This window comes from Glycomyces lechevalierae (genome assembly GCF_027622945.1).
Lineage (GTDB): Bacteria > Actinomycetota > Actinomycetes > Mycobacteriales > Micromonosporaceae > Glycomyces > Glycomyces rutgersensis.
Map to the genome: position 1 here is coordinate 55,067 of NZ_JAPZVQ010000019.1, position 49,752 is coordinate 104,818.

General features: G+C 70.6%; 47 protein-coding genes and 2 pseudogenes. 23 read left to right on the plus strand and 26 right to left on the minus strand.

From position 1 onward, the window contains the following. Positions 1-79: 79 nt before the first annotated feature. A complete protein-coding gene (locus tag O2L01_RS22505) occupies positions 80-1,537 on the minus strand; it encodes a family 43 glycosylhydrolase (RefSeq protein ID WP_270124278.1) in 1,458 nt (485 codons plus the stop codon). A 153-nt stretch (positions 1,538-1,690) separates the two neighbouring features. Next, positions 1,691-2,674, minus strand: coding sequence for an aldo/keto reductase (locus O2L01_RS22510; RefSeq protein ID WP_270124279.1), 984 nt, complete (start codon positions 2,672-2,674; stop codon positions 1,691-1,693). Between the two features lie 311 nt (positions 2,675-2,985). On the opposite strand from O2L01_RS22510, the gene O2L01_RS22515 reads away from it, so the two are divergent. After that, the gene (locus tag O2L01_RS22515) at positions 2,986-3,990 is read left to right on the plus strand and encodes a TRM11 family methyltransferase (protein WP_270124280.1); all 1,005 of its coding nucleotides are present in this window, start codon (positions 2,986-2,988) and stop codon (positions 3,988-3,990) included. A 67-nt stretch (positions 3,991-4,057) separates the two neighbouring features. On the opposite strand, the gene O2L01_RS22520 is transcribed toward O2L01_RS22515, so the two are convergent. Next, a complete protein-coding gene (locus tag O2L01_RS22520) occupies positions 4,058-4,459 on the minus strand; it encodes a DUF7144 family membrane protein (RefSeq protein WP_270124281.1) in 402 nt (133 codons plus the stop codon). A gap of 92 nt (positions 4,460-4,551) precedes the next feature. Continuing rightward, positions 4,552-5,841 (minus strand): hypothetical protein, encoded by a 1,290-nt coding sequence (locus O2L01_RS22525; protein ID WP_270124282.1) that lies wholly within the window; start codon positions 5,839-5,841, stop codon positions 4,552-4,554. A gap of 276 nt (positions 5,842-6,117) precedes the next feature. On the opposite strand from O2L01_RS22525, the gene O2L01_RS22530 reads away from it, so the two are divergent. Continuing rightward, the gene (locus O2L01_RS22530) at positions 6,118-7,089 is read left to right on the plus strand and encodes a TIGR00341 family protein (RefSeq protein ID WP_270124283.1); all 972 of its coding nucleotides are present in this window, start codon (positions 6,118-6,120) and stop codon (positions 7,087-7,089) included. A gap of 9 nt (positions 7,090-7,098) precedes the next feature. Here the strand turns inward: O2L01_RS22530 and O2L01_RS22535 are convergent, their stop codons facing one another. Then, on the minus strand, positions 7,099-7,557 hold the full coding sequence (locus tag O2L01_RS22535) for an SgcJ/EcaC family oxidoreductase (RefSeq protein WP_270124284.1): 459 nt from the start codon (positions 7,555-7,557) through the stop codon (positions 7,099-7,101). Between the two features lie 93 nt (positions 7,558-7,650). On the opposite strand from O2L01_RS22535, the gene O2L01_RS22540 reads away from it, so the two are divergent. The 3 genes from O2L01_RS22540 to O2L01_RS22550 all read left to right on the plus strand — a co-directional run bounded on the left by O2L01_RS22540 (position 7,651) and on the right by O2L01_RS22550 (position 9,223). Next, positions 7,651-8,106, plus strand: coding sequence for a MarR family winged helix-turn-helix transcriptional regulator (locus O2L01_RS22540; RefSeq protein WP_270124285.1), 456 nt, complete (start codon positions 7,651-7,653; stop codon positions 8,104-8,106). A 127-nt stretch (positions 8,107-8,233) separates the two neighbouring features. After that, a complete protein-coding gene (locus O2L01_RS22545) occupies positions 8,234-8,614 on the plus strand; it encodes a hypothetical protein (protein WP_270124286.1) in 381 nt (126 codons plus the stop codon). Positions 8,615-8,761: 147 nt separating this feature from the next. Continuing rightward, positions 8,762-9,223: a hypothetical protein gene (locus O2L01_RS22550; RefSeq protein ID WP_270124287.1), complete on the plus strand. Its 462-nt coding sequence runs from the start codon at positions 8,762-8,764 to the stop codon at positions 9,221-9,223. A gap of 50 nt (positions 9,224-9,273) precedes the next feature. On the opposite strand, the gene O2L01_RS22555 is transcribed toward O2L01_RS22550, so the two are convergent. Continuing rightward, entirely contained in the window at positions 9,274-9,996 is a 723-nt protein-coding gene (locus O2L01_RS22555) for a hypothetical protein (RefSeq protein ID WP_270124288.1), read from the minus strand. Positions 9,997-10,105: 109 nt separating this feature from the next. On the opposite strand from O2L01_RS22555, the gene O2L01_RS22560 reads away from it, so the two are divergent. Further along, entirely contained in the window at positions 10,106-11,251 is a 1,146-nt protein-coding gene (locus O2L01_RS22560) for a sensor histidine kinase (protein ID WP_270124289.1), read from the plus strand. Next, positions 11,248-11,931, plus strand: a complete 684-nt coding sequence (locus O2L01_RS22565; RefSeq protein WP_270124290.1) for a response regulator — start codon at positions 11,248-11,250, stop codon at positions 11,929-11,931. Before O2L01_RS22560 ends, O2L01_RS22565 begins: the two co-directional genes overlap by 4 nt. A 49-nt stretch (positions 11,932-11,980) precedes the next feature. Here O2L01_RS22565 and O2L01_RS22570 read toward each other — a convergent pair whose 3' ends face one another. From O2L01_RS22570 to O2L01_RS22610, 9 genes are all read right to left on the minus strand, one after another. Continuing rightward, complete coding sequence (locus O2L01_RS22570; protein ID WP_270124291.1) at positions 11,981-12,148, minus strand: hypothetical protein; 168 nt, start codon at positions 12,146-12,148, stop codon at positions 11,981-11,983. 42 nt (positions 12,149-12,190) lie between these two features. Then, positions 12,191-12,550: a hypothetical protein gene (locus O2L01_RS22575; protein WP_270124292.1), complete on the minus strand. Its 360-nt coding sequence runs from the start codon at positions 12,548-12,550 to the stop codon at positions 12,191-12,193. A 202-nt stretch (positions 12,551-12,752) separates the two neighbouring features. Next, positions 12,753-14,279 (minus strand): hypothetical protein, encoded by a 1,527-nt coding sequence (locus tag O2L01_RS22580; protein WP_270124293.1) that lies wholly within the window; start codon positions 14,277-14,279, stop codon positions 12,753-12,755. A gap of 12 nt (positions 14,280-14,291) precedes the next feature. Next, positions 14,292-14,804 (minus strand): SigE family RNA polymerase sigma factor, encoded by a 513-nt coding sequence (locus O2L01_RS22585; RefSeq protein ID WP_270124294.1) that lies wholly within the window; start codon positions 14,802-14,804, stop codon positions 14,292-14,294. 249 nt (positions 14,805-15,053) lie between these two features. Continuing rightward, positions 15,054-15,497, minus strand: coding sequence for a universal stress protein (locus tag O2L01_RS22590; protein WP_270124295.1), 444 nt, complete (start codon positions 15,495-15,497; stop codon positions 15,054-15,056). 113 nt (positions 15,498-15,610) lie between these two features. Next, positions 15,611-16,048 carry a universal stress protein gene (locus O2L01_RS22595; RefSeq protein WP_270124296.1) on the minus strand — a complete coding sequence of 146 codons (438 nt, stop codon included), beginning with the start codon at positions 16,046-16,048 and terminating at the stop codon, positions 15,611-15,613. Positions 16,049-16,155: 107 nt separating this feature from the next. Then, on the minus strand, positions 16,156-16,311 hold the full coding sequence (locus tag O2L01_RS22600) for a hypothetical protein (protein WP_270124297.1): 156 nt from the start codon (positions 16,309-16,311) through the stop codon (positions 16,156-16,158). Between the two features lie 52 nt (positions 16,312-16,363). Next, entirely contained in the window at positions 16,364-16,642 is a 279-nt protein-coding gene (locus O2L01_RS22605) for a metal-sensitive transcriptional regulator (protein ID WP_270124298.1), read from the minus strand. 30 nt (positions 16,643-16,672) lie between these two features. Continuing rightward, positions 16,673-18,358 carry an FAD-dependent oxidoreductase gene (locus O2L01_RS22610; protein ID WP_344469133.1) on the minus strand — a complete coding sequence of 562 codons (1,686 nt, stop codon included), beginning with the start codon at positions 18,356-18,358 and terminating at the stop codon, positions 16,673-16,675. A gap of 309 nt (positions 18,359-18,667) precedes the next feature. On the opposite strand from O2L01_RS22610, the gene O2L01_RS22615 reads away from it, so the two are divergent. Next, on the plus strand, positions 18,668-19,945 hold the full coding sequence (locus O2L01_RS22615) for a PP2C family protein-serine/threonine phosphatase (RefSeq protein ID WP_270124300.1): 1,278 nt from the start codon (positions 18,668-18,670) through the stop codon (positions 19,943-19,945). 23 nt (positions 19,946-19,968) lie between these two features. Here O2L01_RS22615 and O2L01_RS22620 read toward each other — a convergent pair whose 3' ends face one another. The 3 genes from O2L01_RS22620 to O2L01_RS22630 form a co-directional block, all read right to left on the minus strand. Continuing rightward, positions 19,969-20,601, minus strand: coding sequence for a hypothetical protein (locus O2L01_RS22620; protein WP_270124301.1), 633 nt, complete (start codon positions 20,599-20,601; stop codon positions 19,969-19,971). A 166-nt stretch (positions 20,602-20,767) separates the two neighbouring features. Next, positions 20,768-21,304: a P-loop nucleotide/nucleoside kinase family protein gene (locus O2L01_RS22625; RefSeq protein WP_333490294.1), complete on the minus strand. Its 537-nt coding sequence runs from the start codon at positions 21,302-21,304 to the stop codon at positions 20,768-20,770. A gap of 10 nt (positions 21,305-21,314) precedes the next feature. After that, the gene (locus tag O2L01_RS22630; RefSeq protein WP_270124303.1) at positions 21,315-21,683 is read right to left on the minus strand and encodes a LysE family translocator; all 369 of its coding nucleotides are present in this window, start codon (positions 21,681-21,683) and stop codon (positions 21,315-21,317) included. Between the two features lie 645 nt (positions 21,684-22,328). Between O2L01_RS22630 and O2L01_RS22635 the strand changes: the two genes are divergently transcribed. The 5 genes from O2L01_RS22635 (at position 22,329) to O2L01_RS22655 (ending at position 27,797) form a co-directional block, all read left to right on the plus strand. Then, complete coding sequence (locus O2L01_RS22635; RefSeq protein WP_270124304.1) at positions 22,329-22,814, plus strand: SitI3 family protein; 486 nt, start codon at positions 22,329-22,331, stop codon at positions 22,812-22,814. Positions 22,815-23,157: 343 nt separating this feature from the next. Then, a complete protein-coding gene (locus O2L01_RS22640; RefSeq protein WP_270124305.1) occupies positions 23,158-24,099 on the plus strand; it encodes an isopenicillin N synthase family dioxygenase in 942 nt (313 codons plus the stop codon). Continuing rightward, positions 24,096-25,064, plus strand: a complete 969-nt coding sequence (locus O2L01_RS22645; RefSeq protein ID WP_270124306.1) for a class I SAM-dependent methyltransferase — start codon at positions 24,096-24,098, stop codon at positions 25,062-25,064. The genes O2L01_RS22640 and O2L01_RS22645 overlap by 4 nt, the downstream gene beginning before the upstream one ends. A gap of 82 nt (positions 25,065-25,146) precedes the next feature. After that, positions 25,147-26,730, plus strand: coding sequence for a HEAT repeat domain-containing protein (locus O2L01_RS22650; RefSeq protein ID WP_270124307.1), 1,584 nt, complete (start codon positions 25,147-25,149; stop codon positions 26,728-26,730). Further along, entirely contained in the window at positions 26,727-27,797 is a 1,071-nt protein-coding gene (locus tag O2L01_RS22655; RefSeq protein ID WP_270124308.1) for an NAD-dependent epimerase/dehydratase family protein, read from the plus strand. The genes O2L01_RS22650 and O2L01_RS22655 overlap by 4 nt, the downstream gene beginning before the upstream one ends. Before the next feature lie 93 nt (positions 27,798-27,890). Here the strand turns inward: O2L01_RS22655 and O2L01_RS25810 are convergent. The 4 genes and pseudogenes from O2L01_RS25810 to O2L01_RS22675 form a co-directional block, all read right to left on the minus strand. Beyond that, a pseudogene (locus O2L01_RS25810) lies at positions 27,891-28,520 on the minus strand (nucleoside phosphorylase); the annotation flags it as partial. Further along, positions 28,514-29,305, minus strand: a complete 792-nt coding sequence (locus O2L01_RS22665) for a glycosyltransferase family 2 protein (RefSeq protein WP_270124310.1) — start codon at positions 29,303-29,305, stop codon at positions 28,514-28,516. The pseudogene O2L01_RS25810 and the gene O2L01_RS22665, both read right to left, overlap by 7 nt. Positions 29,306-29,317: 12 nt before the next feature. Then, positions 29,318-30,109 carry a hypothetical protein gene (locus O2L01_RS22670; protein WP_270124311.1) on the minus strand — a complete coding sequence of 264 codons (792 nt, stop codon included), beginning with the start codon at positions 30,107-30,109 and terminating at the stop codon, positions 29,318-29,320. Continuing rightward, positions 30,106-33,024, minus strand: a complete 2,919-nt coding sequence (locus tag O2L01_RS22675) for a glycoside hydrolase family 3 protein (RefSeq protein WP_270124312.1) — start codon at positions 33,022-33,024, stop codon at positions 30,106-30,108. Before O2L01_RS22675 ends, O2L01_RS22670 begins: the two co-directional genes overlap by 4 nt. Before the next feature lie 233 nt (positions 33,025-33,257). Between O2L01_RS22675 and O2L01_RS22680 the strand changes: the two genes are divergently transcribed. Both O2L01_RS22680 and O2L01_RS22685 read left to right on the plus strand, forming a co-directional pair. Further along, positions 33,258-34,097, plus strand: a complete 840-nt coding sequence (locus O2L01_RS22680) for a hypothetical protein (RefSeq protein WP_270124313.1) — start codon at positions 33,258-33,260, stop codon at positions 34,095-34,097. A 96-nt stretch (positions 34,098-34,193) separates the two neighbouring features. Further along, the gene (locus tag O2L01_RS22685) at positions 34,194-35,174 is read left to right on the plus strand and encodes a GDP-mannose 4,6-dehydratase (protein WP_270124314.1); all 981 of its coding nucleotides are present in this window, start codon (positions 34,194-34,196) and stop codon (positions 35,172-35,174) included. Between the two features lie 12 nt (positions 35,175-35,186). Here O2L01_RS22685 and O2L01_RS22690 read toward each other — a convergent pair whose 3' ends face one another. From O2L01_RS22690 to O2L01_RS22705, 4 genes are read right to left on the minus strand one after another with little or no spacing between them, the layout of a single operon-like run. Beyond that, positions 35,187-36,254 (minus strand): Gfo/Idh/MocA family protein, encoded by a 1,068-nt coding sequence (locus tag O2L01_RS22690; RefSeq protein WP_270124315.1) that lies wholly within the window; start codon positions 36,252-36,254, stop codon positions 35,187-35,189. A 27-nt stretch (positions 36,255-36,281) separates the two neighbouring features. Beyond that, positions 36,282-37,286, minus strand: coding sequence for an SDR family oxidoreductase (locus O2L01_RS22695; RefSeq protein ID WP_270124316.1), 1,005 nt, complete (start codon positions 37,284-37,286; stop codon positions 36,282-36,284). Between the two features lie 55 nt (positions 37,287-37,341). Next, positions 37,342-38,040 carry a DUF6071 family protein gene (locus tag O2L01_RS22700; protein WP_270124317.1) on the minus strand — a complete coding sequence of 233 codons (699 nt, stop codon included), beginning with the start codon at positions 38,038-38,040 and terminating at the stop codon, positions 37,342-37,344. A 15-nt stretch (positions 38,041-38,055) separates the two neighbouring features. Continuing rightward, complete coding sequence (locus O2L01_RS22705) at positions 38,056-39,525, minus strand: carbamoyltransferase C-terminal domain-containing protein (RefSeq protein WP_270124318.1); 1,470 nt, start codon at positions 39,523-39,525, stop codon at positions 38,056-38,058. A gap of 591 nt (positions 39,526-40,116) precedes the next feature. Here O2L01_RS22705 and O2L01_RS22710 point away from each other — a divergent pair. The 8 genes and pseudogenes from O2L01_RS22710 to O2L01_RS22745 all read left to right on the plus strand — a co-directional run. Next, the gene (locus tag O2L01_RS22710) at positions 40,117-41,352 is read left to right on the plus strand and encodes a glycosyltransferase (RefSeq protein ID WP_270124319.1); all 1,236 of its coding nucleotides are present in this window, start codon (positions 40,117-40,119) and stop codon (positions 41,350-41,352) included. Next, the gene (locus tag O2L01_RS22715; protein WP_270124320.1) at positions 41,349-42,611 is read left to right on the plus strand and encodes a DegT/DnrJ/EryC1/StrS family aminotransferase; all 1,263 of its coding nucleotides are present in this window, start codon (positions 41,349-41,351) and stop codon (positions 42,609-42,611) included. Before O2L01_RS22710 ends, O2L01_RS22715 begins: the two co-directional genes overlap by 4 nt. Further along, a complete protein-coding gene (locus tag O2L01_RS22720; RefSeq protein ID WP_270124321.1) occupies positions 42,608-43,648 on the plus strand; it encodes a glycosyltransferase family 2 protein in 1,041 nt (346 codons plus the stop codon). Before O2L01_RS22715 ends, O2L01_RS22720 begins: the two co-directional genes overlap by 4 nt. Then, positions 43,641-44,762, plus strand: a complete 1,122-nt coding sequence (locus tag O2L01_RS22725; protein ID WP_270124322.1) for a 3-dehydroquinate synthase family protein — start codon at positions 43,641-43,643, stop codon at positions 44,760-44,762. Before O2L01_RS22720 ends, O2L01_RS22725 begins: the two co-directional genes overlap by 8 nt. Continuing rightward, the gene (locus tag O2L01_RS22730) at positions 44,762-45,958 is read left to right on the plus strand and encodes an MFS transporter (RefSeq protein WP_270124323.1); all 1,197 of its coding nucleotides are present in this window, start codon (positions 44,762-44,764) and stop codon (positions 45,956-45,958) included. The genes O2L01_RS22725 and O2L01_RS22730 overlap by 1 nt, the downstream gene beginning before the upstream one ends. 898 nt (positions 45,959-46,856) lie before the next feature. Next, positions 46,857-47,561, plus strand: a complete 705-nt coding sequence (locus O2L01_RS22735; protein WP_270124324.1) for a GH12 family glycosyl hydrolase domain-containing protein — start codon at positions 46,857-46,859, stop codon at positions 47,559-47,561. 174 nt (positions 47,562-47,735) lie between these two features. Next, on the plus strand, positions 47,736-49,430 hold the full coding sequence (locus O2L01_RS22740; protein WP_270124325.1) for a type 2 periplasmic-binding domain-containing protein: 1,695 nt from the start codon (positions 47,736-47,738) through the stop codon (positions 49,428-49,430). A 104-nt stretch (positions 49,431-49,534) separates the two neighbouring features. After that, a pseudogene (locus O2L01_RS22745) lies at positions 49,535-49,752 on the plus strand (sugar ABC transporter permease); the annotation flags it as partial.

A 49,752-nucleotide genomic window follows, 5' to 3' on the forward strand; every position in this document is an offset into this window, starting at 1 on the left:
TTCACCAGCACGTCAAGGGTCGCTCACAGGGTGAGAACGGCCCGGGCCCGCACGGCGGCGCGGGCCCGGGCCGGGCGGGTCAGCTCAGATGGAACGTGGCGTCGGCCCGCTCCTGCGCGGTGGCGACCGTCAGGACGTTCGCCAGCCCGCCCGCGGCCCGGATGAACCGGCCCGGGAAGTTGTACGACTCGAAGGACTCCGCGGCCGCGTCGGCGAGGCCGTCGCGCTGGTGGAAGCTCGCGTCGGCCGCGAACAGCGAGGTCCCGGCATCGGCCTCCACCCACAGCTCGTAGTTCTTGTGGCGCAGGTAGCGGCCCGGGAAGTTCGCCGACTCCAGCGAGACCGTGCCCGAGCCCGCCAGGCCCGGCACGATGCGGAACTGCGAGTCGGCCAGCATCGCCACCGAGGTGCCGGCCCGGACGCGGTAGTCGTAGTGGTTCAGATAGACGCCGGTCTGCCCGTGCAGCGCGAACCGGAACGGGGTCGCGCCGGCCGCGACCGGGATGCCGAAGTCGGGCGTGCCGTCCGCGCGCCAGTAGACCTTCTGGATCCTGGTGTGCCGGTTCGGATCGTAGAGCGGGTCACCGCTGATGGCCTTGTACGGGCGGGCGTGGTAGACGAGGATGTCGCTCTGCCCGTCCTCCGAGACCGTCCAGGAGTTGTGTCCGGGGCCGTACTGGCCCGTCGCGTCGCTGCTGCGCAGCACCGGCTGCGCGCCCTTCGTCCACGACGCGGGGTCGAGCAGGTTCGCCCCCGACGAGGCGGTCAGCAGCCCGACCGCGTAGTTCGCGTCGGTCGCGCTGGCCGAGAAGGTCATGAAGATCCGGCCGTTGCGGGTGATCGCGGCCGGACCCTCGTTCACCTTGTGCCCGATGGTCTCCCAGGCGAGCGTCGGCTTGCTGATGCGCACCGGCGTGCCTGTGATCGTCCACGGGTTCGCCATCGCGGCCAGGTACAGGCTGGTGCCCGAGCCGAGCTCGGGGTCGCTCTGGGCCCAGCAGAGGAAGCGGGTCGAGCCCTGCGTGAAGGTGGTGGCGTCCAGCGAGAACGAGTCGCGCGGGGTGACGATGCGGCCCTTCTCGGTCCACGTGCCGCTCATGGGGTTCGCGCTCGCGTTCTCGAGCACGTACATGCGGATCGCCCACACGTCGTCGGTGCGGCCGGCGGCGAAGTAGACGTACCACTTCCCGTTGACGAAGTGGATCTCCGGCGCCCAGATGTGCGCGCCCATCTCGCCGCTCGAATGCTTGGTCCAGATCGTCGCCTCGGCGGCGGTCGCGAGGCCCTGCAGGGTGGTCGCGCGGCGCATGACGATGCGGTCGTAGGCCGGGACGCTGGCGGTGAAGTAGTAGTAACCGTCGGTGTGCCGCCAGATGTGCGGATCGGCGCGCTGCTGGATGAGCGGGTTGACGTACCTGACCGCGGGCGTGTCGGCGGCCTGCGCCGCGGCGGCGGCGAACCCGACCCCGGCGCTGGACGCGGCGGCGACGCCGGCGGCCTGGAAGAGCCGGCGACGGCTGATCGGCGGGAACTGCATGACGGACTCCTCGAGGGGCGGGCGACCACGTCTTGTGATCGATAACAAGCCTGCAGCCAGACTAGGCAGGCACCCTTCGAAAGTCAACGATATGGATTCATCAATATCTATAGTCGCGAATATCCGGCGCCTCCGGGGAGGCGCCGGATGCGGCTACCAGCGGTCGTGGACCTGCGCGCGGATCTTCGCGTCGTACAGGTCGCGCACGGCGGCCAGCGTCGACTCCGACAGCGGCGCGAGGTCGGCGGCGGCCGCGTTCGCCCGCGCCTGTTCAGGGTTCCGCGCGCCCGGGATCACCGTGGAGACGCCCGGCTGCTGGATGAGCCAGCGCAGCGCGGTCTGCGCCGGGGTCGCGCCTTCCGGTGCGAGCGAAGCGAACTCGACGGCCGCCTCCACCCCCGTGGCGTAGTCGACGCCGGAGAACGTCTCGCCCTGGTCGAAGGCCTCGCCGTGGCGGTTGTAGTTGCGGTGGTCGTTCTCGGCGAACGCCGTGTCCTTGGTGTACTTGCCCGAGAGCAGGCCCGAGGCGAGCGGCACCCGCGCGATGATCCCGACCCCGGCCGCCTCGGCGGCGGGCAGGACGGCCTCGAGCGGCTTGAGGCGGAACGGGTTCAGGATGATCTGCACGCTCGCCGTGCCGGGCCGCGCGATCGCGGTCAGCGCCTCGTCGCAGGTCTCGACGCTCACGCCGTACGCGGCGATCCGCTCCTCCTCCACGAGGGCGTCGAGCGCGTCGAAGACCGCGTCCGAGGAGTACACCGGGGTGGGCGGGCAGTGGAGCTGCACCAGGTCGAGCCGGTCGACGCCGAGGTTGACGCGGGAGCGGTCCGTCCAGGCCCGGAAGTTCTCGAGCGTGTAGAGCGCCGGGTCGAGCGCGACACGCCGGCCCATCTTGGTGGCGACCAGGACCTGCGAGTCCGGGCGCTCCTTGCGGAAGCGGCCGATGAGCCGCTCCGAGCGGCCGTCGCCGTAGACGTCGGCGGTGTCGAAGAACGTCACGCCGGCCGCCACGGCCGCGTCGAGGACGGCGAGCGCGTCCTCCTCCTCGACCTCGCCCCAGTCGGCGCCGAGCTGCCAGGTGCCGAGCCCGACCACCGACACCCGCTGTCCGCTCCTGCCGAATACGCGCTGCTCCATCGGTCCCCCCGAATCGTCGATCTGCCTGTCGCGGGCAAGTCTAGGGAGGCGGTCCGGGCGCGTCCAGCGGGTCTCAGTCGGCGGTGTCGGCGGCCTGGACGACGGTGTCGTACTCGGTGTCGTCGACACAGGTGCAGGAGACGACGGTGTCGTACTCGATCCCGGAGGCGGGGTCGGTCAGCACGCAGGCGACCTCGTCGCCGTCCCGTGAGTGCAGGACGGATCCTCCACGGCCACAGTCCATCGGAACCCCGCCGGGCGGCCCGGGCGGACCGGATTCCCCGCGCTGGCCTGCGGGTATAGTTCCGCCCGTGCGCTATTATGTTCAGTTTCCCGCTGGAACCGGCGAATTGGTCGCGGCGTCGATCGGTTCGCACGTCGACCGGCCCGAGGTCGTCTACGCCGACGAGAGCTCGATGATCTTCGAGTCGGACACGCGGCCGTCGCAGGTGGCGCAGATCCCGTTCGTGAAGAACTCCTTCACGGTCATCGCGGACACGGTGCGCGGCGACCTCGACCGGGGCGTGCTGGACCTCGCGGACGTGCTCCGCGACGGCGGGCTCGACGCCAACGCCGACACCTTCCGCGTGATGTTCCACGTCGACGGCGCACTCGTCTCGGTCAGTCCGCGTGCGAAGCGCGCGCTCGAGACGGAGATCGGGTACGCCTCGGGCCAGCGCATGGTCGGGCGCGGTTCGGGCGAGGAGTACTGGGTGGTCGGCAGGACCGACTTCGACCACCTGATGCTGTGCCGCCGCCACCTCCGGCCGAAGCGCGCGGCCAAGGCCGCCGGCGCGATCTCGCACGAGCTGTCGTCGCTGCTCGTCGCGGCGTCCCGCCCCGAATCGGGTGACGTGTTCCTCGACCCGTTCGCGGGGTCGGGCTCGTTCACCAACGCGCGCATGGCGTTCCCGGCGAAGCGCATCGTCTACTCGGACACGGACCTCGAACGGCTCCGCGAGGACTTCCCTGCGGCCGTGCTCAAGAGCCGGGAGATCGAGTTCCTCGACGAGGACGCGCTGAAGCTGCCGTCCATTGCGGATCATTCGGTCGACGTCATCGTCACCGACCCGCCGTGGGGCGAGTACGAAGAGCTGCCGCTGGAGCTGCCCGAGTTCCTGGACGCGACGGCCCGCTCCTTCGACCGGGTCCTGGACGCCGAGCACGGGCGGTTCGTGCTCCTGATCGCCCGCCGGGCCGCCCCGGAGGCCGAGCGGGCCTTGGCCGCCAACGGTTTCGCAATCGGCTCGGTCCACGAGATCCTCGTCAACGGCCACCCGGCCTCGGTCCTGGTCGGCGGACGCGAAGCGGCGTGAGGGCCGAGACCCCCACGCCGCCTTGACGAGTCGCGTGCCGGTCACGCCGGGCGCGACGCCGCCGCGCTCACGCGGCGGTGTTGATCTCGCCGAGGACCACCGCGAGCGCCCAGATGACGAACACGTCGAGCGCGATGATGAGCACCGCCCACCACGGGTAGTGCGGCAGGAAGAAGAACTGGTTGAGCGCCGAGACGATCGCCAGGCCGATGCCCGCGCCGTACGCCCAGCTCCGGCCCATGAGCACGAACACGCCCACGAAGGCCACGAGCGCGCCGAGGACGACGTGGATCCAGCCCCAGCCGGTCGTGTCGATCGCGAACGTGTAGTCCGTGACGGACACGAACAGCTCGTCCCGGGCGATCGCGGCGATGCCCTCGAAGAGCTGGAACAGGCCCACGGTGAGCATGAGGCTGCCCGCGAGCACGGCCCCCGTGGTGGCCCAGGCGAGTCTTCCCTCGTCGGTCATGGCCCCGACTCCTCTCTGCCGACCGCTGCAGGCGGCCTCTCGGTCCTGTGTAGCCCGTGCGGGCCGCGCGGGTGCCGGAATCCGCGAATCGTTCAGGCCGTGCGCGCGCCCCGGGCTTCGACGGAGGCGCGGCCGATCACCTCGACGATCAAGGCGAGCACGGCGACCACGATCGCGACCGTGACGACCCCGGAGACGCCGGGGTGCCGCCACAGGACGATCCAGACGAGCCCGGCGAGGACGAGCCCGAGCTCGATCCCGCGTCGGTACCGCTGCACGAAGGCGCCGACCGCGCCGAAGGTGACCCCGGCGTTCGCCAGGCCCCGCGCGGCGGCGTTCCGGCCCGAGGCGCCGAGCCGGCGCGAGGCCCGCGCGGCCGTGCCGGGCCCGAGCAGCCAGCAGGCGACGGCCACGATGAGCGCGAGGACGGTGATGGTCTCGGCCGCGCTTTTGAGGAAGCGGGTCACGGTGTCGTACACGTTCGCGGCGGCCTCAGGCGAATGCACCGAGTCGCCGAGCCCCGCCAGGTACGCGCCGCGGCCGATCATGAGCGCCGCGGAGAGGAGGAGCATCCCGCCCGCGATGCAGAGCGCGCCGATGAGCAGGCCCCGGCGGCGGTCGGGCGCGACCACGATCCCCCCCGCGAGCAGCGCCAGCCCGGCGATCGGGAGCACCCACGCGGCGGCGTCCAGGAGGGAGGCGGCCGTGCGCATCTTCGGGAACGCCTCCGACTGGGCGATGGGGAAGTCCACGGACACCGCCGGGATGCGTTCGGCCAGCCCGAAACCGGAGTCCACCAGGCGTTCCTTGACCTTGGCGAGGACCGGGCCGAGGTCGAGCACGAGTTCATCGCCCTTGAGCTGCAGCGCGGTGTCGTCGCGCTCGCCGGTGAGGATGGCGACGAACGCGGTGTGAGCGCCGCGCATCGCCTCGCGCCACAGCTCGGTGAACTCGTCGGAGTACACGACGCGGTTGATCTGCTTGTCGATGAAGGACTCCACGCCCGAGGCGAGGGGCACCGCGAGGCGGTCGAGCACGTCCGGGGCGCCCTTGGTCTGGACCGCGTCGATCGCCTCGGCCACGAGGGCGTCCACGTCCACCTGCTCGTCGATCGCGGCGCCGATCCGGAACGCCACCGCCGCGCGCACGGCGTCGTCGGCGTAGAGCGGCTCCATCGTGTCCAGGAACCTGTCGGTGTTCAGCACCTCGTTGCGGGCGTATACGGCCACGGCCGCGAGCGTGATCACGAGCGCGGCGAACACCAGCAGCACCGTCGACCCCGCCCAGCGCCAGCCTCCGTGACGCTTCCCTGCTCCGGCGGCCCGCGCGCGGAGCCGTTCGAGCTCCGCGCGCTCGGCGCGGCTCAACTCGGCATCGGCCATGGCCTCGCTCCTTCGGCCGGCGGCGACGCGCCGCCGGGCCCCCAGATCGTAATGCGGCCTATGCCCTGAAATGCAGGTTTCTCGGGTTCCGGCGGCATCCGAAAGCGACCATCGCGAACCCCAGGACCAGTAGGACCCCGGCCGCCCGCAGCAGGCCGGCCGCGTCGACCGAGATCGATCGAATGCATCGGGAACATGCCGAGCGCGGCGGCGACCGGCCCGCCGACTCCCCTGACAGATCCGACAAGTCATCCATAATGGAATAAGGAGGCGAACATGAGCGTGCTCATCCCAGCGAGTCAGCGACGGGATCTCTCGGAACTCGAGGACCGGATCGACCTCGGCCACGGCGACCGCGACGCCAAGCGGTCCGCGTACTGGACGATGCTGTCCCTCGCCGGGCTCATCGCGACCGCCGGCGTCATCGGCGACTCGACCGCCACCGTCATCGGCGCGATGATCGTCGCGCCGCTCTCGACCCCGATCCTGGCCGTCGGGCTCGGCATCGTCACCGGCAACGCCCCGCTCGTCGGGCGCTCGCTGCTGTACGTGCTCGCGAGCGTGTTCGTCGTGGTGGCCATCGGGTTCCTGTTCGCCCTGCTCCTGCCCAACCCCACGAACGTGCTCTCCAACTCCCAGGTCGTCGGCCGCGTCTCCCCCACGCTCACCGACCTCGCGGCCGCCGTCGCGACCGGCTTCGCCGGCTCGATCGCGATCGCCCGCCGGGACGTGGGCGACGTCCTGCCCGGCGTCGCCATCGCCATCTCGCTCGTGCCGCCGCTCGGGGTCGTCGGCGTGTGCCTCGGCTCGCGCCAACCCGAACTGGCGCTCGGGGCGCTCGTCCTGTTCGCCTCCAACATGGTCGTGCTGATCATCGCGGCGGTCGTCGTCCTGATGACGGCCGGGTACGCGCGCGAGTCCTCCGCCGAGACGGGCACGCGCTGGCGGGGCCGCGCCTACGCGGCGCTCGCCGTCGTCCTGGTCGCGGTCGGGATCCCGATGACGCTCAACTCGGTCACGTCCCTCTGGGCCGACCAGGTCCAGGCCCTCGCCGAGTCGTGGCTCAGCGACACCCCGGAGGCCGAGGTCAGCCAGGTGACCTGGAGCGGCCACGGCCTGCTCGTCGACGTCCGCAGCCCCGATGAGCTGCCCGACATCGGCGAGCTCCAGGACGCGGTCGACAAGGCGCTGCCGACCGACCCGCCCGTGACGGTGGTACACACGGTCGGCGAGCGGATCAGCGACTGAAACGCCCCCTCAGGCGGCCGCAGGGGCGGTCTCGGGGGCGAACTTGAAGGAGATCCGCTCCATGAGGGCCTTGCGCTTGGTGTTGTGGAAGGACGCGATCCGCCACGCGCCGTCGGCCTCGCGCACGATCGTGTAAGTCTGGGCCTTCATGAGCTTCGCGTCCTCGGGTCGCTTGCCGCCCTTGACGACGTCCCCGTTGCTGGAGACGATCGCGGCGTCGGGGCCGATGAAGCGGACGGCGACGATCTCATCGGCGAGGTTGGTGCCCCTGAGGAACGAGCGGAACAGCGCGGCGTGCGAGCGGACGATCTCGTCGCGGCCCTGGTAGCGGGTGCCGACCCAGGTCACATAGGTGGCGTCGGCGGTGAAGCAGGCGCCGTAGGCATCGGCGTCCCCGGCATTCCAGGCGGCGACGGTCTGGCGGATGACGGCTTCGACGGCGTCGACGGCTTCGGTCTCGTTGTTCACGGAGGGCTCCTCTGGTAGCTTGGTGATCGAATACCTGCACTGAAACATTATCTGCATTCATGCAGATATTAGATTAGCGAAGGCGACCCCGCGATGTCAACACCCGATCTCCAGCGACTCGGCGCGATCTACCCGCGCTACCTCAACGCGATCGTCCTCCACGGCCTCGCGACCGCCCAAGCCGTCGGCCTCGGCCCCACCGACCTCTACGCGGTCGGCACCCTGACCTTCTACGGCCGCATGACCTCCGGCGACCTCGCCGCCAAGACCGGCCTCACCACCGGCGCCACCACCCGCCTCATCGACCGCCTCGAACAGCGCGGCCTCGTCCGCCGCATCACCGACCCCGCCGACCGCCGCCGGGTCCTCGTCGAGGCCGTCGACACCGACACCCTCGAACTCGACAGCGCCCTCGCCCCCGCCCGCGAAAAACTCGCCGAAGTCTTCGCCGACGCCTCCCCCGCCGAGATCGCCACCCTCACCGACCACTTCGAACGTGCCGCCCCCGCCTTCCACGAGGCGATCGAGACCATCCGCAAGACCGCCTGACACGCCGTCAGGTACGCGCGTCGAGATCGGCCTCGGCCAGGATCCCGCCGGTGACCCGCCGGTGCTTCGCCTTGTGAACGGCCAGGCGGGCTCGAATACTGGCTCCAGTCACAGAATGGAGTCTCTCTTGTTCACAACCTTCGCCAAGCGCGCGTTGATCGTCTGCGCCGCGATGACGGCCATCGTCATCGGCGCATCCGGGCAGGCCCAGGCCGCCAACGCCTACCTGATCCTCAGCGACCGCGACGGGCGGCAGCTCGGGACCATGACCCATTTCGACGCCGAGACGGACACGTTCAGGGTCTGCGACACGCAGTCGGACGGATACGCGGTCACGGGCGTCCTCTACCGGGTCGGCGGGAGCGGCGACCTCTTGAAGATCTCGGACGGCTCGGACGCCGGGTGCAACTCCGCGAGCTACAACATCCGCAGCGGGTACACCTACTACATGGATCTGAGCTGGGACGGGAACTTCGACATCTGGCGACGCATCCAGATCACCGAATAGGGAATCGCCAGGGGCGCTTGGGAAAGCGCCCCTGACGGCCACTCCGAGAACAGGCAGGCGCGAATGCGGGCACGGAACTCGCGGCCGAGGGCGACGTTCGCCTCCCTCCGGTCGGAACCGAACACGCCCCTCGAACGTCCGAACCGCATGAAGCGACTCATGATCCTGCCCGTCGCGCTCCTCGCGTTGAGCGCCTGCGGCCTGCAGAACGGCGAGGCAGCCGACGACTCGGGGGCCGCGACCATGCCGGAACTGTCGTTCTCGGTCACCGAGATCGACGACGAACTCGAGGTCGTGATGGAGGCGAAGGTGGCGTTCGCGACCGACGGCTCCTGGGAGCGCACCGGCTCCGAACCCGGATCGGGGAAGCTCACGGCCGACGAGGTCGAGCGCATCGCCGAACTCGTGGAGGCCCCCGACTTCCCCACCGACCCCGACTACGACACCATGTGCGCGGCCGTGATGCCGAACTACTCGTGGATCCTGTCCACAGGAGACGAACAGGTCTCCAACGGCAACGGCGGCTGCGTGTCCAGCGACTCCGCCGCCGAGATCGTCGAGATCATCCAGGACGCCACCGACGTCGGCCCCACTCGCGCGACAACCTAGCCGCACACTCGGGAGGGGCCTGCACCTCGGCAGCACCTTCGACTGGGCCCCTACCCGAGCGTTCCGACGATTCCCATGGCCGCCAACAGAACCACGACCAACCCGATCCAAACGATGAGAACGCGCGGGCGCGGCACCGGGCCATCGCGCAGAACCCTGACACCGAGCGGCACCAAGGCGATCGCGAGCCCGCAGACCGCCACCACCGACAGCGGCGTGGTGCCCTTGAGGACGCCCAACGGCAGCAGCGCCATCGATGCGAGCGCGGCGGACCGCACGACGCCGAGCACGCCGGGGCCGAAGACGCCGCTGCGGAACGCGCCGATCGCGAGGACGATCCAGCCGGCCAGGATCGCGACCGAGAACGCGCTCATGAGATGCCAAGCGCCGTAAGCGTCGGCGACCGCGCGGGTGGCCGCCTCCGGCCCCTGGTCGGCGGCCAGACGGAACGCGAGATGGTCGACCCCGGCGTGGAACGTGCGGGCGAACAGGCCGAAGACGGCCATCGCGCCGCCCCACAGCGCCAAGCGCGGCCGCGTCCGGCCGATACGCGCGGCGAGGACGGCGACGGCCGGCCACAGGAGCACGTTCCCGGCGAGGAAGCACGTGTACGCCGCGGTCATGAGTCCCGGGTTCGCGGCGAAGGCCTCGAGCTGCGCGGGGAAGAAGAAGTCGGGGCCGATGCGGAGCAGGACGCCCGCGAGGAGCAGCAGCGGGCCGAGGACGAGGGCGGTGCCGCCGAGCCAGCGGCCGGGGAAGGTCGATTCGTTCATGCCCCAACCTTCGGCGGGCGAGAGCGCGGCCGCGTCGGACCGCAGCCTGGTCTCGCTCGTCAGACCGAGGTATGACGACACCTGAGCGGGCGCGGGATACCGTTTCGCCGTGTCCCCTCGCCGCACCCTGATCGCGCTCGACGCCGCCGCCGCGGCCGCCGTATGCGCCGTCTACCTCGTCTTCGCCTCCTTCGACGGCTCCGACGGGACGCCGGCCTTCACCGGACCGGCCTGGCTCGCCTGGCTCACCGCCGCCGCAGTCGGCGGGCCCATCGCGGTGCGGCGCCGCTGGCCCCTGACGAGCACCGCGGTCACCCTCGCAGGCTGCGTCGCAGCGGCACTGCTCGACCTCACCCGCGAACCGTTCGTGCCCGCCGCGCTCGTCCTCTACACGGTCGGCGCCTTGACCGGCTTCCGCCGCTCGGCGGCCGCGCTCATCGGCGCGCTCACCGTGCTCGGCGCCGGCCTGTTCACGGGGCTGTATATCGTGACGCCTTCCGAGAACCTCGCCGGCGCCGTCGGATTGACCTGCATGACCTTGATCGTCGCGGGCGCCGGCTGGGTCTCAGGCGCGGCGGTCCGGCGCCGGCGCGAACGCGATCGGCGCGCCCGCGCGAGCGAGCAGGCTCGCGTGGTGTCCGAGGAGCGGATGCGCATCGCCCGGGAGCTCCACGACGTGGTCTCGCACAGCCTGAGCCTCATCGCGATCCAGGCGGGCGTCGCCAACCACGTCGCCGACGCCCAACCCGACCGAGCCCGAGAAGCCTTGCGCTCCATCGAATCCACGAGCCGCGATGCCCTGGCCGAGATGCGCGGCGCACTGACCGTCCTGCGCTCGAACGCCGAACCCGCCGACACCCTCGGACCGACGCCGGGCCTGGACGACCTGGAGGCGTTGTTCGAGCGCACCCGCGCCGCGGGCGTCCGCGTCGACGCGACGGTCGACGCCCCCGCGCGCGTGCCCGCCGGTGTCGCCCTGGCCGTCTACCGGGTCACGCAGGAATCACTGACCAATGTGGTCGAACACGCAGGCGGCGGCCGCTGCACGGTGACCGTGCGGCACGACCGCGACACCATCACCGCCGAGGTCGTCGACGACGGCCCGCACCGTCCCGGCGGCGATCCCGGGCACGGCCTCATCGGTATGCGCGAACGCGTCCTCATGTACGGCGGCACCTTCACCGCCGGCCCCTCCCACGGCGGCGGGTTCACCGTCAAAGCGGTGCTGCCCTATGCGAAAGGCGCGTCCCGATGACCGTGCGAGTGCTCATCGCGGACGACCAGGCGCTGGTACGCGGCAGCTTCCGGCTCCTCATCGACTCCGACCCCGACCTCGAAGTGGTCGGCGAGGCCGGCTCCGGCGGCGAGGCACTGGCGCTGGCGGGCACGGCTCGGCCTGACGTCGTCGTGATGGACGTCCGCATGCCCGGCATGGACGGCATCGAGGCCACCCGCCGCATCTGCGCCGACCCGGGCCTGTCCGAGGTGCGGGTGCTCGTGCTGACCACCTTCGACCTCGACGAATACGTGCACGCGGCCCTCCGCGCGGGCGCAAGCGGCTTCCTCCTCAAGGACGCGCCCCCACCCACCCTCCTCGCCGGCATCCGCGCCGTCGCCTCCGGCGAAGGCATCCTCGCCCCCACCGCGACCCGCCGCCTCATCGAGGAATACACCCTGCGGCCCGCAGCCGGGCCCGTCACGAGCCGCCGCCTCGAAACACTCACCGACCGCGAACGCGAAGTCCTGACCCTCATCGCCGCGGGCCTGAGCAACACCGAACTTGCGTCACGCCTCTTCATCAGCATGGCGACCGTCAAGACCCACATCAGCCGCCTTCTGGCCAAGCTCCACGCCAGAGACCGCGCCCAACTCGTGATCGCCGCCTACGAATCCGGCCTCGTCGCCCCAGGCGCGAACCCCGACCAACGGCCATGACCGGCCTTTTCAGCCATCTTTCTCGATGGCGAACTACCGGAGGGCACCGTTATCGAAGGGACTCCGGAATGCCGCCGAGCACCTCCGCCAGGTGCGGGGTGATCATCTGCCGAATCCGTATCAGCGTCGATTTGGACGACCGGGCGGTGTCCGTTCGGCATTCATCGCAACCGAGCAGGCTGGCGAAGCAGTCCAGCACCTCGGCATCGGTCGTCATCACTGGCGATGCGGCGAGGTGATCAGCACTGCGTCCCGCCGATCAGGCGGCGCGGCGGCGGCCCTTATAGGACTCAGGGCTGGGGTATCGACGGATCGCCTCGCGGAAGCCAGCTATCGGCCGGGTCATCAGCTCTTCACGCTTCTTGTCGAGGGCGCTGGCATAAGCCTCACCGAGTATTTCGTTCCACTGTTCGAGCTCGGCGATCTTCGCCTGTGCCCGATCAAGCTCGCGGCGGTCTGCAGTCATCTCTTCGTGACGGGCGATAGAGGAGAAGACATGGGTGACCACGCCGTTCTCGGTGACGTAAACACTGCCGCCGCGTGTCGCCTCCTCCTTCCATTTGGTGCGCTGCTTATAGAAATCGGTCGAGTTCACTTCGGGAAAATCCATGATCGTCATGTTCGCCCTCGTCGATAGCGAACTCTCGGAGGACACGCGCCGCCTAAGGGTGTCCCCGATCTCGTTGCCTATGGACAGATGACAGCCGATGTCGGCGCTACTCACCAGGGCGGGGAAGGCTTCGACTCCTTGGGACGGGTTCGGCGGGGACGCCGCAAGGGCGGCGTCCTTGTGGACGTCGCCCTTGCGGTCGGGTTGCGGGTCAGTCGGTTTCGTACTCGGCGGGGTCGTAAGTGGGGGCGGGGAGGGCGGCTGCGAGGGCGGTGAGTTCTTCGAGTCCGTAGCCGTCGACCTGGCCGCCGTTGACGCTGGTCTCGATCAGGACGGCCCAGCCGGACTCGTCGTAGGCCGCGATGAACCAGGAGCAGTCGTCGGCGACGCACCAGGTGCGGGTGGCGACGGTACGGCCGTCCACCTCGGTCTCGGCGCAGACGTCGTCCTTGTCGTCGCCAGGGGCGCCGCAGTCGACCAGGTACGGGCCGGTGCCCGCGCCCTCCGGCGGGAGACCCGGGAGCCAGCCGCCCGGCAGGAAGTAGCGGACGTTCATGTTGATCGAGACGTCGAGGCGGTCGTTGAACGGCATGGTGACGTCGGTGGTGTAGGTGCGCTGCTCGACTTCCCCTGTGCCGGTGGGGAGCCCCACGGCGCCGCCGTCGTGCCGCTCGGTCTCGCCGAAGGCGCCGTCGATCACGGCGACCGCCGCGTCGAGGCTCGCCTGCGCGTCGGCGTCCGCGGCCGCGGGCCAGGATTCGTCGACGGGCCAGGCGGGCTGCATGTCGAGGAACTCGACCGGCGCGAGTTCGCTGGTGTCGTAGTCGATCTGGGGCATGGCGAGCATCGCGGCGGCCAGGTCCTGGAGCGACATCTGGTGGCCTTGGCCCTCGCAGTCGAGGTCCCACCACGAGGTGAGCGCTGAGCCGTTCGGGTACATGACGGCGGCTTCGAGCGCGCAGCCGTGGTCGGCAGTCATGAGGATGCGGCCGTCGTCGAGCGTCTCGGTGGCGAACTCGGGCGCCTCGTCGGTCCACGACGCCTCGTCGGTGATGAGGTGCTGCGGGAACGCGACGTCGCCGGTCGGACCCGGTTCCGCGGTCCAGCCGCCGGGCTGGAAGCCGGCGATGCCGTACGCCAAGTTCTCGGCCTCCTCGTTCGAGTCGAGCGCGACGTAGGCGCGCAAGGACGCCTGGCCGCCCTTGGCGTCGATCGCGCGGGGCGCGAAGTTGAACTGCTCCAGGTTGAACCCGAGCTCGCTCAGCGCGGCGTAGTAGTCCCCGCCTTGCTCTTCCATGACCTCAAGGGCCGCTTCGTCGGAGGGGAACTCGTAGTCCAGTGCGTCCGCATCGAAGATCCCCGCGTCCACCGCGAGGTCGCCGAATGCGTCCTTGGCAGCGGTGTTGAGCTCCCGGCCGACCGGGTCGGGGCTGTCGTACACGGGGTGGTCGGGCGGGTAGGCGGCGGTGGCCGGGTTGAAGTCGAAGCCCTCGCCCGCCGGGAACGTCCGGGCGGCGTCGGGGGTCTGCTCGTCGCCGATCCCGGTGAGGGACAAGGCGAGGACGGCGGCGATCGCGGCGATCCCCGTGGCAGCGGCGCCTCCGATGGCCGCGTTGCGGCGGGCCTGGACGCGGTAGCCGCGGCGCATGACCTGCTTGATGTCCATTCCGGACGGCGGGACGGGGTCGTCCGGGCGCCCCTGCAGCAGGAGCTGCTCGGTGTGGTCGTGGTGTTCCATCGGTGTCCTTCCTTACGCGCCGGCGGGGACGCGGGTCCCGGCCAGCAGTCGTCGCAGTTTGCCCATGGCCCTTGAGGTCTGGCTCTTCACGGTTCCCGCGGAGCAGCCCATGGCGGCGGCCGTCTCGTCGACCGAGAGCTCCTCCCAGTACCGGAGGACGATCGTCACGCGCTCGCGCGCCGCCAGCTTGTCGAGCGCCCCGGCGACGGTGAGGCGCAGCTCGACCTCCGCCTGGGGCGCTTCGATGCGCTGGACCGGCATGTCGTCGGTGGCGCGCTCGCGGCGCACCCAGGCGAGCCGCCGGTGGGACAGGTACACGTTGGTGACGATCCGGCGCGCGTACGCGGGCGCGCCGCCGGGCTCGACGCGGTGCCAGGCGGCGAACAGCTTCGTGAGCGCCTTCTGGACGATGTCGTCGGCCTGGTGCCAGTCCCCGCTCAGGTAGTACGCGTACCGCCTGAGGCGGTCGCGGTGCGCGAGGTCGAACGATTTGAATTCGTCCTCGCGTTGCTCCTTGCTCTGCACTAGGGCCTCTTTCGGGTGACGGGTCGGGGTGCGGGCCGCGCCGTGGTGGATTCACGGCCTCGCATCCGTAATTACGCGGGCCCGCGGAACACCCGTTGTCAAGAATGTGCGCGCCCCGACGGGCCACGCGGGAGCGGGCGATCTCCGAACGGCATTGGGGACGCCATGCGCAAGAGACCGAACGCGAGCGGGGACGCCCTCAAAGGCGTCCCCGCTCTGCGGCGTTTCGAGGAGTTCGGTCCGGCGGCCTCAGGTCTTGTCGGGGATGACGACCACCGGGCAGGACGCGTGGCTGACGACATGGCGGCTCACCGAGCCCAGCAGGGTTCCGACGAACCCGCCGAGACCGCGGCTGCCCACCACGAGCAGATCGGCGTCCTTGGACTGGGACAGCAGCACCTCGGCCGGATGACCCTCGACGACCCGCTGCTCGATCGGCACCGGCACCCGCTCGCCGAGCGCGGAGGCGACGGTCGAATGCAGGGACACGCGCGCTTCCTCGCCCCATTGGACCCCGGGCGGGACCGTCACGCCGAGACCGAACCCTGTCGGCTCCTGCCACGCCAGGACCGCGACGACCCGGCCGCTCACGGCCTCGGCCTGCCGTACCGCCCACCGAAGCGCCAGGCGCGACGCGGGCGAACCGTCCACGCCGACCATGACCACGTTGTGCTCGACCTCGCGCTCGGACATGCCGGCCTCCCATCGGAATCGCGCTTGGCACCGGGGTGGAGTACGTGACGACCGCGAAGGGCCGGGGGTGGGACGTGACCTCGTCGCGTCGGCGGTCGCTCCCGCGTGCGGGTTCAGTCGTCCACGCGGACGACCACGACCGGGCAGGCGGCGTGCGAGACGCAGTGGAGGCTGACCGAGCCCAGCAGGGTCCCTGTGAAGCCGCCGCGTCCGCGGCTGCCCACGACCAGCAGATCAGCGCCTTTCGAATGCTCGACCAGGACCTTCGGCGGGTAGCCCAGCTCTGCGACACGTTCGACGTGCAGATCGTCCCGGTCCCCGAGCTCCTGGTCCACCGATCCGTTCAGCGCCCGCTCGGCCGTGGCGGCGAAGTTCTCGCCGGGCAGGACCGCCACCGGCGCCCCGTACGTGGTCGGAATCTGCCAAGCGTGGAGCGCCTCGATCGCCGCGCCGGTCCGCTCGGCGTACTCGAGTGCCCATCGCAGCGCGCGGAGCGAGGTCGGCGAACCGTCGACCCCCACCACGACCTTCTCCTGCGTTCCCTGAGCCATCGTGATCTCCTTCGAAACCCCCTCAGTGTCCTACAAACGCGGCCTCGCGGCCCGTGTTCGCGGATGCCCGCCCGGCCGCGGGCCGCACTGCCGACTCGCGGAACGGCTCAGCGGCGCAGGATCCGGGTGAGCAGACCGGGCTGCTTCTCGTGGCCTTCGCAGCGCTGTTCCTTGGGAATCTCGCGCATGACCTCGTCGGCGTGCTCGCCGCAGCCGGCCCAGGTGGTGTTGCCGCACTCGCGGCACTTGACGGGATAGCACATGTCGGGATCGTCCTCTTTCTCTTTGGGTCGTCGTCGAGGCCCGGCGGGTCGCTCAGGCCAGCATGAGGAAGAGCTTCTCCAGCTCTTCGGTGGTGAGGCCGTCTTCGTTCTCGGCGGCCTGCTCGGGGTCGGCGATGCAGTCCTTCATCGCGGTGGACACGATAGCGAAGCCGGCGCGGTCGAGCGCGGTCGAGACGGCGGCGAGCTGCGTGACGACGTCGCGGCAGCGCCCGCCGTCCTCCACCGCGGCGATCACCGCGTCGAGCTGGCCGCGCGCCCGCTTCAGCCGGTTCAGCACGCGGCGCTGGGCGTCGGGGTCGGGAATCGTCATGGTCGGTCTCCTTCGTGAAGGGGTTCTCGGTCAGCCTCGGCGCTCGGCCAAGGTGGAGCGGGAGAGGACGCCGTCGCCCAATGCGGCGCGCAGCGTGCGCATGCCACCGGACAGCGACGCACTGTCGAAGCCCTCCTGCGCGAGGAGCCGGTGCGCGAGGTTCGACCGCACCCCCGACGCGCACAGCACGCGCACCGGCCGTCCGGCCGCGGCTGCCCGCACCTCGTCGAGGCGTTCCCGCAGTTCGACATGCGGTACCAGCATCGACCCGGGCAGGTGGCCCTCGTCGTACTCGGAGCGGGTGCGCACGTCGAGCACGAGCGCTTCGGCCAGAACGCGGTCGAGCTCTTCGGCATGCCACGACCGGAGGGTCCCGTCGAGCACGTCGGCGCCGATCATGCCCGCCAGGTTGACCGGGTCCTTGGCATGGCCGTAAGGCGGGGCGTACGCCATGTCCAGGTCGATGAGGTCGGCGACGCCCATGCCGGCGCGGAGCGCGGTGGCGAGTACGTCGATCCGCTTGTCGACGCCCTCGCGTCCCACCGCTTGCGCGCCCAGGAGCAGTCCGTCGCCCTCGCGGAAGTGCAGGAGCAGGTGGAGGGTCTCGGCGCCGGGGAAGTAGTCGGCGTGGTCCTTCGGGTGGAGGTGCACCGTGTGGAACCCGATCCCGGCGTCCTCCAGACTCGCGCGGTTCGCGCCGGTGAACGCCGCGGTCAGGTCCCCGACGCGGACGATCGTGGTGCCGACCGGCCGCGGTATCGGACGGGCCGAGCCCGGCCTGAGGATGTCGTCTGCGACCAGGCGGCCGGCCCGGTTCGCGGGGCCCGCCAGCGCCACCGGGCGGCGCGCGCCGGTGACGGCGTCACGACTGGCGACGGCGTCGCCGACCGCCCACACGCCGGGAGCCGAGGTGCGGCCGTGCTCGTCGGTGATGATCGCGCCGCGTTCGCAGGCGATCCCGGCCCGCTCGAAGGCCTCGGTGTCGGGGCGCACGCCGACCGAAAGCACGATCATGTCGGCCTCGATCGCCGTGCCGTCGTTGAGGACGACGACGTCGTGGTCGGGGCCTGGCCGCACTTCGGCGGCGGCCGTCCCGGTGCGGAGGTCGATCCCGAGGCGGCGGAGTTCGGCCGCGACCGGCTGCGCCATCTCGGTTTCCAACGGCGGCAGCGGATGCGGGGCGAGTTCGACCAGGCTCACGCTGAGGCCCCGGTTGGCGAGGGTTTCGGCGGTCTCCACGCCGATGAAGCCGGCGCCGATGACCACGGCCTTCTCGGCGCCGAGGTCGGCCGATCGGCGCAGTGCGACCGCGTCTTCGACTGTGCGCAGGGTCCGGACGCGCGCGGAGTCCAGGCCGGGGACCGGCGGCACTACGGCTCGGGCGCCCGGTGAGAGCACGAGGGCGTCGTATCGGAGCGGTTCCGTCCCGGCGTCGGTGCGCACTGTCAGCGTCTTGGCTTCGGTGTCGAGCCCGATCACGTCGTGCCCGGTGCGCACGTCGAGGTTCAGGGCCGCCCGCAGCGACTCCGGGGTCCGCAGCAGGAGTTCGGAGGCGTCCTCGATCTCGCCGCCCACGTGATAGGGAAGACCGCAGTTCGCGAACGAGACGTGCGCACCGCGTTCGAGGACGATGATCTCGGCGCGCTCGTCCAGACGCCGCGCCCTGGCGGCGGCGCTCATGCCGCCGGCCACGCCGCCGACGACGACGATCCGCATCGGCTCGCTCTCGGTGGTGGTGTTCCTGGTGGTCTCCATATCGCCAATATACCCCCGGGGGTATTCGCCGCGGCAAGTTTCAGCGCGGAGAGCCGGGCCACCGTCCGATCGGAGCGCACTTGCGACACGCCCGATGCCGATCCGATGCTCGTCACCACCGCCAAGGGACAGATTCGACGACGGTGCGTCCACGGAGGGTCGGCATCGCACTCGAGACGAACCCGCACGCGCCGACGTTGCGCCCTCAAGCACGATCACGCCTTTATCCCCAGGTGGGAAGGGGTAGCGTAGCCAAGGGGGTCCAAGCTCATGGATAAGACGCACGGGGCGCTGAGCCGGTCGGCGATGACGGGCCTCGACTACGAGGCGCTCTTCGAGGCGGTCCCTGGCCCGTGCGCGGTACTCGGGCCGGACCTGGTGATCGTGGAGGTCAACCGGGCCTATCTCGACGTCACCGACCGCACCCGCGAGAACCTGCTCGGGCGGTACATCTTCGACTCCTTCCCGGAGAACTCGGCCGATCCCGAGTCGGACGAGGCGGAGGGTCTGAGCGCGTCGCTCGACAAGGTCCTGCAGACGCGGGAACCGGACAGCATGGCGCTGCAGAAGTACGACCTCCCCGTCAAGGGCCGGCCAGGGGTGTTCGAGGAGCGCTGGTGGCTGCCGGTCAACACCCCGGTCCTCGGCCACGACGGCGAGGTCAGGTGGATCATCATCCGGGTGGAGGACGTGACCCCGTTCATCAGGGCCATCCTCGCCGGCGACTGGCCGTCGCCCGGGCCGTCGATCGAGCGGGAGGCGGTGGAGACCGAGCTGTACGCGCGGGCCCTCGAGCTGCAGCACCTCAACCAGGAACTGCGCCTGGCCCACATGCGCGAGCACGAAATGACGGTCACCCTGCAGCGGACCATGCTCATGACGCCGGACATCGAGCGCCACGACGACGTCGCGGTGCGCTACCTGCCCGCCGACGACTCCCTGACCGTGTCCGGAGACTGGTACGACCTGATCGACCTGCCGGGCGGGCGCTTCGCGCTGACGATCGGCGACGTCGTCGGGCACGGACTCCAGGCCGCCGCGGTCATGGGCATGCTGCGAAGCGTGCTCAACGCCGCCGTCCGCACTCTGGAGCGGCCCGCTCAAGCCCTCGAGGTGCTGGGCCTGTACGCCCGCTCGATGGAGGGCGCCCTGAACACCACGTCCATCAACGCGCTGATCGATCCCGACAGCCGGTTGATCACCTACAGCAACGCGGGGCACCCGCCCCTGGTCCTGGTGCACCCGGACGGCGAATGCGAGCTGCTGAACCAGGTCAGCGACCCGCCGCTGGGCGCCCGCCCGCAGCACGTCCCCAGCTCGCAGGCCGGGCACTCCTACGCCTCGGGCGACACGCTCGTGCTCTACACCGACGGCTTGATCGAGCGCCGCGGAGAGGACATCGACGTGGGACTCGAGCGGCTCACCTCGAGCCTCGCGCGCCACAGCACCCACGACCCGGAACTCCTGGCCGACCTGCTGATGTCCGACCTCGGCGTGGGCAGCGGACGCGCACGCGACGACATCGCGCTGATCATCCTCCGGCTCTGACCGCGGGCCCGGCCCTCAGCCCGTCACGCGTCTGCCGCACACCAGGTTCGCCAGGTGCGGCGGGAGTTGGGCAGCGCGGGGTCGTCGAGGAGCCGCAGGACGTAGCCTGCGTGGAGCCGCGCCCAAGGGCTGCTCGAGCCGGCCGCGCCGGTGAGCCCGACGCGAAGATCGTCGCCGTCGACGGCACGTGCGATCCGGACGTATTCGCGGTCCTTGCAACGATAGGCACGCGAGACCGCCGCTATGACCAGCTGAACGAGTGCGGCGCGCACCGGCTCCCGGTGGTCACCCACCGCGAGGCCGCGGATGAGACGCTCCTTGGTCCCCCACTTCTTCGCGTGGAGCGTCCAGTCATCGGGGTAGCGGGCCTCCCATTCGAGATACTGCAACGCATACGGCAGGCCGGGCCAATCAGCGAGGCCAGTACTCGGCCGACTCCACAGGGCATCAGGGAACGCGTGCCGCTGCGCCTCAGAGTATTCGGCATGCCGCCGGCGCATCTCGGGGTCATTCCACTGCTCGGCGCCCAGGGGACGGGTCAAGAACCAGGCTTCATTGAAACGCTCAAGAGCTTCATGGACACGGCCGCGGGCCTCACTGAGATGGGTGAGCGCTATCGCTCGCTCAACCGGGTTCCCACTGGTCAGGCCGAACACGTACCCGACTCTGGCGGCCCAGTCCGCCTCATGATCACCTGTCGCTGTCACGACTCGATCATCCCCGAACGCAGAGCAGTCCCGCATCCGCGGCCACGAGCAACCGTGGCGGCGAACGCACCACGCTGCAGCGCAATGCGTCCCGCGGCGACAGGGAGGAGCCGAATCATGGCATCGGCGGGTCGAACAGGTCGAGTTCGTCCTGCGTCGGCGCCTCGAACCCGCCCTGCCACTCCCTGAGCATCTCGGCGGTCAACACGACCGAGCCCGGCTCTCGATTCCGGACGGCGATGCGCCGCTGCAGCTCTGCCAACGGCACTGCGAGATAGCGCAGTTCCACTTCGGCTCCGAGCTCGCGAGCTCGGAGCCGTTTCTCGTCTCGCTCACCGCGCTCCCAGAAGCCGTTCTCCAAGACCACGCTCGATCCCGCAGTCAACAAGTCCTGCGCATGGACCCACTGGTCCCGCTCGATACGCGCCCGCGCCGCTTCATCGAACCGGCTGAAGCCCGTCTCGGCGAGCCGTTCGTCGGGGCACAAGCGCGCCGCGGGCATCTCCCGCTCCAACCGCTTGGCCAACGTCGTCTTCCCAGCCCCGGGCAGACCGCATATGAGCACCAGTCTCGGCCGTCGCTCGCTCACGATCACCGTCCTCATCGAACCCTGACCACGATCATCGCACCTGCCGAAGCAGCCGGCCTTCATGAGAAGGTGATCATGTAGCGGGCACCGCGCGCGAACTCACGAGCGTCCGGACACCGAGAGCGATCAGCGTGCCGCCACCGACGAGTGCGACGGCCCGCCGCGGGATCGGCAGCGCCCGGGCTCGGAGGGATCGCAGCGCGACTGAGCTCACCGCCAACCAGAGCGCGGTCAGCGTCGCGTGCAGGCAGGCGAAGGCGAGGACGTTCGCCACGGTGAACGATCCAGGGTCGAGGAACTGCGGCACCAGCGTCAGGTAGACCGCCGCGGCCTTCGGATTGAGGAGGTTCGCCAGCAACGCGGTCCAGGTGCGCAGCGGCGCGGTCGGGAGAGCGTCAGGCGCGGCTTTGCTGCGGCCCTTGAGGATCGTCGCGACCCCCACCGCTGAACCATTCGTCGATACACACGGCTGGCACCTCTGCTCAGCGTCCCCTGCCCAATGAAGACGCGCGTTGTCCTCGAGCAGGACGAGCTGCGCGGGCGATGGGGATCGAACGCTCGGCTCCCCAACGGGTGTCCGTACCTTCTCGCAGTTGGCCGATACGATAGGTCGACCCTCCCACGGTCGACCCCCTGGAGCCCTGCGTGTCGCTGCTGTCCGAGCTGATCGCGCAGCTGACCGCTCTCATCGAACAGATCCGGCAGACCGAAGCGGAAATCCAGGGCGCCCGCGACACCGCTGAAGGCGCGGTCGCCGCAGTGCAGACCGCGACCGTCGACTCGAGTAACCCGCTCGTCGAACAAGGCATCGGCCAGTGGCTTGCCGCGATGGAGAGACTCGACGAGGCCCGCGCGCTCCTGGCCGCCGGCGATCGATCCATGAGCGACTACGTCAACGGTCCGCTCCTCGGTGGATCGAAGGGCTCGTCCGGTGCTGGAGGTGGTGGTAAGCCACCGGGCACAACCATGGCACCGGCACCGTCGAACCCGGCTCGAGCGGTATCCGATCCGAGGGCTCCAGGAAATCAAGATCATCGAGCACGGCGAGATCACGCAGTTCTACCCGCCCGAGACGGAGGCATAGCGGATGTCCATCGACTACAACCTGACCGTCTCGCCGGTGGTCTCCGAGCGGGCGGCGCTGGACTACGTCGCGAAGCTGCTCGGATGCGACCGCCACTACAGCGACCCGGACGCCGCCGCTCGCGGCGACGAACTGCGGATCGGCGCTCTCCGAACCGGGACCGAGCACGACCCGGAGATGAGCGACCTGCTCGGCGGCGAGACCGAGACATTGAAGATCATCTTCCACCCCTCGAAATTCCTGACCGAGGAAGCTGACGCTCGACTCTTCGCCGAGATGATCGGCGCCGCGGTGCGGTTCTTCGAGGACTTCCCCGATGCCAAGGGCACCTTCACGTTCCAGGGCGAGGAGATCTACGTGCAGCGCCTCGGGGACGAAGGCATCGTCCTCGACGAACGGCTGCGAGGCGCCGAGTACAACCGCGAAGGCGCTCTGGACGAGCTGCTCGCGAAATACCCGGTCCGCCAGATCGACCAGGTATTCCTCTAGCACGGCACTTTGGACCGGCGCCCTCTCTGGGCGGAACGCTCGAGCGCGACAGCGGCTCGGCGCCTTCGGTAGCGTTGCAGCCCAACAGATTCAGCAGTCTCGCAATTGCCGCAAATCTTGCCTCGTATCGAAGTTCGTGATAGCGTTCCGTAGCGCTTCCGAAACAGCGGACGCCGTCGAAACGCTTCGAAAGTGCGCCCCGAGCCCCTGACGATCTCGAGTACACGGGAGTCCTGCGGGACCGACATTCACACTCCACGATCCCCTGACCAGACCCCGGGCGGCCGGGCTGCGGCCTGTGCCCGCCGAGCGGGTCCGTATGCGACGCAGGAGGAACAAGCACATGCCCCCATTGACCGGACACGGCGGCGACCTGCCACTCCTCGACCTCAGGGCCCTCGGTACCGCGGCCGATCGCACGACCGCCGCGAAACTCGTCGACGAGGCCTTCGCGACCGGCGGGTTCCTGCGGGTCGTCGGGCACGCGGTGCCGCAGGCGGCCATCGACAGGATCGCCGAGCGCTCCAGGACCTTCTTCACAAGCGACCCGGCCGGGAAGGACACGGTCCAGGCGGACATGTCCGACCCCCTCACCCGGGGACTCATCCGGCGCGAGCACCATGAGCAGTTCTTCAGCAGCATGCTCACCGAGGACGGCCGGACCGTGCCGCCCGAGTACCGCGACTTCGACCGGAGCAACCGGTGGCCGCGGCTCGCGGGTTTCCGGCAGTCCTTCGCCGACTACTACCGCGAGGTCGACGTCCTCGCGACGACGCTGATGCGGCTCATGGCGACAGCGCTGGAACTGCCCGAGAACTGGTTCGTCGAGCGGTTCGACCAAGGCTTCACTCCGTTGGTCGCGAACTACTACCCGCCCTTCCCAGAGGACGGCGGCGGCGAGCGCCTGCGCCATCCCGCCCACCGCGACTGGGGTGCGATGACCCTGCTCTACCAGGACGACCGCCACGGCGGCCTGCAGGTGCGCACGGCTGAAGGCGCCTGGGTGGACGTGCCGGTCGCGCCCGGCTCGTTCATCGTCAACCTGGGCATGCTCATGGAGCGGTGGACCGGGCGGCGCTGGGTGGCAGCGCTCCACCGGGTGGTGGCGCTCCCGGAGGACTCCCGCAGCGACCGGATCTCCCTCGCGTTCTTCTGCCAGCCGAATCTGGACGTCCTCGTCGACCGCGTCCCGTCAGGCGCCGGCGACGCCGCCTCGGACCCGGTGACCTCGGGCGACTACTACCGGAAACTCGCGCAAGTCGTCTACGGAGCGAACGCCGCGTGAGCCCGGACGCGGCGACGGCCCGCTGCTTCGCCACCTGCATTCCCGGCACCGGCAGGATAGTGCGCGGCGATCTGGAACGGATCGAAGGCGTCCGCGTCACCGAGCTCGGCTTCGACGGCCGCGCCGAGGTGATCCGGTTCGAGGCCACCCCTCGCGGGCGCGAACTGGTACTGCGGCTCCGCACGGTCCTGGACGTGTTCGCCGAGGCCGGCCTCGCCGACCGCGCCCACGGCGACGGCCCGGGCGCCATCGCCGCGAAGCTCTGGGACCGCGGACACGCCGAACGAGTCCTCAAGGGACATGGCATCGGCGCGGCGGCGCTCCGAGTGGTGCCCTCGGTGCTGGAGCAGCGGTCGGTGGACCCGGGGGCATTGCGTGCGGCGCTGGAGCAGCTGATACTCGGGACCGGGCCGCACTCGCGGGTCGACGACCGGGACGGCCTGGAGGTGCGGGTCAGCGAGTACCGGTACGGCGGCTTCGTCGCGGGGCCGCGGATCGGCACCGCCAAGGCACCGGACCGCGACAGGTTCGTCGCGGCGGTGATGCTCGCCGCCGCGGGCCCCGCGGGGGCCACGCTGCTGGACGCCCTCCGCGGGTCCGATGCATTGCGTTCCGAAGCGCACGCGAGCGGATGGAAGCAGGTCCTTGACCGCGAGGCCGTCGCGACGGCCGGACCAGACGTAGCCGAAGCGGCGGCGGGGCGCCCCCACTCGCTGAATCTGCCCGACGCCAGTGTGGACGCGGCCGTCGCGCGCCCGATCGGGCGCGAACCGCGTCGAGCCGTGCTCGCCGAGCTGGCCCGAGTGGTCGCCCCGGGCGGTCGAGTCGTGCTCCTCGCCTCGGATATCCCCGCCGCAGACGTGCCCGCGACGCTGCGCGTCCTCGCGAGCGAGCCGATCCTCGCGCCCGACTCGCTGCTGTGGACCTTCGAGCGCACGGAGCACCGTGCCCGGATGGAGCTCTAGACCCGTCGTCTACCCGGCGCCCGCCGACGCCGTCGGGCCGCCGTTCCCACCTGTACCGACCGAACTCGACTTCGGAGTATGCATGGCACCCAGCATCAGCGTCATCGTCAGGTTCCACAACGAGATCACCCACATCGGGGCGGTGTTCCGGGCGGTCCGGGCGCAGCGCACCTCCCACGGCGTCGAGATCGTCGCCGTCGACAACGCCTCCACGGACGGCTCGCGGGAGTTCGCCGAGGAGTACGCCGACCAGCTCATCGACATCGACGACTACCGGCCCGGGTTCGCCCTCAACCGCGCCGTCGAGACCGCGCGGGGCGACACCGTCGTCATCGTCAGCGCCCACGCCGTCCCCGAGCACGACCGGTGGCTCGCGAACCTCACCGCGGACACCGAACGGGACGACGTGCTCGGCGTGTACGGCGCGCAGGTCTACCCGCTCCACGCCAAGTTCCTCGACAAGTGCGACCTCGACATCTTCTCCGACCCGCGCCCGCGGCGCGAGGTCGCCGACACCGACTTCTGGAACGCCAACTCGGCCTTCCGGCGCGCGTTCTGGGAGCGCTGCCCCTTCGACGAGGACGTGATCGAGCTCGAAGACCACCACTGGACAAAGCGCCAACTGCCCGACCCGGCGCTCGCGATCCACTTCGAACCGACGGCCGCCGTCTACCACTACGGGCACGAGGCCCGGAACGACCGGGCCTTCCTCGAACCGTCCGAACTGACCGACGCCCAGCGGATCGCGCGCGCCCGGCGAGTCCTCGAATCGCCGGACGAGACCTGGCCGACCGTCATGCGCGCCGGCATGGACCTGGCCGCGCTCCCGGGGCATCCGGACGTGCGCGGCGCGGTGCCCGCGCTCTGCCGGCAGCTCGCCGAGCACCCCGACTTCGACGTGCGCTGGCGCATGGCCGGGGCGCTGGGCCGCATCGCCGACCCCGCGGCGCTGCCGTTCCTCGTCCGGGGTCTTGAGGACCGGTCGTTCTACGCGCGCGACGAATGCGCGTGGTCCCTCGGGCGCTTCGGCGCCGCCGCCGTCCCGGCGCTGCTCGCGGCCGCCGACCGGGTCGCCGCCGAGCACCGGCCCTTCCTCGCGCTCGCGCTCGGACTCACCGGTGCGCCCGAAGGGGCAACGGCCGCAATCGATCTCGTGCGGGCTTCGCTCGCCGAAGGCGGCGACACCGAGCGGACCGCGATCTACTTCCTCGGCGAGTTCGCCCGCGACGTGAGCGACGACCTGCTCGAGGCCGTGGCCGACCGGCTGGCCTCCGAGAACGCCATGACCGCCCGCGCGGCCGCCTGGTGCTGGGGCGTCCTCGCCGCCGGCCGGGGCCGTCCGGGCCGCGGCCTGGGCGCGGTCGCGGCGCTCGCCGCCGGCCACCCCGAAGCCACTGTCCGTTCCGAAGCCGTTGTGGCCCTTGGCCGGATCGCACGGAGCGAACGCGGCGAGGACCGCATCGCCGATCTCGGCGCGGCCCTGCGCGACGACGCCGGCCGCGTGCGGCAGGCCGCCATGCAGTCGCTGCGCCTCGCCGTGGAGTCTGGCGGCACCCAGGCGGGGCTCATCGCCGAGGCCCACCCGCTCGACCCCGACTTCGGCGTCAACTTCGAACGCGAGCTGGCCGTGGCGGCGCTCCGCAAGGACCAGGGGGAGACGCAGTGAGCCTGGCAGTGGTCACCGGCTCCGGAGGGCTCATCGGGTCGGCGTCCGCGCGCCGCTTCGCCGAACTCGGGATGACCGTCGTGGGCGTCGACAACGACATGCGCGGCTACTTCTTCGGCGGCGACGGCTCCACGAGGTGGAGCGTCGAGGCGCTGCGCCGCGACCTCGGCGACGCCTACCTCCATGTGGACGCGGACATCCGCGACCGCGACGCCCTCGCGGCGGTGTTCAAGGAGTACGCCTCCGACCTCTCGCTGGTGGTCCATACGGCCGCGCAGCCGAGCCACGACTGGGCGGCCGCCGAGCCGTACACCGACTTCGACATCAACGCCGTGGGCACGTTGAACCTCCTCGAAGCGGCCCGCACGCACACGCCGGAGGCGGTGTTCATCCACTGCTCGACGAACAAGGTGTACGGCGACACTCCGAACGCACTGCCGTTGCGGGAGTTGGCGACACGCTGGGAGATCGAGCCCTCGCACCCGTACCGCGACGGGATCGGCGAGGACATGTCGATCGACGCGTCACTCCACTCCGTGTTCGGGGCGTCCAAAGTGGCCGCCGACGTGATGGTCCAGGAGTACGGGCGGTACTTCGGCATGCGCACCGCCGTGTTCCGGGGCGGCACGCTCACCGGGCCCGCGCACTCGGCGGCCGAACTCCACGGCTTCCTCGCCTACGTCGTCCGCACGGCCATGGAGGGCCGCACCTACCGGATCTTCGGGCACCTCGGCAAGCAGGTGCGCGACGTGATCCACTGCGCCGACGTCGTGGCGGCCTTCGAGCGGTTCTACCGGGCGCCGCGCGTCGGCGAGGTGTACAACCTCGGCGGCGGGCGCCGCTCGAACTGCTCCGTGCTCGAAGCGCTCGACCTCGCCGGCGCCCTCGTCGGCCGGCCCGTCCCCCGCGAATACGTGGACGAGAGCCGCGTGGGCGACCACATCTGGTGGATCGGCTCGAACGCCAAATTCGAAGCGCACTATCCCGAATGGACGCAGCGGTACGACGTGCCGATGACCATGCGGGAGATCTACGAGGAGAACCTCGACCGCTGGAAGCCCGCGTGACGCCGCGACCGCGAAGCGGGCCGCGTCGCTCAGCGCGGCGAGCGTCTGCTCCGCCGTCAACGTGTCGTCCACCGTCAGGAAGATCCCCGCGGCCCGCTTGCCGCGGATCATCGCCAGCGCGAACAGCGCCGCGGCCTCCATCTCGGTCGCGAGCACGCCGCTCGCGCGCATCCCCTCCCAGCGGCGGCGCCAGTGGTCGGCGAGCGGGAAGCCGTCGGGGGCCTCGGCGTAGTAGGCGTCCTTGCAGTGCGTGACGCCCGGGTGGACGGGCCTCGTGCCGCGCCGGGCGCGCTCCACTATGGCGCTGGTGAGGTCGAAGTCGGGGACCGTGGGGTACTCGGGCGGCAGGAACGAGCCGCTGGTGCCGTCGTCGCGCACGCAGCCGGTCGAGACCACCAGTTGCCCGGCGTTGATGTGGTACTGGATCGAGCCGCAGGTGCCGACCCGCACGAAGGTCTCGACTCCGGCTTGCATCAGCTCGTCGACGGCGATCGCCGTGGAGGGACCGCCGATGCCGGTGGAGCACACCAGGACCGGCTGCCCGTCCGGGGTCCGCGACTGGGCGACGGTGTAGCCGCGGCGGCTCCGTTCGCCTTCGGGTTCACCGACGGCTGCGGCGAGGAGCGGGACGCGGTTCGGGTCGCCGGTGAGGATCGCGACGGTGGCCTGGGTGTCGAGCGCCGGCAGGTGCGTCATGAGTTCGGCGCGGTCCTTGTCTACCATCGGTCCAGCTCCGCGAGGCCGTGCTTGGCGACGATGTACGCCATGTTCTTCTCGCTGCCGGCGCGTACGCGCTCGTCGTAGTCGAGGCCGCGGGCGGCGTCCCGGGTCTCGGTGTGGTCCTGGTGGAAGACGCCCACTGCCGGGTCGTAGACGAGCTGGGCGCCGGCACTGTAGGCGCGGTAGGCGAACTCGGACTCGTGGCCGCCCCAGTCGGTCATGCGCTCGTCGAAGGGCTTGTCGAACTCGCCGTCGTTCAGGAGGTCGGAGAGGCGGCGGGGGTAGCTGTAGCTGCAGCCCCACATGGCCATCCAGTGGTGGGTGGCGCGGGCCTCGCCGTTGGGGCCGGCGAGGTGGCGGCGCTGGCATTTCTCGAAGTCCCAGTTGAGTTCTTCGCCGGTGGACTGGGCGCCGGTGACGATCTTGAGGTCGCCGGCGGCGTGGTGCTCGGCGTGGAGGCGCACGAAGTCGGGGCGGACGCGGATGTCGTCGACGTGCACGAACACGTCGGTGCCGGGGTCGGCGGCGGCTACGCATTCGTTGCGGCGCTTGGAGCACAGGTAGTCGGCCTCGTGCTCGCGGCGCAGGACCACGAGCCGGTACGGGAGTTCGCCGACGAGGTCGTCGAGGGCTTCGGCAGTGCCGTCGGTGCTGCCGTCCACGAGGACGACGAACTCGTAGCGGTCGGCCGGGTGGTCTTGGTCGGCGAGGTCGCGGGCGAGGTCGACCACCTTGTCGCGCTGGTTGTAGGTCATCACGTAGACGGAGACGAATGGTGCTTCGGTCATGGTTCCTCCGATTCAGGAATGAACGGGGCTGGTCAGTGAGCGGACGAAGCGTCTCGCGGGGTGGTCGGGGTCGCGGCGGACCGGGTGGACGAAGTGGACGCCCTCGGCCGCGGCGCGCTCGACGGACTTCAGGGCGTGGTAGGGGCGGTAGCGGTTGTACGCGTCGTGCCGGGCCGGGTATCCGGCGAGCTTCAGGCCGAGGGCTTCGGCCATGGTCGGCATCAGGACCTCGGGCAGGGAGTAGGAGTTGCCGGGCTGCTGGTTGCGTTCGACGAAGTCGCGGAGGCGCCCGTAGAAGGGGGCGTCGAGGACGGCGCGCACGAAGGCGCGGGAGAAGACCTGGCCGGGGTTGAACGCGCGGTGGGTGTGGCCGATGCCCAAGAGGCCCAGGAGTTCGGGGAGTTCGCCGCGCAGGCTGCGGTAGGGGCGCCAGCGCGAGGTGCGGGGGGTGTGCGGTTCCAGGCGGGGGGCGAGGTAGTCGCATTCGGCCATGGTCCGGGCGAGGAAGTCCGCGTAGCCGTGGTTGACGAAGGCCATGTCGGTCTCGACGTTGACGAGGTAGTCGTAGTCGTGTTGGGCGGCCCATTCGAAGGCGTCGAGGAAGAACGGGGCCTCTTTGGCGTATTCGAGGGGGCGGCTGGCGGCGAGGCGGGGGACGCCGTCGGTGTACCGGTTGCCACCGATCCGGCCCGCGTCGTACCAGACGATGTCGGCGGGGCAGAAGCGGCGGAGTCCGGCGACGAGGTCGTGGAAGTACTCGTCGCCCTTGTGGTCCAGGAGGAGGAAGCAGAGGCGCGGGGTCATGGTCGGGCGTCCGTCCCGTCGGGGCCGAAGGCGAGTGAGGCGAGGCGGACGCCGGGGTGCTCGAAGTGCACGTAGAGCTGCTGGACGCCTTGTACGGGGCCGAGTGCGGCGGTGACCTCGGTGTAGTCGTAGACGCCGCCGGTGGCGGGGGTGTCGATCTCGGCGATGACGTCGCCGTCGCGGGGATCGCCGGTGCGGAGGGTGAGGCGGGAGGCGGCTCCCGCGACGCGGGCGGACACTGTGGCGTATCCAGGTTCGCTGTGCCTCTGTTCGGCTCCGCCTCTCTTCCCCCGTTCGGCTCCGCCGCTGTGCCTCTGTTCGGCTCCGCCGCTCTTCCCCCGTTCGGCTCCACCGAAGTCGCAGTCGCCCAGGAGGATCCAGGCGCCCGGTTCGTCGGCGGCGATCACGTCGCCCGTCGCGGGGCTCTCGTCGCGCCACAGGACGCCCGAGTAGGCGTCGTTGGCGACGGCCGAGAGCGGGCGGGAGAGGTCGCGGGGGCCGACCGTGGTGCCGTCGATGCGGACGGTGGTCGCGAGCGGGAGGTCGGCGGCGGAGCGGCCGACCATGAAGCGGTGGTCGGCCGCTTCGACGATCATGCGGCCGGTGACGTTGTCCCAGTGGGCGAGTTCGTCCACGGGGACGGTGAAGGCGACGGTGCGGGTCTCGCCGGCGTCGAGGCGGGTCTTCACGAAGCCGCGGAGCCGGCGCAGGGGCTGCTTGACGCGCGACTCGAGTTGGCGCGAGTAGAGCTGCACCACTTCGACGCCGTCGCGGTCGCCGGTGTTGGTGACCTCGGCGGTGAGGCGGATGCGGTCGCCGGGTGCGGCGTTCGCCTTGTCCGCCTTGAGGTTCGCGTGAGTGAACGCGGTGTAGGAGCGCCCGTGGCCGAAGGGGAACAGCGGCTCGCCCGGGTAGTACAGGTACGTCGAGTCCGCGGCGATGATGTCGTACGCCGTCACTGCGGGGAGCTCGGCGGCGTCGGTGTACCAGGTCTGCGGGAGGCGGCCCTCGGGGTCGCGGTCGCCGTAGAGGACGTCGGCGAGGGCGTTGCCCCACTCCTGGCCGCCGTGTCCCGACCAGACGATCGCGGGCAGGTGGGCCGCGGCCCAGTTCACAGCGAACGGGTAGGAGGAGGAGAGGACGAGGACGGTGTTCGGGCCGGCGACGGCGCGCAGGAGGCGGTCCTGGGCGGGCGCCAGTTCGAGGCCGGCGCGGTCCTCGTTCTCGCGGCCGTTCACGGCGGGGTGGTTGCCGAGGACCGCGATCACCGCGTCGGCGTCGGCGGCGAGCGCGGCCGCCTGCTCGGCGCCGTCGATGACGAGGTCGAAGTGGAAGCCCGCGGCGGCTGCGGCGTCGGTGGTCAGGACCGGGCGGTCGCCATCGAGGGCGATCCACTTGCCGCCCGGGGCACGGTCGTTGGGGTGGAGCTGGTGGAGCGCGACGGTGCCGTCCTCGCGTTCGGCGAAGAGGAACATGTCGGTCGGGTCGAACATGCGCGGCCCGAGGTGGTCGGCGGTGAGCACGCCTTCCTCGGTGCTGTTGAGCGGTTCGCCGGTGGCGGTGCTGTACAGGAAGTGCTGGCCGCCGCCCCAGTCGTGGAGGTCGAACTCGGCGGCCGGGCCGGGGGCGGCCGTGAGGGCCACGCCGGAGCCGGGTTCGACTGTGAGGTAGCGGTCCTTGTAGCGCAGGCGGATCCGGTCGACGCCTTCGCAGTGGACGACTTCGGCTCGTTCACTGAGGGCGTCGCGGGCGGTGACGGCGTACGGGAGGGTGCCGGAGTACCAGTCTTTGAGCTGGGTGTCGGCGAGCGGGCCGATGACGGCGATCTTCCTGGGGGCCTTGAAAGGGAGGATGCCGTCGTTCTTGAGGAGCGTGATCGACTGGGTCGCGGCCTCGCGGGCGAGGGCCCGGTGCTCCGGCGAGTTGACCGCTTCGGCGCCGATGTGCGCGTACGGGTCTTCGGGGTCGAACTCGCCGAGGCCGAAGCGCACGTGGAGGTTGCGTCGCACGGCCGTGTCGATCTCGGCCTCGGTGAGGAGTCCCTGGTCGAGGGCGGTGCGCAGGATGCCGAGCACTTCTTCGGGGTCGTCGTCGTCCTGGGTGAAGGAGTCCATGCCGGCTTTGACGCAGGCGACGTACGCGGTGAGGAGGTCGTCGAAGTAGCCCTGGAACGTCACGGTCATCTTGGGGCCGTACGCGTCCGAGACGATGAAGACCTCGTCGTCGGTCCAGGTGCGGATCTCGTCGGCCAGGGGGGTGACGTGCGCGGGGCGGCCGTTGACCGGGTTGTAGGAGAGCATCGAGCCGATGGCGTCGCCGGTCGCGATCGGCATCCGCTGCGCGGCGAACTCGTACTCGCGCAGCGCGCGCGGCGGGATGTCGGAGGAGGCGAGGCCGCGGTCGCGCTCGTGGCCGTAGCCGACGAAGTGCTTGACGCACGGGGCGGTCTTCCACACGGACCCGTTGTCGCCCTTGAGGCCTCGGGCGTAGGCGCGGCCCATGACCCCGGTGGCCCAGGCGTCCTCGGAGTAGCCCTCCTCGTTGCGGCCCCAGCGGGGGTCGCGCAGCGGGTTCACCGTCGGCGCCCACACGTTGCGCCCGACCTTGGCGGGGTCGGCGCGGTGCTTGGCGAGGACCTCGTCGGCGACGGCCGCGCCGATCTGCTCCACGAGCTCGGGGTTCCAGGTCGCGCCGAGGGCGACGACCTGCGGGAAGACGGTGGCCTCGCCGAGCCAGGCCACGCCGTGGAGGGCTTCGGTGCCGGTTTTGAACGCTCCCATGCCGAGTCGTTCGACGGGCCGGTGGTACTGGTGCAGGAGGCCGATCTTCTCTTCGATCGTCAAGCGGGAGAGGAGGTCGGCGACGCGTGCGGCGCGGGGAAGGGACGGGTCTCGGTAGGGCGGTGCGTCGCTCAAGGTCGAGGCCTTCCTTTGGACGGCAATGCAAAGCATTTCAGCGCGTCTTAGCGTGACATAGCGACCACAGTTCTGTCCAGAGTTCTCGTTTGCTTTGCAGCGCAAGCCTTCTGTGAACAATTTCATCGGCATCCGTCGATGCAGGATGGTTGACACTGGGAAGTCGTCCGGTTACGGTGGTTCGCGAGTCGCCGCCATCCCGTGACCCCGCTTGGAATCTGGGAGCGTTCACCTTGCACCTCGAGTCACCGCGCGTCCTGTTCCGCTGGGCGCTCTGGAAACCGAATCCCGCCGCGATCGAGATGCTCGACCACAGCATCGGCACGTTCCGCCGCTTCTTCGGCTCCGAGGCCGACTACCTCGTCTGCACCGACGACCCCGGCCTCCTCGCCAAGGGCCTTGAGACCCCCGCCGAGCTCGTCGACTTCGACGTCCCCGGGGGCGAATACCTCGACGACCGGGCGACCTGGCTGAAATGGGCGCCGCGCTTCCGCTACGACCTGAACGCCACCGAGTTCCGGGTGGACGCGGACATCTTCCTGCTCGCCGAACCGACCGAGCTGCGCGAGTTCATCGCCGGCGACGGCCACGACTACATCGTCTCCCAGGAGGCGTTCCGCCACACTTGGCCGTACGGCGCCTTCGGGTTCCGCTTCGAGGACGAGATCGCGCCGCTCACCGCGGACGAGCTCCACGCCCTGGACCCGGCCGAGCTCGCCCGCCGGTACGGGTACGCGCCGATCAACGCCGGGTTCTTCGGCCAGCGCGCCGGGGCCGACCTCGGCGACGAGTTCCGCGAGGACTACCGGTGGTGGTCGGCGCATGTGCGGCACAACGAGGTCGACTACTACGACGAGCAGGGCGCGATCATGTGGGTGCTGCGGCGGCATGTGCGCGAAGGGCGCGTCAAGCTGCTCGACCCGATGCGGTACCGCGTGGTCTGCCCGAACAACGAAGTGCCGGTCGAGAGCGTGGACGGCATCGTCGCGATGCACTCGACCTATCCCGAGCGCCCCGCCTACCACAAGTTCCTGTCGGAGATCCGGGCCGTCAGCGGCATCGGCGCCGCCTGACCGGCACCGGACGCCGGTCCGGCCGCCCGCGGAGCCTCGACGCTCCACCGCGGACTTCCGTGCGCCCGGAGTACGCCACTTTCACTTGGGGGCTCAATGAGTGCGAACACCGAGAGCGGCGCGGCGGCGCCCGGCAAGGCCATGGTCACGGGCGGGGCGGGGTTCATCGGCTCGCACGTGGCGCTCCGCCTGGCCGAGGCCGGGTGGCGCGTGGGGGTCGTCGACGACCTTTCGGCGGGCGCGCAGGCGCATTTCGACGCGCTGGCCGCCGCCGGCGTGAGGGACCTGTTCGTGGCGGACGTGAGCGGCCCGGAGGCCGCGGACCTGCTCTCGCGGTGGCGGCCGGACGTGGTCGTGCACCTCGCCGCCCAGTCCAAAGTGTCCACTTCGGTGGCGAGTCCGGCGGCCGGGGCGGTGGCGAACGTCGTGGGCACCGTGAACCTGCTCGAAGCGGCGGTCGCTGCCGGCGCGGCGAAGTTCGTGGCCGCCTCCAGCGGCGGCGCGGCGTACGGCAGCCTGCCGCCGGGCGCGGGCTCGCATTCCGAGCGCTCGGCCCGCCTGCCGCTGAGCCCTTACGGCGCAAGCAAGGCCGCCGCCGACCTCTACCTGGAGATGTACGCGGAGACGTACGGGATCTCCTGCACCTCGCTGCTGCTCGGCAACGTCTACGGCGACCGGCTCGACCGGCGGTACTCCTCGGATGTGATCGCGCATTCGATCGGGCGGATCCGCGCCGGGGAGCGTCCGCGGATCTACGGCGACGGCACGCAGACGCGCGATTTCGTGCACGTCTCCGATGTGGTCGAAGCGTTCAAGACGGCATGCGAGACCGATGCCGCGGGGTCGTTCAACATCGGCACGGGTGTGGAGACCAGCGTGAACGAGGTCGTGGCGATGGTGTGCGCCGTGATGGGCGCGCCGCATGAGGTCGAGTACGCCCCGGAGCTCCCGGCCGAGGTGCGGCGGGTGCGCCTCGACATCGCGGCCGCCGAGCGGGTGCTCGGCTGGCGGCCGAAGGTCGACCTCGAGTCCGGGATCCGGGGCATGCGCGAGCGGCTGGGGTCCGAGACCGCCTGAGCGGCAAGGACTTCAAGCGGCGTCAGGGCCCAGGGTGTCGAGGCGGACCCAGGCGCCGTCCTTCGCGGACCGGACGGCCGCGAACATGGCCCGCAGGGAGCCGAGGTTGTCCGGGACCGTGGGCACCTCGACGTCGCCGCCCTCGATCCAGTCGAGGAAGTCCACGATGGCCTGCATGTGGTGGTGATACCGCATGGGTTCCAGGGCGACCTCCTCCTTGACGAGTTCGCCGTCTTCGAGGCGCTCGGTCCACAGGCGCGGGCCGATCACGTGGAGGGCGCCGAGTTCGCCTTCGACGCGGATCTCCTCCCCCGTCCAGGAGCGGGGCTCGCCCGCGCCGACCACGCTGGCCTCGTAGGTCGCGCGCACGCCGTCGGTCATGCGGGCCATGAGGTTGACGCAACAGCCGCCGGCGAAGCTCGTGACGCCCGACGGGACCCATTCGTCGCAGACCAGGCTCTCGAACTCCTTGCCGGAGACGAAGCGCAGGAGGTCGAGGTGGTGGACGGCGGCGTCGAGCAGGATCGGGTGCGGCACTTCGTGTCTCGCGGGCCCGTCCCAGGAGCCGAACTCGCGGTAGTCGGTGCGGAAGCGCAGGGACACCGCGTGCGGGCGCCCGATCGCGCCGACGGCGACCAGTTTCCGGGCGGCGCGCACGCCTTCGCTGTGGCGGTAGTTCTGCATGACGGCGACCCGGTGCGAGGGTTCGAGGGCGGCCTCGATCGCGAGGCATTCGGCGAGGTCGTCGGAGAGCGGCTTCTCGGTGAGGACGGGGATGCCGCGCTTCATGCAGCCGGCGACGGCCTCGTAGTGGACCTCGGGCGGCAGGACCACGAAGGCGCAGGTGGGCTCGAGGTCGCCGGCGTCGACGGCGGCGAACGCGGCGTCGATCGAGTCGTAGCAGGCGTGCGGCCAGAGGCCGCGGGGTTCGCCGTAGGACCGCAGGGCCTCGCGGTTCACGTCGACGAGGCCCACGGCCTCGCAGCGGTCGGCGAGGTCGGGGAAGAAGATGTTCAGGTACCAGTCGGCGACCCGGCCGGCGCCGAACACGAGGGCGCGCTGCTTGGTCTGGTTGGCCATGTTGCCTTCTCTCTCTGTGGAGGTTCGTCAGTCGAGGGGACGGGGCCGGTACGCCGCGACGAGCCGGTCCATGTTGGCGTCGGTCTTCTCGTCGCGCCACTGGTGCTCGGGGTGGGCGTCGAACCAGGCGACGATCTCGCGGGCGCCGAGCTTGAGCGGGGTGGCGCGGAGCCCGAACTCGGGCACCAGGGACTTGATCTTGCCGTTGTCGAAGACGAGCGAGTGGGCCTTGTCGGTGAGGAGGCCGACGCCCCACCAGTCGTCGACCGCCTCGATCGCGTCGGAGGGGACGTGGACGAGTTCGGGGTCGGCGACGCCCGCCGCGGCGGCGAAGGTGCGGTAGATCCGGTCCCAGGCGGGCGCCTCGTCGCCGGTGATGTGGAACGCCTCGCCGAGGGCGGCGTCCCGGCCGAGGAGCCCGGTGAAGCCGACGGCGAAGTCGCGCGCGTGCGTCATCGTCCACAGTGAGGTGCCGTCGCCGTGCACGACGATCGGCCTGCCCTGCCGCATCCGCTCGATGACGGTCCAGCCGCCGTCGAACGGGACGATGGTCTCGTCGTAGGTGAGCGAGGGCCGCACGATCGTCATCGGGAAGTCGTCCTCCCGGTGGGCTTGCACGAGCAGGTCCTCGCAGGCGATCTTGTCGCGCGCGTACCGCCACTCGCGGTTGCCCAGCGGGCTGGACTCGGTGAGCGGCAGGCGGTTCGGCGGGGTGCGGTAGGCCGCGGCGGAGCTGATGAACACGTACTGGCCGCAGCGCCCGGAGAACAGGTCGATGTCGCGCCGCACCTGGTCGGGGTGGAAGGCGATCCAGTCGACGACCGCGTCGAAGGTGCGGTCGCCGATCGCCTCGCGCATCGCCGCCGGGTCCTCGGTGTCGGCGGTCAGTCGGGTGACCTCCTCGGGGATCGCCCGGGTCGCGGTGAGGCCGCGGTTGAGGACGGTGACGTCCAGGCCCTGGCGCACCGCCTCGCGCGCGCAGGAAGCCGAGATCGTCCCGGTGCCGCCGATGAACAAGACTTGCAGCGTCACGTCGTACTCCTTCGTGGTGCGTGCCGCGCCGGGCGTGACCCGTTGCGGCCGTTGGCTATCGGGGTGCGATCCAGTCGGCCAGTCCGTCCGCGAACCAGGCGTGGCCGGCCTCGAGCGGGTGGCCGCCGGGCCCGCGGGCGAACCGCGGCGGCATGTTGACGAACGACCGCTCGGGCGGGGTCGGCAGGCCGCCCCAGACGCGGTCGGCGTCGAGCGCGTCCATGAGCGGTTTCGCGTGCGCGGGAATCGGATCGGTGATCGGGAACGCGAACGCGTAGCGGGCGTCGTACCCGTGCGCGGTGAGGTGGCCGTGGAGCAGCGTCCAGTCGACGAAGAAGTTGACGAGCTGGCCCTCCTCGGACCACATCATGTCGTAGAACGCCTTCGTCGGCTTGTGGCCCCGGCCGAGGAGCCACGGGCCGACCCGGTGCCAGCCCGCGTCCACGGGGTGGTCGGGCGGGCCCTCCTGCGGCACCGGCTCGATCGCGGAGTGGTACTCGTGCCGCGCGGTCTGCGTCCAGGCGATCACCACGACCATGTCCTCGGGGCGCAGCCCGTGCTCGCGTCGCACCGCTTCGAGCCGCATCACGGTGCTGCGCACGATCCTGCGGTTCGAGGAGGCGTTGCGGGCCAGGTTGACGCAGGGGACGCCGAGCCGGTCGGCGAGCCGCGTCGGCCAGGCCTGCGCCTCCGGGTGCGGCAGCTCCTCGCCGCGGGTGAAGCTGCACCCGTTGGCCACCAGCAGTTTCGCCATGCGGCGCTCCTCTCGCTAGTAGACGCGCACGCCGTTCGCGGCCTGGAACCGCTCCGCGTCGTCCCGGGTGTTCACCAGCGGCTCGCCCTTGACGTTCAGGCTGGTGTTGAGCAGCAGCGGGCAGCCGGTCTCGGCCTCCCAGGCCTCGAGCAGCCGGTACAGGCCGGGGTGCTCGTCGCGCGCCACGGTCTGCACCCGGCTCGTGCCGTCGAGGTGGATGATCGACGGGTACTCGTCGGGGAAGCGGCAGGGCGCCACGAACTGCATGTACGGGGAGGCCTGGACGGGCATGTCGAACAGCTCGTGGGCCCGCTCGGCGCGCACGATCGGCGCGAAGGGGCGGAACGGTTCGCGGCCCTTGACGACGTTGACGCGGTCCTTCATGTCGGCCGGGCGGGGGTCGGCCAGCAGGGACCGGTTCCCGAGCGCCCGGGGGCCGAACTCGGCCCGGCCGCTGGCGACCGCGGCGATGCCGTTCGAGGCGAGCTCCTCGACGAGCGCGTCGACCGGGTACTCCCCTTCGATCGCGGTGCCGAGATACGGTCCCTCCCAACGCAGGCGGCCGCCTCTGACGGCGGCCACGGCGCCGACGCTGGAGCCGGCGTCGCCGGGGTTGGGGAAGATCCAGACGTCGTCGAACCCCGCCTGCCGGGCGATCTTGGCGTTGGCGGCGCAGTTGAGCGCGACGCCGCCGCCGAGTATGAGGTTGCGCGAGTCCGACCGCCCGCGCGCCCAGACCGCCGCGCCGACCATGACCTCCTCCAGGACGGCCTGGATGCTCGCCGCCAGGTCCTCGGCCTTCGCGTCGGCCATCCAGTCGCCGATCCCGTGGTGCGGGTTGAGCTTGAGGCGGAAGGACGGCGGCGTGATCTCGAGCAGCTCCTCGCGGATGCGGTCGACGTGGACCGGGCTCCCGAGGGCCGCCATGCCCATCACGATGTACTCGTCCTCGTTCGGCTTGAACCCGCACCGCTTCGTGAAGGCGCTGTAGAGCAGTCCGAGGCTGTGCGGGTAGGAGCGCGCGTGCAGCAGCCGCACCTCGCCGGCGCGGTCGTACTCGGCGATCGAGAACGTCCGGAACTCGCCGATCGAGTCCGCGACGATCACGACCGCGTCCTCGAAGCCGCTCGTGGCGAAGCCGGCCGCGGCGTGGCTCGCGTGGTGGTCGGCGAACTCGATGTCCGGCACGCGGAACGGCAGGTCCAGCGAGCGCAGGTACCGGCCCGGCAGGTCCTCGGCCGTCGCGGCGTCCTTCCACTGCCCGGCCCGCAGGTGCCGCAGCTTCTTCAGCATCGGCCGCTCGTACCAGGCGATGCGCTCGGGGACGCCGAACGCCAGGGCCTCGTCGATGAGTCCTTGGTGGAGCAGCGCGTCGTTCTTCCTGCGCGAGTAGCGTTCGGCATGCGCGGCGAACAGGATGCGGTCGTCGTCGACGACCGCGAGCGACGCGTCGTGGGACAGCGCGGAAATTCCCCAGTGGACCATGCTCGCGCTCCTACTTGTAGAGGAATGGGTCGTTCTTGCGGAGCTTCCGGTTGCGCTGCCAGCGCCGCCATGTCTGCTTGCAGTAGAGCACGAGTCGTCTCATGGTCGCTCCCTGTCGGCTCTCGGAGTCTCGGCTGCGGGCATGTCAGGGATCGTGGTCCGGCTGCGCCGGGGCGAGGCCTCGATGGGCTTGCCGCGCTTGCGTTCTCAGCGTCAAGGAGGTGCCTCCCGGCCGTCGCGGGTCCGAACCGCTGGGAACGCTATCACGTCACGTCGCGATGCGTCAATGCTCGACTGCGGACGGTTGGCGGACGACGGCCCGCGACACTGCTTGGGGGCCAATGGATTCGAGGCGGAACTTCCGGCGGTGTTCCGGAAACAGATGTTGACATGCCTCAATTGATGCTGTTAGCGTGTCCAGCACCTGACGCAACGCGACGGCGCGGCGTCGGGCGCGGCCGGAGCAGGCCGCCTCCCCTCGCGCATCCCGGTATTCGCTCGCCCCGTACCAGCAATGACGCTGTCGAGAAGACGCTGTAGCAGCGCAGTCCGTCGGACTGTCGCTCCCGTGTGCTGTCGAGAAGGACGAACATGACCCACCCGGCAACCGGACCGCGGAACGCTCCCAAGGCAACCGTCGTCATTCCCACCTTCAACCGCGCCGCGCTCCTGGCCGAGACCCTCCGCGGACTCGCCAGGCAGGACCTCGACCCGGCGGAGTACGAGGTCATCGTCGTCGACGACGGCTCGACCGACCACACCGCCGAAGTCGCCGCGTCCTTCACCGAACGGCTGCGGCTCAAGTACGTCTTCCAGGAGGACCAGGGCTTCCGGGTCGCCGCGGCCCGCAACGCCGGGGCCCGGCTGGCCGCCGCCGACCTCCTCGTCTTCATCGACACCGGGGCCGTCGTCGGCCCCGAGTACCTGCGCCGCCACCTTGCGGCGCACGGCGATCAGAGCGAACCGCGCGCGGTGGTCGGGTACGCCTACGCGTACCGGCCCGAGGACCCGCCGGCGGGCCTGGAGGCCATGGCCGGCCGGCTCCTGCCGGAGCGGCTGCTCGAGGTCTACGCCCATGACCCGTCCTTCTGGGACATCCGCCACGGCGCGTTCACGCGCAGCGGCTGGGACCTGCGCGAGCTCGCCGTCCCGTGGATCCTGCTGTGGGCCACCAACTGCTCGGTGCGCACCGCGGACTACTGGGCCGTGGGCGGCTTCGACGAGGACTTCCGCCAATGGGGCGTCGAGGACATGGAACTGGGCCTGCGCCTGCACAAGCACGGCGTCCGGTTCGTCGTGGACCACGACGCCTGGGTGGTCGAGGCCCCGCACGAGCGCGACGACGAGGGCAACGCCCGCGGCAACCGCAACAACATCGGCCAGATGCTCGCCAAGCACCGCGAGCCGGTGGCCGAGATCGGCTGGAACCTCATCCACACCGACCGGTACTGGCCCTGGGAGGACGACTACCGGGCGGTGCTCGAATGGACCGCCAAGTCCAAGGGGCTCGACGTGGCCGACGAGGTCGCCGCCGCCACCAGCGACCTCGGCAAGGCCGACAGGGTCGCCGTGATCGGCTGCGGCGCAACGGTTCCCGGGAACCTCGAAGGGGCCGCGCTGTTCGACTTCGACGCCGAGGCGCTGGAAGGCCGGGAGCGGGCCTGGCACGCCATCGGCCTGCGCACCCCCCTGCCCGACCACTCGGTCGACGTCGTGGTGCTGACCTCGCGGCTCGCGGGCCTGTGGGACCGGTGGAACCTCGAGATCCTGGCCGAGGCGCGGCGCATCGGCCGCGAAGTGCGGGCCCCGGGCCTGGAGCCGCGATGACCACCGCGCTGGCGATCCACAGCGGCGCGCCCGTGCGCGGCCCCGGCCGCCCTTGGCCCGCTTGGCCGACGGCCGCTCCGGGCGCCGGCGCCGCCCTCGACGCGGTGCTGCACTCGGCGAACTGGGCCATCACCAGCCCGTACCGGGACCGGCTCTACGAGCGCCGCTTCGCGCAGGCGTTCGCCGACTACACCGGCACGGCGCACTGCGTGCCGACCGACCACGGCTCGAGCGCCCTCGTGATCGCGCTCGAATCACTCGGGCTGCGGTACGGCGACCCGGTCCTGGTGCCGGCGCTGACCTGGACGGCCACCGCCACGGCGGTCTTCCGGGCCGGGCTCGTGCCGGTCCTGGTCGACGTGGACCCCGCCACCGGGTGCCTCGACGCCGCGGCGGTCGCGGCCGAGCCGGAGGCGGCCGCCGTGATCGCGGTGCACTGGGCGTGCACGATGGCCGACGTGCCGGTCCTCAATGCCGCAGCGACCACGTTGGGCGCGAAGGTGATCGAGGACGCCGCGCAGGCGCACGGCGCGCGCTGGCGCGGCCGGGCCGCGGGCTCGCTGGGATGGGCGGGCTGCTTCAGCATGCAGCACTCCAAGGTGCTCACCTCCGGTGAAGGCGGCGCGGTCGTCACCGACGACGGCGCGGCCGCCGGGCTCATGGAGGAGCTGCGCGCGGATTCGCGGCGCTACCGGGACGAGCCGGTGCGCGGCGAGCTGCCGCTGTACGAGACCGCCGAGACCATGGGCGCGAACTACTGCCTCAGCGAGTTCGCGGCGGCGCTGCTGTGCGAGCAGTTGTCCATACTGGATGATCAGCACGAGGTCCGCAACGCGAACTTCCTGGCGCTGGAACGCATGCTGGCCGACGTCCCCGGGGTACGGCTCCCCCGCCGCTCCCCCGCGCAGGACCGGCTGTCGCTGTACGAGGTGCCGCTGGTGTTCGATCCGCTGCCGCCGGGGCGGACGAACGCGTGGGCGGCCGAGGCGATGACGGCCGAGCTGGGCCTGCGCGCGTACCCGCCGCGCGTGCCGCTCTCGCGGAGCCCCCTGCTGGCCCCGTGGCGCAAGTCCACGCTCGCGCCGCTCGCGGAGCGGTTCCGGGCACTGCACGCCGACCGCCGCTACCCCGGCGCCGAATACCTCGCGGGCCACGCGGTGCTCCTGCACCACAGCGCGTTCCTCGGCACTGAGGAGGACATGGCGGACATCGCCGCGGCCGCCGCGAAAGTGGCCCGGCACCCCGGAGGCGACGCGTGAACGACGCCGTCTCCCCAGGGGTCTCGGCGGTGATCCCCGTGCGCGGCAGGGTCGCCGCGACCGAGCGCACCCTCGCCGCACTGCGGGCGGCCGCCGACCGCTGCCCCGAGCCGGTCGAGATCCTGCTCGTCGACGACTCCGGCCGCGCCGACACGGACCGCCATCGCGCGCACTGCGAACGGCACGGCGCGCGCTACCTGCGCGGCCCCCGGCACGTGGGCGCGAAGCGCAACCTCGGCGTCCGCCGCGCTTCCCACGACCTGCTGCTGTTCATCGACTCCGACTGCCGCGCCTCGCCGGACCTGCTCGAACGCTACGTCGCGGCGATCCGGTCCTCGGACGCGGCGGGCCTGGCCGGGCCGACCTCGGTCGAGGCGAGCCCGACCGCGGTCCACCGCGTCATGCGGCATTCCGCGCTGCTCCACGGCGACCTGGAGCGTCCGGCGACGGGCGGCGCGCTCGAATGGGCGACCACCTCGAACCTGCTGCTGCGCCGGGCGGTGTTCGAGGCCGTGGGCGGCTTCGTGGAGGAATCGCTCACCGTCGTCTCGGGCGAGGACGTCGATCTCGGCATCCGCTTGTCCGCGCACGGGTTCCGCATCCTCGCCGAACCGGAGGCCGAGGTCGTCCACGACCGGCTCAGCTCGGACTCGGTGCGCGCCGTGTGGCGGCGCCTGTACGGCTACGGGCGGTCCGAGCAGTGGCTCACCGTCGTCCATCCGGACCGGCGCGAGCCGCGCTGGAACCCGGTCGTCGCCGTCGGCGGGGCCGCGGTCGCGGCCCTCGCGGCCGCCCCGGCCACGCGCGGACGGAGCCTGGCGCTGGTCCCGGCCGCCGCGGCGCTCGCGCTCGGCCTGCGCGCCGGAGCGCGGCACTCCCCCGGCCGCGGCGTGCGCGGCGTCGCGGACGCATTCGCTTGCGCGGCACTGGAATCGGCCTTCGATGTCGGCGCCGCCGTCGCGGCGTTCCAGCTGCGGCGCCCCGGTCTCCTGTTCAGCGGCTTCCGACCGACCCCGCGAGGAGCGCACGATGCGTGAAGGCACCCTGTGGATCGGCGCCGCCGGGATCCCGTACCGGTACGGCGCCGACTGCGCCGACGCGATCGGTGCGGCGATCGAGGAACTGCGGCCGTCCTCGGCGGTCCTCGTCCTCGACAAGGCGGCCGAGGCGCACGCCGGACCGCTCCTCGAGCGGTTGCGGATACCCGTGCAGCCCTTCGTGATCGACCCGAACGAGGAGCACAAGCGCCTATCGCTCGTCGAAGCGGTGCTCGACGCCGCGGTGGAGGGCGGCGCGGACCGCGCCTCCGTCGTCCTCGCCATGGGAGGCGGCCTCGTCGGCAACACGGCCGGGCTCGCCGCCTCGCTCCTGTTCCGCGGCGTCAGGCTCGTCCACCTCCCCACCACTCCCGTGGCCGCGTTCGACGCCGTGCTCTCCCTCAAACAGGGCGTGAACCTCGCGTCGGGCAAGAACCTCGGCGGCGCCTACCTCGCGCCGTCCCTGATCGCCTGCGACCTCGCCTGGCTCGCGACGATGCCCCGTTCGGGGCTGCTCACCGGTGTCGCCGAAATGGCCAAGAACGTCCTGGCGGTGCGCCCCGACCGCGAAGGCGACTTCCTCGGCGCGCTCGCCGCGCTCGAAACGCGCCCGATCGACGCCTTCGACGCGCTGTTCTCGCTCGGACTCGACGCGAAAGCGCCGTTCCTCCACGACGATCCGCACGAACGCGGCGGCGCGCTCGTCTTCGAGTACGGGCACACCGTGGGCCACGCCCTCGAAGCCGCCTCCGCCGGGACCATGGGCCACGGCGAGGCCGTCGCCTGGGGCATGCTCGCGGCCGCCGAGGCCAGCGCGCAACTCGGCCTCCTCGACGCCGACGGCCTCGACCGGCACTACCGGCTGCTCGCGCACCTGCGCCTGCCGCCCGCGCGAACCGCCCTGGGCCGCTTCGACCGCGACGCGCTCGCGGCCCGGCTGGCCGTCGACAACAAACGCGGCCACCTGCCGTCCCCGCCCGGCGTGAACCCGATGGTGCTGCTGCGCCGACTGGGCGAGCCCGTGCGCGGCGACGACGGCCGCCCCCTGATTCCCGTGCCCACTGAAACCGCTCTCGACGCGTTCGAGAAGGTAGCCGCCACCGAGGTGATGTGATGACCATCCTGTCCGATTTCGATCGCAGATCGGTGTCCGCGCTGCTCGCGCTCTCGGTCGCGGCGTTCTGCTACGTGACCGTCGAGACCGTCCCGGTGGGGCTGCTCTCGGAGATCGCCGGCGACCTCGACGTCTCGCCGGCCCAGGTGGGGCTGCTGGTGACCGGGTACAGCGTCACCGTCGCCGTGCTCACACTGCCGCTGGTGAAAGTGGTCGCGAAGGTGCCGCGCCGCCCGCTGCTGCTGGCGCTCATGGCCGTGCTGGTCGCCGCGACGGCGCTCTCGGCCGCCGCGTCGGCGTACGAGCTGCTGTTCGCCGCACGGGTGGCCACCGCCCTCAGCCAGGCGATCTTCTGGGCCATCGTGGCGCCCGTCGCCGCCGGCATGTTCCCCGCCCACGTGCGCGGCCGCGTCATGGCCGTGGTCTTCACCGGCGGGTCGATCGGGCCGATGCTGGGCGTCCCTGCCGGCACGTGGCTCGGGCAGGCGGCCGGATGGCAGGCCACGTTCCTCGCGCTCTCAGGACTGGGCCTGATCGCCCTGCTCACCCTCGCGTTCGCGTTGCCGTCCAAGCCGATCCGCAACGAGCACGCCGGGCGCGGCACCACCCCGGACGCTCGGCAGTACGCACTGGTGCTCGCGACCACCGCGCTCGCGGTCGCCGGGTTCTTCGCGGTGTTCACGTACACCTCGGAGGTGATCACGGTCGTCGCCGGGATGTCCGCGGCGCTGCTGGGCCCACTGCTCCTCGCGCGCGGCCTGGCCGACTTCGGCGGCATCGCCGCCGGCGGCGTCCTCTCCGACCGCAACCAGCGGCTGGCAGTGACGCTGCCCGCCGTCCTGATCGCGGCCACACTCCTCGCCATGTACGTCTTCGGGGCGAACCCGTGGGTCACCGGCGCCACGGTCGTCCTCACCGGACTCGCCATGGGGGCGCTCACGCCGGCGCTGCAGAACCGCGTCATGGAGTTCGCCCCCGGCAGCACCGACACCGCCTCGGCCGGGAACTCGATCGCCTACAACGTCGGCATCGCCCTCGGCTCATCCCTCGGCGGGCTCACCCTCGCCCAAGCGGGACCCGGCGCGGTCGCACTCACCGGCACGGTCCTGGCCCTCGCCGCCCTCGCGACCGCCGTGTCCACAAAGGCGACCGCCCGAATCGAGGCCGCACCCGCGACGCAGGAGGTCGCAAAATGATGGGCGAAACCCACTTCGGGCCCGCGCCATTCGTGCGAAGCAATCGGGAACCGGCACATCGAGCGCTTCGAATACATCCCACGGCGGATCGGTGACGATGAATCCAGACTCGCGACCGACCTCTGGTCGACCTAATACTCGCTAGTTTGTACACTCCACCGCAGGTAGACGGCCTGTTCCAATGCCTTTCCAGCCCACTCCCTTACAGCGGCGCGACTTCAGGCCCCTCGTGGCGCTCCGGGGACAGTGCGGACCTCGTGATCGAGCAGATGAAGGAAAGGCAACCCTTTCCCTCGCCCGCCGTCTCTCCGCCGAACAACGAACAGCGCTCGTCGCTTCATTCGAATCGGGAGTCAAACAGCGCGAGCTTGCCGTCCAATATGGAATCAGCACCCGCAGCGTCAAGCGGTTGGTCCGCGGAGCTCGGATGCGGGCGTGGCCCTACCGACGATCTGATGCTTTTCTAGTCCAAGCGCGGTCACCAAACGGCCTTCCAGTGCCTCGGCAATGCGTGCGGGCGCTCTGGCCATTTACAGGCTTCGGCGGCGGCAGCGGTTTTCGAGGCTACCGACCCATGCGGCGACATGCCGTCCTGGATCGATCATTCATCTTAGCTTTGTTTGTTTGTGTGCCCGATTAAACATTAGCGAACCTCGCCCTGCCAGACGGTGTTCGCGCTGACCACCACGGACTGTGGAGCCGCAGGGATTAGCGTGCCCGACCGGTGCGGAGACCAGGCATCATCGTGGAAACCGACAACGAGTCAGCGGATTTCGACAAGCGGAAGACCGGTTTGGTTTCTGGATTTAGTTTGGTCACGTGATCTAATTAAAAAATCGACATTCATCTAATGAATATCGATGGTCGAACCCAACGTCTCGGGAAAGGCGTGCACGTTATGCGACGCAGATCGCTCCTCACCGCGGCACTGGCCGCACCACTGGCCACCGCGGGCGCCGTCGGCGCCCTCCAGTCTCCCGCCCAGGCGGCCACCTGGTACTCCTCCGACAAGTACGCGGTGTGGACCACCGGCGACTACGAGTTGGGCAACAACGTCTGGGGCAGCGGCGCCGGCCCCCAGTCCATCTGGGCGAACTCCTACTCGAACTGGGGCGTCTGGGCCGACCACCCGAACACGGGCGGCGTCAAGTCCTACGCGTACGTCGGCCACTCGCTGGGGCGCGACGTCTGGAGCATGGGGAACGTCTCCAGCAACGCCAACGTCACCGTGCCCTCGGGCTCGGGCCTCGCCTACGCCACCGCCTACGACGTGTGGGCCAACGGCTGGGACTACGAGATCATGATCTGGACGCAGTGGCAAGGCCCGGTCGGTCCGATCGGCTCGTACGTCACCGATGTCAACCTCGGCTACCAGAACTGGGCTTACTACCAGGGCAGCAACGGGTCGAACGACGTTCACAGCTTCATGGCGCGCAACCAGACCACCGACTCGTGGGTGGACATCACCGCGCACTGCCAGTGGCTGGTGGCCAACGGCCGCATGCCGCAGGTCAGCGTCGACGAGATCGGGTTCGGCTTCGAGATCACCTCGTCAGCCGGAGGCTACAACTTCAATTGCAACAGCTACTCGCTGTGGATGTAGCAGGCGATCCGACCGCCGGGTCACCCGCTCGGGCCCGGCGGTCCAGCGCCATCGCCTTACCGGCGGACCCGCTCACACACGGCCCGGCAATCTCGTTTGACGAATCGGACGCATCGGTCCGCGCCGGTCCAATCTGGCAGGGCTCCCCCGACTTCCCCCGAAAGGACCTCCTCCATGTCCATTCCCTCCTCGACCGCGCCCTTCAAACGGCGCTCCCTGTTCAAGGTCGCCGGTCTCGGGGCCGCCGGAGCCGCAGGTCTTCCGGTCGCCTCGGCCTGCAGCGACATCGCGTCCGATGACGGCGCCATCCAGTCGACCGAAGGGTTCGACTTCCTGCCCACGTACCAGGAATGGACGCTCCCGGTCCAGCCCGACCTCGTGGGCGAGCCGCCGAACCACCCCTCTGCGTTCACCTCCTACCCCGAACCGGTCCAAGCCGTGACCGAAGTGCCCTCGGGCAGCGGCACTTACGAGATGACCGTGCCGATCTGGGGCGACACGCCAGCTGAGGACGACCCGTACTACGCGGCGCTCTTCGAAGCCTGGGGCGGCACCATCGTCAACCTCCGCCATGCGGACGGCAACACCTTCGCCGACACCTCGGTGCAGTGGCTCAAGGCCAACGAGTACGGCGACGCCATCCTGATGTTCGGCTGGATGCTCGGCTCCCACTCCAACTTCCAGGAGACGGTGGTCAACAACTTCTACGACCTCACCGACATCCTCAAGGGCGACATCGCCGAGCGCTGGCCGCTGCTGGCCGGCCTGCCGACCTCGTCGTGGGGCCAGTCGGTCTGGTCGACCGACGTCGCGAACCCCGACAGCGCCCGCATCTTCGGCATCCCCGGCAATCTCTCCGGGGGCCAGGGCAACGCCGTGTTCGTGCGCACCGATTACCTGGAGGCCGCGAGCCTCGCGATGCCGACCACGGTCGAGGAGCTTCTGGAGGTCTGCCGCGCCTGGTCGGACGACGCGAACGGCAAGTGGGCCTTCGCCAGCGTCGACTGGTTCGTCGGCCAGTGGTTCTCCGCGGGGGACACCGAGGGCTGGAAGTGGAACGAAGTCGAGCAGAAGATGTACCACTCCAGCGAGCTGCCCGAGTTCACTGAGCAGCTGACGTTCCGCCGCACCCTCTGGGACGAGAAGCTCATCCACCCCGACGCCCCGACCGGCACCCTGGACGCCCACGCGATGCAGAAGGCCGGGTCCGTGCTGTTCACACAGGACAACATGGGCTGGTGGAACGAGTTCGCGCGCCAGGTCAAGACCGGTGAGATCGAGGGCGCGATCGCCCCGCTGCCGCCGTTGGCCCCGGCAGGGCGGACCCCCATCGTCCCCATGAACACCACCGTCGACGGATGGACCTTCCTCAACAAGGAACTCTCCAAGGAGCAGGTCGAGGAGCTCCTGGACGTCGCGAACTGGTGCGCGGCCCCCTACGGCACCACCGAGTACGAGCTCATGCAGTACGGCGTCGAAGGCGAGCACTTCAACCTCGGCGAGGACGGCACACCCGTCCTCACCGAGCTGGGCAACAAGGTCGTCCAGGCACCGGTCAACTACAAGCAGATGTGCGGCCAGGTCCAGACATTCCTCACCGGCGACCCCGACATGGTCCAGGCCCGCTTCGACTACAACGCCTCGATCCAGCAGTACGCCAACAAGAACCTCTTCGAGGGCATCCGGATCGAGGGCCCGGCCGACTTCAAGACCGCCGCCGGGACCCTCTGGGACCAGCAGAACGACATCGCGTACGGCCGCGCCGACCTCTCCACCATCCCGGACATCGTCCAGACCTTCCTGGACAACGGCGGCGAAGCCGCCCGCGAGTACTACACCGAGGCGTACAAGGCCGTCCACGGCGAGTAACGCCCTGGCCGGGCGGTCCCGCTCCGGACTGGGACCTCGGAGCAGGGCCGTCCGGCCGACCTCCCGCCTCCACACAGGATCTACGACGACTGGAATCCCAAACGATGGCAACACTCGAAAGCACCGCCCCACCGGACACCGAGCGGCCCCCGAACCGCCCCGTCGTCCGGCGCAAGCGGACCGTGCTGCAGCGGCTGCGCCACGACTGGCCCCTGCTGCTGCTGGCGCTCCCCGTGGTCGCCCACCTCGCGGTGTTCCACTACTGGCCCACGGCCTGGAACATCATCGCGTTCATGGACTACAGCCCCTACCGGCCGTTCTG

Excerpts from the sequence above, each read along its gene's own strand:
- O2L01_RS22505 (WP_270124278.1), bottom strand. The coding sequence starts at position 1,537 with ATGCAGTTCCCGCCGATCAGCCGTCGCCGGCTCTTCCAGGCCGCCGGC.
- O2L01_RS22550 (WP_270124287.1), top strand. The coding sequence starts at position 8,762 with ATGAAGCGACTCATGATCCTGCCCGTCGCGCTCCTCGCGTTGAGCGCC.
- O2L01_RS22555 (WP_270124288.1), bottom strand. The coding sequence starts at position 9,996 with ATGAACGAATCGACCTTCCCCGGCCGCTGGCTCGGCGGCACCGCCCTC.
- O2L01_RS22740 (WP_270124325.1), top strand. The coding sequence starts at position 47,736 with ATGTCCATTCCCTCCTCGACCGCGCCCTTCAAACGGCGCTCCCTGTTC.
- O2L01_RS22610 (WP_344469133.1), bottom strand. The coding sequence starts at position 18,358 with ATGCGGATCGTCGTCGTCGGCGGCGTGGCCGGCGGCATGAGCGCCGCC.
- O2L01_RS22730 (WP_270124323.1), top strand. The coding sequence starts at position 44,762 with ATGACCATCCTGTCCGATTTCGATCGCAGATCGGTGTCCGCGCTGCTC.
- O2L01_RS22600 (WP_270124297.1), bottom strand. The coding sequence starts at position 16,311 with ATGTGCTATCCCGTCAAGTGCCGCGAGTGCGGCAACACCACCTGGGCC.
- O2L01_RS22590 (WP_270124295.1), bottom strand. The coding sequence starts at position 15,497 with ATGTCCGAGCGCGAGGTCGAGCACAACGTGGTCATGGTCGGCGTGGAC.
- O2L01_RS22725 (WP_270124322.1), top strand. The coding sequence starts at position 43,641 with ATGCGTGAAGGCACCCTGTGGATCGGCGCCGCCGGGATCCCGTACCGG.
- O2L01_RS22705 (WP_270124318.1), bottom strand. The coding sequence starts at position 39,525 with ATGGTCCACTGGGGAATTTCCGCGCTGTCCCACGACGCGTCGCTCGCG.
- O2L01_RS22520 (WP_270124281.1), bottom strand. The coding sequence starts at position 4,459 with ATGACCGACGAGGGAAGACTCGCCTGGGCCACCACGGGGGCCGTGCTC.
- O2L01_RS22665 (WP_270124310.1), bottom strand. The coding sequence starts at position 29,305 with ATGACCGAAGCACCATTCGTCTCCGTCTACGTGATGACCTACAACCAG.
- O2L01_RS22525 (WP_270124282.1), bottom strand. The coding sequence starts at position 5,841 with ATGGCCGATGCCGAGTTGAGCCGCGCCGAGCGCGCGGAGCTCGAACGG.
- O2L01_RS22690 (WP_270124315.1), bottom strand. The coding sequence starts at position 36,254 with ATGGCCAACCAGACCAAGCAGCGCGCCCTCGTGTTCGGCGCCGGCCGG.
- O2L01_RS22735 (WP_270124324.1), top strand. The coding sequence starts at position 46,857 with ATGCGACGCAGATCGCTCCTCACCGCGGCACTGGCCGCACCACTGGCC.
- O2L01_RS22635 (WP_270124304.1), top strand. The coding sequence starts at position 22,329 with ATGTCCATCGACTACAACCTGACCGTCTCGCCGGTGGTCTCCGAGCGG.
- O2L01_RS22640 (WP_270124305.1), top strand. The coding sequence starts at position 23,158 with ATGCCCCCATTGACCGGACACGGCGGCGACCTGCCACTCCTCGACCTC.
- O2L01_RS22615 (WP_270124300.1), top strand. The coding sequence starts at position 18,668 with ATGGATAAGACGCACGGGGCGCTGAGCCGGTCGGCGATGACGGGCCTC.
- O2L01_RS22625 (WP_333490294.1), bottom strand. The coding sequence starts at position 21,304 with ATGAAGGCCGGCTGCTTCGGCAGGTGCGATGATCGTGGTCAGGGTTCG.
- O2L01_RS22670 (WP_270124311.1), bottom strand. The coding sequence starts at position 30,109 with ATGACCCCGCGCCTCTGCTTCCTCCTCCTGGACCACAAGGGCGACGAG.
- O2L01_RS22580 (WP_270124293.1), bottom strand. The coding sequence starts at position 14,279 with ATGGAACACCACGACCACACCGAGCAGCTCCTGCTGCAGGGGCGCCCG.
- O2L01_RS22605 (WP_270124298.1), bottom strand. The coding sequence starts at position 16,642 with ATGACGATTCCCGACCCCGACGCCCAGCGCCGCGTGCTGAACCGGCTG.
- O2L01_RS22575 (WP_270124292.1), bottom strand. The coding sequence starts at position 12,550 with ATGACGATCATGGATTTTCCCGAAGTGAACTCGACCGATTTCTATAAG.
- O2L01_RS22510 (WP_270124279.1), bottom strand. The coding sequence starts at position 2,674 with ATGGAGCAGCGCGTATTCGGCAGGAGCGGACAGCGGGTGTCGGTGGTC.
- O2L01_RS22565 (WP_270124290.1), top strand. The coding sequence starts at position 11,248 with ATGACCGTGCGAGTGCTCATCGCGGACGACCAGGCGCTGGTACGCGGC.
- O2L01_RS22710 (WP_270124319.1), top strand. The coding sequence starts at position 40,117 with ATGACCCACCCGGCAACCGGACCGCGGAACGCTCCCAAGGCAACCGTC.
- O2L01_RS22595 (WP_270124296.1), bottom strand. The coding sequence starts at position 16,048 with ATGGCTCAGGGAACGCAGGAGAAGGTCGTGGTGGGGGTCGACGGTTCG.
- O2L01_RS22650 (WP_270124307.1), top strand. The coding sequence starts at position 25,147 with ATGGCACCCAGCATCAGCGTCATCGTCAGGTTCCACAACGAGATCACC.
- O2L01_RS22570 (WP_270124291.1), bottom strand. The coding sequence starts at position 12,148 with ATGACGACCGATGCCGAGGTGCTGGACTGCTTCGCCAGCCTGCTCGGT.
- O2L01_RS22685 (WP_270124314.1), top strand. The coding sequence starts at position 34,194 with ATGAGTGCGAACACCGAGAGCGGCGCGGCGGCGCCCGGCAAGGCCATG.
- O2L01_RS22715 (WP_270124320.1), top strand. The coding sequence starts at position 41,349 with ATGACCACCGCGCTGGCGATCCACAGCGGCGCGCCCGTGCGCGGCCCC.
- O2L01_RS22700 (WP_270124317.1), bottom strand. The coding sequence starts at position 38,040 with ATGGCGAAACTGCTGGTGGCCAACGGGTGCAGCTTCACCCGCGGCGAG.
- O2L01_RS22530 (WP_270124283.1), top strand. The coding sequence starts at position 6,118 with ATGAGCGTGCTCATCCCAGCGAGTCAGCGACGGGATCTCTCGGAACTC.
- O2L01_RS22540 (WP_270124285.1), top strand. The coding sequence starts at position 7,651 with ATGTCAACACCCGATCTCCAGCGACTCGGCGCGATCTACCCGCGCTAC.